The sequence below is a fragment of the Streptomyces sp. NPDC048604 genome, from assembly GCF_043199435.1.
Lineage (GTDB): Bacteria > Actinomycetota > Actinomycetes > Streptomycetales > Streptomycetaceae > Streptomyces.
In genome coordinates this window covers 1-56015 of record NZ_JBICVX010000009.1, presented here as the reverse complement: position 1 = coordinate 56015, position 56015 = coordinate 1, and the positions used below count along the sequence as shown (strand labels likewise).

51 protein-coding genes and 1 rRNA gene (1 of these 52 running past the window's edge) are annotated in these 56015 nt (G+C 73.1%); 15 read left to right on the top strand and 37 right to left on the bottom strand.

The window, feature by feature from the left end; all coding sequences use genetic code 11:
* Positions 1–427 carry the 5' end (the start) of an MFS transporter gene (locus tag ACGFMM_RS19630; RefSeq protein WP_393647625.1) on the bottom strand. It extends 1286 nt beyond the left edge of the window, so the window shows 427 of its 1713 coding nt (coding positions 1–427); the start codon lies at positions 425–427; its stop codon lies beyond the left edge, outside the window.
* A 416-nt stretch (positions 428–843) separates the two neighbouring features.
* On the opposite strand from ACGFMM_RS19630, the gene ACGFMM_RS19625 reads away from it, so the two are divergent.
* Positions 844–1878 (top strand): phosphatase PAP2 family protein, encoded by a 1035-nt coding sequence (locus ACGFMM_RS19625; RefSeq protein WP_393647624.1) that lies wholly within the window; start codon positions 844–846, stop codon positions 1876–1878.
* A 58-nt stretch (positions 1879–1936) separates the two neighbouring features.
* On the opposite strand, the gene ACGFMM_RS19620 is transcribed toward ACGFMM_RS19625, so the two are convergent.
* Positions 1937–2158 carry an I78 family peptidase inhibitor gene (locus tag ACGFMM_RS19620; RefSeq protein ID WP_393647623.1) on the bottom strand — a complete coding sequence of 74 codons (222 nt, stop codon included), beginning with the start codon at positions 2156–2158 and terminating at the stop codon, positions 1937–1939.
* 330 nt (positions 2159–2488) lie between these two features.
* Here ACGFMM_RS19620 and ctaD point away from each other — a divergent pair, with 330 nt between their 5' ends.
* Positions 2489–4231 carry a cytochrome c oxidase subunit I gene (gene ctaD, locus ACGFMM_RS19615; RefSeq protein WP_393647622.1) on the top strand — a complete coding sequence of 581 codons (1743 nt, stop codon included), beginning with the start codon at positions 2489–2491 and terminating at the stop codon, positions 4229–4231.
* Here the strand turns inward: ctaD and ACGFMM_RS19610 are convergent.
* The 4 genes from ACGFMM_RS19610 to ACGFMM_RS19595 all read right to left on the bottom strand — a co-directional run bounded on the left by ACGFMM_RS19610 (position 4158) and on the right by ACGFMM_RS19595 (position 8383).
* A complete protein-coding gene (locus ACGFMM_RS19610) occupies positions 4158–5156 on the bottom strand; it encodes a helix-turn-helix transcriptional regulator (RefSeq protein ID WP_393647621.1) in 999 nt (332 codons plus the stop codon). The genes ctaD and ACGFMM_RS19610 overlap by 74 nt on opposite strands.
* 58 nt (positions 5157–5214) lie before the next feature.
* The gene (locus ACGFMM_RS19605; RefSeq protein ID WP_393647620.1) at positions 5215–6492 is read right to left on the bottom strand and encodes a glycosyltransferase; all 1278 of its coding nucleotides are present in this window, start codon (positions 6490–6492) and stop codon (positions 5215–5217) included.
* Between the two features lie 93 nt (positions 6493–6585).
* On the bottom strand, positions 6586–7881 hold the full coding sequence (locus ACGFMM_RS19600; RefSeq protein WP_393647619.1) for an ABC transporter substrate-binding protein: 1296 nt from the start codon (positions 7879–7881) through the stop codon (positions 6586–6588).
* Positions 7862–8383 (bottom strand): hypothetical protein, encoded by a 522-nt coding sequence (locus ACGFMM_RS19595; protein WP_393647618.1) that lies wholly within the window; start codon positions 8381–8383, stop codon positions 7862–7864. The genes ACGFMM_RS19600 and ACGFMM_RS19595 overlap by 20 nt, the downstream gene beginning before the upstream one ends.
* A gap of 117 nt (positions 8384–8500) precedes the next feature.
* Between ACGFMM_RS19595 and ACGFMM_RS19590 the strand changes: the two genes are divergently transcribed.
* From ACGFMM_RS19590 to ACGFMM_RS19580, 3 genes are read left to right on the top strand one after another with little or no spacing between them, the layout of a single operon-like run.
* Entirely contained in the window at positions 8501–8908 is a 408-nt protein-coding gene (locus tag ACGFMM_RS19590; protein WP_393647863.1) for a hypothetical protein, read from the top strand.
* Positions 8896–11424 carry an ATP-binding cassette domain-containing protein gene (locus ACGFMM_RS19585; RefSeq protein ID WP_393647617.1) on the top strand — a complete coding sequence of 843 codons (2529 nt, stop codon included), beginning with the start codon at positions 8896–8898 and terminating at the stop codon, positions 11422–11424. The genes ACGFMM_RS19590 and ACGFMM_RS19585 overlap by 13 nt, the downstream gene beginning before the upstream one ends.
* The gene (locus ACGFMM_RS19580; RefSeq protein WP_393647616.1) at positions 11421–12101 is read left to right on the top strand and encodes an ATP-binding cassette domain-containing protein; all 681 of its coding nucleotides are present in this window, start codon (positions 11421–11423) and stop codon (positions 12099–12101) included. The genes ACGFMM_RS19585 and ACGFMM_RS19580 overlap by 4 nt, the downstream gene beginning before the upstream one ends.
* Here ACGFMM_RS19580 and ACGFMM_RS19575 read toward each other — a convergent pair.
* Complete coding sequence (locus tag ACGFMM_RS19575; RefSeq protein WP_393647615.1) at positions 12091–12648, bottom strand: transglycosylase family protein; 558 nt, start codon at positions 12646–12648, stop codon at positions 12091–12093. The two genes, ACGFMM_RS19580 and ACGFMM_RS19575, sit on opposite strands and share 11 nt — an antisense overlap.
* Before the next feature lie 192 nt (positions 12649–12840).
* Here ACGFMM_RS19575 and ACGFMM_RS19570 point away from each other — a divergent pair, with 192 nt between their 5' ends.
* Both ACGFMM_RS19570 and ACGFMM_RS19565 read left to right on the top strand, forming a co-directional pair.
* On the top strand, positions 12841–13623 hold the full coding sequence (locus ACGFMM_RS19570; protein ID WP_393647614.1) for a hypothetical protein: 783 nt from the start codon (positions 12841–12843) through the stop codon (positions 13621–13623).
* 179 nt (positions 13624–13802) lie between these two features.
* The gene (locus ACGFMM_RS19565; RefSeq protein ID WP_393647613.1) at positions 13803–14030 is read left to right on the top strand and encodes a hypothetical protein; all 228 of its coding nucleotides are present in this window, start codon (positions 13803–13805) and stop codon (positions 14028–14030) included.
* Between the two features lie 90 nt (positions 14031–14120).
* On the opposite strand, the gene der is transcribed toward ACGFMM_RS19565, so the two are convergent.
* The 4 genes from der to ACGFMM_RS19545 all read right to left on the bottom strand — a co-directional run bounded on the left by der (position 14121) and on the right by ACGFMM_RS19545 (position 18170).
* Positions 14121–15569 (bottom strand): ribosome biogenesis GTPase Der, encoded by a 1449-nt coding sequence (gene der, locus ACGFMM_RS19560; RefSeq protein ID WP_393647612.1) that lies wholly within the window; start codon positions 15567–15569, stop codon positions 14121–14123.
* A gap of 72 nt (positions 15570–15641) precedes the next feature.
* Positions 15642–16229, bottom strand: a complete 588-nt coding sequence (locus ACGFMM_RS19555; protein ID WP_393647862.1) for a lysophospholipid acyltransferase family protein — start codon at positions 16227–16229, stop codon at positions 15642–15644.
* A gap of 53 nt (positions 16230–16282) precedes the next feature.
* The gene (gene cmk, locus ACGFMM_RS19550; protein ID WP_393647611.1) at positions 16283–16969 is read right to left on the bottom strand and encodes a (d)CMP kinase; all 687 of its coding nucleotides are present in this window, start codon (positions 16967–16969) and stop codon (positions 16283–16285) included.
* Positions 16970–17081: 112 nt separating this feature from the next.
* The gene (locus ACGFMM_RS19545) at positions 17082–18170 is read right to left on the bottom strand and encodes a prephenate dehydrogenase (RefSeq protein ID WP_393647610.1); all 1089 of its coding nucleotides are present in this window, start codon (positions 18168–18170) and stop codon (positions 17082–17084) included.
* 105 nt (positions 18171–18275) lie between these two features.
* Here ACGFMM_RS19545 and ACGFMM_RS19540 point away from each other — a divergent pair, with 105 nt between their 5' ends.
* From ACGFMM_RS19540 to ACGFMM_RS19530, 3 genes are all read left to right on the top strand, one after another.
* Positions 18276–18611 (top strand): DUF952 domain-containing protein, encoded by a 336-nt coding sequence (locus ACGFMM_RS19540; protein WP_393647609.1) that lies wholly within the window; start codon positions 18276–18278, stop codon positions 18609–18611.
* Positions 18612–18701: 90 nt separating this feature from the next.
* Entirely contained in the window at positions 18702–19205 is a 504-nt protein-coding gene (locus ACGFMM_RS19535; RefSeq protein WP_393647608.1) for a Rieske (2Fe-2S) protein, read from the top strand.
* A 73-nt stretch (positions 19206–19278) separates the two neighbouring features.
* On the top strand, positions 19279–19968 hold the full coding sequence (locus tag ACGFMM_RS19530) for a DNA polymerase beta superfamily protein (RefSeq protein ID WP_393647607.1): 690 nt from the start codon (positions 19279–19281) through the stop codon (positions 19966–19968).
* 4 nt (positions 19969–19972) lie between these two features.
* Here ACGFMM_RS19530 and ACGFMM_RS19525 read toward each other — a convergent pair whose 3' ends face one another.
* From ACGFMM_RS19525 to ACGFMM_RS19470, 12 genes are all read right to left on the bottom strand, one after another.
* Complete coding sequence (locus ACGFMM_RS19525) at positions 19973–21004, bottom strand: ADP-ribosylglycohydrolase family protein (RefSeq protein WP_393647606.1); 1032 nt, start codon at positions 21002–21004, stop codon at positions 19973–19975.
* The gene (locus ACGFMM_RS19520; protein ID WP_393647605.1) at positions 21001–21744 is read right to left on the bottom strand and encodes an NUDIX domain-containing protein; all 744 of its coding nucleotides are present in this window, start codon (positions 21742–21744) and stop codon (positions 21001–21003) included. The genes ACGFMM_RS19525 and ACGFMM_RS19520 overlap by 4 nt, the downstream gene beginning before the upstream one ends.
* Positions 21741–22745, bottom strand: coding sequence for an AAA family ATPase (locus ACGFMM_RS19515; RefSeq protein WP_393647604.1), 1005 nt, complete (start codon positions 22743–22745; stop codon positions 21741–21743). The genes ACGFMM_RS19520 and ACGFMM_RS19515 overlap by 4 nt, the downstream gene beginning before the upstream one ends.
* A gap of 236 nt (positions 22746–22981) precedes the next feature.
* Positions 22982–24079 carry a pseudouridine synthase gene (locus tag ACGFMM_RS19510; protein ID WP_393647603.1) on the bottom strand — a complete coding sequence of 366 codons (1098 nt, stop codon included), beginning with the start codon at positions 24077–24079 and terminating at the stop codon, positions 22982–22984.
* Complete coding sequence (scpB, locus tag ACGFMM_RS19505) at positions 24079–24681, bottom strand: SMC-Scp complex subunit ScpB (protein ID WP_393647602.1); 603 nt, start codon at positions 24679–24681, stop codon at positions 24079–24081. Before scpB ends, ACGFMM_RS19510 begins: the two co-directional genes overlap by 1 nt.
* On the bottom strand, positions 24678–25754 hold the full coding sequence (locus tag ACGFMM_RS19500) for a segregation and condensation protein A (RefSeq protein WP_393647601.1): 1077 nt from the start codon (positions 25752–25754) through the stop codon (positions 24678–24680). Before ACGFMM_RS19500 ends, scpB begins: the two co-directional genes overlap by 4 nt.
* 46 nt (positions 25755–25800) lie before the next feature.
* Positions 25801–26325, bottom strand: a complete 525-nt coding sequence (locus ACGFMM_RS19495) for a hypothetical protein (RefSeq protein ID WP_393647600.1) — start codon at positions 26323–26325, stop codon at positions 25801–25803.
* Positions 26310–27353: a ParA family protein gene (locus tag ACGFMM_RS19490; protein WP_393647599.1), complete on the bottom strand. Its 1044-nt coding sequence runs from the start codon at positions 27351–27353 to the stop codon at positions 26310–26312. Before ACGFMM_RS19490 ends, ACGFMM_RS19495 begins: the two co-directional genes overlap by 16 nt.
* Before the next feature lie 469 nt (positions 27354–27822).
* A complete protein-coding gene (gene ald / locus ACGFMM_RS19485) occupies positions 27823–28938 on the bottom strand; it encodes an alanine dehydrogenase (protein ID WP_393647598.1) in 1116 nt (371 codons plus the stop codon).
* A gap of 146 nt (positions 28939–29084) precedes the next feature.
* Positions 29085–31070: a tetratricopeptide repeat protein gene (locus ACGFMM_RS19480; RefSeq protein WP_393647597.1), complete on the bottom strand. Its 1986-nt coding sequence runs from the start codon at positions 31068–31070 to the stop codon at positions 29085–29087.
* Positions 31071–31276: 206 nt separating this feature from the next.
* On the bottom strand, positions 31277–31903 hold the full coding sequence (locus ACGFMM_RS19475; RefSeq protein WP_393647596.1) for an NUDIX domain-containing protein: 627 nt from the start codon (positions 31901–31903) through the stop codon (positions 31277–31279).
* Positions 31904–31984: 81 nt separating this feature from the next.
* Positions 31985–33634, bottom strand: a complete 1650-nt coding sequence (locus ACGFMM_RS19470) for a CTP synthase (RefSeq protein WP_393647861.1) — start codon at positions 33632–33634, stop codon at positions 31985–31987.
* Between the two features lie 514 nt (positions 33635–34148).
* Here ACGFMM_RS19470 and ACGFMM_RS19465 point away from each other — a divergent pair.
* Both ACGFMM_RS19465 and ACGFMM_RS19460 read left to right on the top strand, forming a co-directional pair.
* Complete coding sequence (locus tag ACGFMM_RS19465) at positions 34149–35951, top strand: glycoside hydrolase family 15 protein (RefSeq protein WP_393647860.1); 1803 nt, start codon at positions 34149–34151, stop codon at positions 35949–35951.
* A gap of 68 nt (positions 35952–36019) precedes the next feature.
* Positions 36020–37405, top strand: a complete 1386-nt coding sequence (locus tag ACGFMM_RS19460) for an FAD-binding oxidoreductase (RefSeq protein WP_393647595.1) — start codon at positions 36020–36022, stop codon at positions 37403–37405.
* 31 nt (positions 37406–37436) lie between these two features.
* Here the strand turns inward: ACGFMM_RS19460 and ACGFMM_RS19455 are convergent, their stop codons facing one another.
* Positions 37437–39062 (bottom strand): flavin monoamine oxidase family protein, encoded by a 1626-nt coding sequence (locus ACGFMM_RS19455; protein ID WP_393647594.1) that lies wholly within the window; start codon positions 39060–39062, stop codon positions 37437–37439.
* A 28-nt stretch (positions 39063–39090) separates the two neighbouring features.
* Complete coding sequence (locus ACGFMM_RS19450; RefSeq protein WP_393647593.1) at positions 39091–40623, bottom strand: APC family permease; 1533 nt, start codon at positions 40621–40623, stop codon at positions 39091–39093.
* 161 nt (positions 40624–40784) lie between these two features.
* Here ACGFMM_RS19450 and ACGFMM_RS19445 point away from each other — a divergent pair, with 161 nt between their 5' ends.
* Positions 40785–42407 carry a PucR family transcriptional regulator gene (locus ACGFMM_RS19445; protein WP_393647592.1) on the top strand — a complete coding sequence of 541 codons (1623 nt, stop codon included), beginning with the start codon at positions 40785–40787 and terminating at the stop codon, positions 42405–42407.
* 22 nt (positions 42408–42429) lie between these two features.
* On the opposite strand, the gene ACGFMM_RS19440 is transcribed toward ACGFMM_RS19445, so the two are convergent.
* The 5 genes from ACGFMM_RS19440 to ACGFMM_RS19420 all read right to left on the bottom strand — a co-directional run bounded on the left by ACGFMM_RS19440 (position 42430) and on the right by ACGFMM_RS19420 (position 47642).
* Complete coding sequence (locus tag ACGFMM_RS19440) at positions 42430–43521, bottom strand: glycosyltransferase family 4 protein (protein WP_393647591.1); 1092 nt, start codon at positions 43519–43521, stop codon at positions 42430–42432.
* 173 nt (positions 43522–43694) lie between these two features.
* Complete coding sequence (recN, locus tag ACGFMM_RS19435) at positions 43695–45413, bottom strand: DNA repair protein RecN (protein WP_393647859.1); 1719 nt, start codon at positions 45411–45413, stop codon at positions 43695–43697.
* Positions 45414–45584: 171 nt separating this feature from the next.
* Entirely contained in the window at positions 45585–46496 is a 912-nt protein-coding gene (locus ACGFMM_RS19430) for an NAD kinase (RefSeq protein WP_393647590.1), read from the bottom strand.
* Positions 46493–47308 (bottom strand): TlyA family RNA methyltransferase, encoded by an 816-nt coding sequence (locus ACGFMM_RS19425; RefSeq protein ID WP_393647589.1) that lies wholly within the window; start codon positions 47306–47308, stop codon positions 46493–46495. Before ACGFMM_RS19425 ends, ACGFMM_RS19430 begins: the two co-directional genes overlap by 4 nt.
* Before the next feature lie 7 nt (positions 47309–47315).
* Complete coding sequence (locus ACGFMM_RS19420; protein ID WP_393647858.1) at positions 47316–47642, bottom strand: hypothetical protein; 327 nt, start codon at positions 47640–47642, stop codon at positions 47316–47318.
* A 114-nt stretch (positions 47643–47756) separates the two neighbouring features.
* Here ACGFMM_RS19420 and ACGFMM_RS19415 point away from each other — a divergent pair, with 114 nt between their 5' ends.
* Positions 47757–48104: an SCP2 sterol-binding domain-containing protein gene (locus tag ACGFMM_RS19415; protein WP_393647588.1), complete on the top strand. Its 348-nt coding sequence runs from the start codon at positions 47757–47759 to the stop codon at positions 48102–48104.
* On the opposite strand, the gene ACGFMM_RS19410 is transcribed toward ACGFMM_RS19415, so the two are convergent.
* The 4 genes from ACGFMM_RS19410 to ACGFMM_RS19395 all read right to left on the bottom strand — a co-directional run bounded on the left by ACGFMM_RS19410 (position 48093) and on the right by ACGFMM_RS19395 (position 52229).
* Complete coding sequence (locus tag ACGFMM_RS19410) at positions 48093–48935, bottom strand: ABC transporter ATP-binding protein (RefSeq protein WP_393647587.1); 843 nt, start codon at positions 48933–48935, stop codon at positions 48093–48095. The genes ACGFMM_RS19415 and ACGFMM_RS19410 overlap by 12 nt on opposite strands.
* Before the next feature lie 29 nt (positions 48936–48964).
* Positions 48965–50011: a FecCD family ABC transporter permease gene (locus tag ACGFMM_RS19405; protein ID WP_393647586.1), complete on the bottom strand. Its 1047-nt coding sequence runs from the start codon at positions 50009–50011 to the stop codon at positions 48965–48967.
* Positions 50008–50967, bottom strand: coding sequence for a FecCD family ABC transporter permease (locus tag ACGFMM_RS19400; protein WP_393647857.1), 960 nt, complete (start codon positions 50965–50967; stop codon positions 50008–50010). Before ACGFMM_RS19400 ends, ACGFMM_RS19405 begins: the two co-directional genes overlap by 4 nt.
* Before the next feature lie 194 nt (positions 50968–51161).
* Positions 51162–52229, bottom strand: coding sequence for an HAD-IIA family hydrolase (locus ACGFMM_RS19395; RefSeq protein WP_393647585.1), 1068 nt, complete (start codon positions 52227–52229; stop codon positions 51162–51164).
* A gap of 97 nt (positions 52230–52326) precedes the next feature.
* Between ACGFMM_RS19395 and ACGFMM_RS19390 the strand changes: the two genes are divergently transcribed.
* Complete coding sequence (locus tag ACGFMM_RS19390; protein ID WP_393647584.1) at positions 52327–53613, top strand: DUF1015 domain-containing protein; 1287 nt, start codon at positions 52327–52329, stop codon at positions 53611–53613.
* 76 nt (positions 53614–53689) lie between these two features.
* On the opposite strand, the gene ACGFMM_RS19385 is transcribed toward ACGFMM_RS19390, so the two are convergent.
* The 3 genes from ACGFMM_RS19385 to rrf all read right to left on the bottom strand — a co-directional run.
* Complete coding sequence (locus ACGFMM_RS19385; RefSeq protein ID WP_393647856.1) at positions 53690–54514, bottom strand: hypothetical protein; 825 nt, start codon at positions 54512–54514, stop codon at positions 53690–53692.
* Positions 54454–55614: a hypothetical protein gene (locus ACGFMM_RS19380; RefSeq protein WP_393647855.1), complete on the bottom strand. Its 1161-nt coding sequence runs from the start codon at positions 55612–55614 to the stop codon at positions 54454–54456. Before ACGFMM_RS19380 ends, ACGFMM_RS19385 begins: the two co-directional genes overlap by 61 nt.
* A 296-nt stretch (positions 55615–55910) precedes the next feature.
* A 5S ribosomal RNA gene (rrf, locus tag ACGFMM_RS19375) occupies positions 55911–56015 on the bottom strand; the annotation flags it as partial.

Here is a 56015-nt window from a genome sequence, read left to right as displayed (position 1 = left end):
GCCGGTCGGGGAAGACCGCCCGGAGGATCGAGAGGGTGGCGGGCATGATCATCGCGCCGCCGACGCCGAGCAGCGCGCGGGCCGCGATCAGCACCTCCGCGGAGTCGGCCGTGGCGGCCAGCGCGGAGGCGGTGCCGAAGATCGCGTACCCGAAGAGCATCACCTTGCGCCGGCCGATCCGGTCACCGAGCGTGCCGAACAGGATCAGCAGCGAGGCGCAGATCAGCGGGTAGGCGTCGACGACCCAGAGCAGCTGGGTGGAGCTGGGCCTGAGGTCGGAGCTGAGGGAGGGGACGGCGACGTGCAGCACGGTCGCGTCCAGGGTGACCAGGAGCAGGCTGACGCAGAGGACGACCAGGACGACCCAGCGGTTGGCGCCGTCGGCGGCCGCCCGCAGCCGTGCCCGAGCCGTGATCGTCCGCGCCATGTACGTACCTCCCAGAGACTCCCCGCGTTCGGCGGGCGCCGACCCCTCGGGGCGGCCCGGCATCGACACGCGAGTGAGTCGTCAGCGTACGCGAGTTCGGGGGTCGGGCGCGTGGCGCAGCTCTCACCCGCCGGACAGGGGGGTGTGGCGTAGGCCACTCCGGTCGCTCCGCGAGCCGCGTGGAATTCCTCGCGGCCGTCCGGGTGAAATATTTCGCCGACCCGCAACCCGGCCGCCGTTCGGCATGCGTCTCGACAGGCAAACAGAGTTCCGGAAAGAGCGCCGGAGCCGACCCTTACGAATTTCCGCCGTGGAGGGAATTAGCCGCAACGATGAGACGGACTCCACATCACATCGTCATCACGAACAGCCCGGATCGGCGGGTCCGCGCACTCACTCCCTGTAACGTCGATTGGGTGCGTACCGACATCTTTGCCCGGCTGGACCGGGAGCCGGAACCGCCGAAGATAGAGATCCCGCGGATGACCTGGACCCGTCTCGCCCTCTTCGGCGCGACGTCCGCGTTCTATCTCGCGATCGTGGTCGCCGTGCTGCTCTCCAGCTGGCTGGTGCTGCTCGACTGGAAGATCATGCTCTTCCGTCCCTATCAGCAATGGCCCGAACTGCACGCCTTCCTCGACTACTACGTGGTCCTCGGCCAGCGCGGTCCGACCGCGGTGATGGTGGCGGCCTGGCTGGGCTGGCGCTCCTGGCGGCAGCACACCCTGCGCCCGCTCCTCGCGCTGGGTGCCGCCCTGCTGCTGCTCAATGTGACGGTCGGCGCGGTCAAGCTGGGCCTGGGCCGGCTCGGCCCCCACTACGCGACGCAGATCGGCTCCGCCGAGCTCTTCGCGGGCGGCGATATATTTCCGTCCGGCCACACCGCCAACGCGGTCGTGACCTGGGGAATCCTGGCCTATCTGGCCACCACCCCGCGGGCCCGGCGGTATCTGTCGGCGCTGTCCGCGGTGGTCGCCCTGGGCGTCGGTCTCACCACCGTCTATCTCGGTACGCACTGGCTGAGCGATGTGCTGCTCGGCTGGGCCGCCGGTCTGGTGATCCTCCTCGCGCTGCCCTGGTGCGAGCCGGTGATCGCCCGGGCCGAGGCGTTCGTCCTCGATCTGCGCGAGCAGCTGCGGGCCCGTCGCCGTACGGCGCCGTCGCGGCCGGTCGCGGCCGGCGGTCCGCGCCCCGCGCTGTTCCCGCCGCGTCCGGCCACGGCCGGCGAGCACGAGGCGCACGAGGGCCCGGTGCGCGAGCCGGTGGGGGCCGGCAGCGGCCGGTCCGGAGCGGCGCGCGGTACGAACCAGCTGGCCACGCCCTCGCGGGCGCATGCGCACGGACACGGCCACCCGCACGCCCATGGGCATCCGGCACGCTCGGAGCGGAGCCCGGTGGCCCCGGCGGGCAGCCGCCGGCCGCCGCGTTCGCGTCCGGTGACGGGCGGCTGACGAGCCCGCCGGGCCCTGGGCCGGGCGGGCGCTCAGCCCAGGGCCCGGCCGGGCGGGCTCAGCCGAGCCAGCAGCGGATCACGGTGTTCTCGTTCTCGTCCACCTCGAAATTGATCCGGCTCGACAGGTACTCCATGGTGATGATCGAGCCGGGAGCGAGGGAGCGGACGACGCTCCACCCACGGCTTCTCGCGCGCTGTTCCGCGCCGTCCGCGTCGAGGCCGACATAGGCCTCCGGGCTGTCTTCCGGCGGTACGGGAGAGGTCGGTATCGGTGCCATGCCCCTCACGTTAGGGGGCATCGGACGGTGACGGAAGCCGGTACCGGGAGAGGCCCGGGAGAGTTGTCACAGCATGCCCCTACACCACTGCTGTCACCGTTCTGTCACAGCTCTCCGACATGTGTTTGACACGAGCAATGTCACTCGTAAGGGGAGTTTCTCGCCGGTTCGCCGGTAATTCCGGCCCACTTCCGTCGCGAGTCGGAGAGGCTGTCGTGAATTGCCGGGACCAGGCCCGAAGGAGAAATGCCGCCCGCCTGTTTCCGTTCGGCATTCACGTCTTCATCGCAGGATGCACACGAGTCCTCGACGGATCACCGGAGGGAGCCCATGGGGACGGAGTCGGCGACGGCGGAGGTGGCGGAACCGCCGGGACCGCTGTCCTCGCCCCGGCGGCGGGGCCGGGCCCTGGTGGGCTGGCTGACCACCACCGACCACAAGCGGATCGGGCATCTCTACCTCGTCACGTCGTTCGCCTTCTTCCTGCTGGCCGGACTGATGGCCATGCTGATGCGCGCCGAGCTGGCCCGGCCCGGGCTCCAGCTGATCGACAACGACCAGTTCAACCAGGCGTTCACGCTGCACGGCACGATCATGCTGCTGCTGTTCGCGACGCCGACCTTCGCGGGCTTCGCCAACGAGCTGGTGCCGCTGCAGATCGGGGCGCCCGACGTGGCGTTCCCGCGGCTGAACATGTTCTCGTACTGGCTGTTCCTCTTCGGCGGCCTGATGGTGGTCGGCGCGCTCCTCGTGCCCAGCGGCGCGGCGTCCTTCGGCTGGACGGCGTACGCCCCGCTGAACGGTCTGGAGCGGTCCCCCGGCGTCGGAGCCGACCTGTGGATCATGGGACTGGCGCTCTCCGGCTTCGGCACCATCCTGACCTCGGTGAACTTCCTGGCGACGATCATCGGGATGCGTGCCCCGGGCATGACGATGTTCCGGATGCCGATCTTCACCTGGAACGTGCTGTTCACGACGATCCTGGTGCTGATGGCCTTCCCGGTGCTCGCCGCGGCGCTGCTGGTCCTGGAGTCGGACCGGCAGCTCGGCTCGATGGTCTTCCAGGCCGAGTTCGGCGGGGCGCTGCTGTGGCAGCACCTGTTCTGGTTCTTCGGCCATCCCGAGGTCTACATCATCGCCCTGCCGTTCTTCGGCATCGTCACGGAGATCCTGCCGGTCTTCTCCCGCAAGCCGATCTTCGGCTACGTCACCCTGATCGGCGCGACCATGGCGATCACCGGGCTCTCGGTGGTGGTGTGGGCGCACCACATGTTCGCGACGGGCGCGGTGCTGCTGCCGTTCTTCTCGCTGCTGTCGTTCCTGATCGCGGTGCCGACCGGGGTGAAGTTCTTCAACTGGACCGGGACCATGCTCAAGGGCTCGCTGAGCTTCGAGACCCCGATGCTCTGGTCGATCGGCTTCCTGGTGTCGTTCCTGTTCGGCGGGCTGACCGGGGTGATCCTCGCGTCGCCGCCGATGGACTTCCAGGTCACCGACTCGTACTTCGTCGTGGCGCACTTCCACTACACGGTGTTCGGCACGGTCGTCTTCGCGACCTTCGCCGGCTTCTACTTCTGGTGGCCCAAGTTCACCGGCCGGATGCTCGACGAACAGCTGGGCCGCATCCACTTCTGGACGCTGTTCGTCGGCTTCCACCTCACGTTTCTGGTCCAGCACTGGCTCGGCGCGGAGGGCATGCCCCGCCGGTACGCCGACTATCTGGAGGCCGACGGCTTCACCGCGCTGAACACGGTCTCGACGATCGGCGCGTTCCTGCTCGGCATCTCGACGCTGCCGTTCCTCTACAACGTCTGGAAGACCTGGCGGTACGGAGCGAAGGTGGAGGTCGACGACCCGTGGGGGTACGGCCGCTCGCTGGAGTGGGCGACGTCCTGCCCGCCGCCCCGGCACAACTTCGCCTCCGTGCCGCGGATCCGCTCGGAGAGCCCGGCGTTCGACCTGCACCACCCCGAGTTCGCCGCGTACGAGGAGGCCCGGCTCAACGAGCGGGCGGCGCGGACGTCCGATCCGGACCGTCGGCCCGGTCCAGAGCCCGGGTCAGACGGTCCCTGAGCGCCCGGATGCGCGCGTTCAGCTCGGGCGGGTCGACCACCTCGAACTCGAAGCCGAGCAGCGCCAAGTGGACCATCACCACGTCCAGTCCGTGCGCGCCGGCGCGCAGCAGGCAGTGGTCCGGACCGTCCGCCTCCAGGACCCCGTCCATCGGCCCGATCCGCCGCCGCGCCTCGGCGAGCGGCACATACAGCCGGACCACCGCCTCGGCGGAGTACACGGCGCTGGACACGCCCCGGGCGACATAGGCCGCCAGGTCGGCGGCGGGCGGTTCGCGGGGCGGGAAACGGGGCCCGTGCGGCGGCTTGGGGGTGATCCGGTCGGCCCGGAAGGTACGCCAGTCCGCCCGGTCCACGTCCCAGGCGACCAGGTACCAGCGGCGCTCGGTGCAGACGAGGCGATGGGGCTCGGCGGTGCGGCGCGTCGACGCCCCGTGGTGGTCGCGGTACTCGAAGCGGAGCCGCTCGCCGTCCCGGCAGGCGTTGGCCAGCTCGGTGAGCAGCGACGGGTCGAGCTGGTCGGCGGGAGTGCGCAGCATCGGCACGGTGAACGCGTTCAGCGTGCCGACCCGCCGCCGCAGCCGCCGGGGCAGCACCTGCTCCAGCTTGGCCAGGGCGCGTACGGAGGTCTCCCCGATGCCCTCGATGCCCTGCCCGGCGGCCGTGCGCAGCCCTACGGCGACGGCCACGGCCTCCTCGTCGTCGAGCAGCAGCGGCGGCAGCTCGGCGCCCGCGCCCAGCTGGTAGCCGCCGCCGGTGCCGGGGCTGGCGTCGACCGGGTAGCCGAGCTCGCGCAGCCGGTCGACGTCGCGCCGTACGGTCCGAGTGGTCACCCCGAGCCGGTCGGCGAGCGCGGCCCCGGACCATTCCCGGCGGGTCTGGAGCAGTGAGAGCAGACGCAGCAGTCGTGCCGAGGTCTCCACCATGCGCCCGAGTCTGCCAGCCCTTGCGGACAGGTCCGGTCCGCGAGGCGCCTCGGAGCCCTCAGCGCTTGCGGCGCAGGGCGTCGGCGAGCCGGTAGCGGAGTGCGTACGCCGCGTCGAGGACGGTGCCGCGCATCTGGTGCAGGGCGTCGCGGGTGCGGCTGCGGGCCCGGCCGGACTCGCCGCGGGCGACCAGTTCGGTCCACAGGGTCTCGTGGAGGGTGGCGATCCGGACCGGGTCGAAGCGCTCCGAGGCCGTACGGGCCGCCTCGGCCGTGGCGGCCCGCAGCGCGTCGTCCTCGATCAGTTCGAGCAGCGCGGCGGCGACCGCGTCCGCGTCGCCGATCGGGACCAGCCGGCCGTCCACGCCGTCCTCGATGATCTCGCGCGGTCCGTGCGGGCAGTCCGTGGAGACCACCGGCAGCCCGCAGCGCATCGCCTCGACGATGGTCATCCCGAAGGACTCCAGGCGGGAGGTCACCGCCGCGATCGAGCCCTTGGCCCACTCCGGCTCCATCGGGTTGGCCGTGCCCATCAGCGCCACGTGCTCGCCCAGGCCCAGCTCGGCGATCTGCCGCTCCAGCGCGCCGCGCTCGTTGCCGGTGGCGTCCCCGGTGCCGTAGATCCGCAGCCGCCAGTCGGGGCGGGCGGCGACGACCTTGGCGAAGGCGTCGACCAGCACGTCGTACCGCTTCACCTTCGTCAGGCGGCCGGCGGCGACGACGACCTTCGACGCCGGGTCGGCGGGCGGAACGGCGGGGGCGGGCACGCTGTTCGGCACGGCCTCGATGCGCACGCCGGGCAGCCTCAGCCGGGTCCGGTACGAGCGGGCGTCCGCTTCGGTGACCGTGGTGACCGCGTCGAGCAGCCCGTACCGGAAGCCGATCTCGCGGCGCAGCCGGTAGCCGTGGCCGTCCAGGGTGAGGTGCTCCTGGCCCACCCGGACCGGGCCGCGCCGGGTCTGGCGGGCGAGGTGCACGTTCAGTCCGGGCCGGGTGCCGACGACCACGTCCGCCTGAAGGTTCTTCAGGTGTGCGCCGATCCGGTCGTCGGTCAGCCGGCTGTACTGCTTCCAGCGGCCGTCGCCGCGCGGGAAGACCCGGGCCGGCTTCGTGTAGTCGGGGTGGTTCCCGTCGTACTCCGGGCTGTTCTTCCGCAGATCGACCAGGTGACGCATCGTCACACCGGCGGGGGCGCCGAGCATCGGCTCGTCGCGGTGCCGGAACACGGAGACGATCTCGACGTCGTGACGCTCCGCAAGCACCTGCGCCAGGTTGAACGTGGTGCGGATGGTGCCGCCGATGCCGTAGGCGTTGTGCAGCAGAAAGGAAATGCGCATGGCGCCGACGCGCCTCCCCCGTGAGAACGTCCGTGAAATCAGTCTGTCAAGCACTCTACTGCCCCTGACGGACACTCTTTCACCTCCCGCCCGTCACGGCCGGTAGGGCAGCTGGGGCACGGTCGCGCAGTTCGCCGTCATGTCACCCTGGGTCACCCAACCGTCGTTGTCCTTCCAGCGGGCGACGGACAGACAGGTGTCGCGGGTCTTCGGCGGCTCGGCGAAGTGCTCGAAGCGCACCGGCAGCAGCAGCCCGTCCGCGGTGTACGGCTCCGGCCGGTTCAGGTACCGCTCCACGCAGGCCCGGGTGAGGTCGCCGGCGCAGGACGTCGCCGCGTCAGCGAACCACATGGCGGCCGCCCATCCTTCGAGCTGCCACTGGGAGAGCGGCCGCCCCTTCAGGGTCCCCTGGATCCCCTCGCGGAACGCCTTCACCGCCGGCTGGTCGGTGTCCTCGTAGTTGCGGCTGGAGCCGGTCACCCACAGGGCGTTGCGGCAGACCGGCGACTTCACGTACTCCTGCGGCACGGCGGAGTTCCAGTTCTGCACGTTGGTCACCTTGGCGGTGACCCGGACGCCGGCCTCGTCCATCGCCTCGCACAGCCGGGCGTTGCCGTGGCTGTCCAGGGCGTCGAACACCAGGTCCGCGTGCTGCGCGCGCAGATCGGCGGCGACCGCACGGTAGTTGGGCAGGGCGAAGTCGACCTGCTCGGTGACCACGCGGTACCCCTCGGCGTGCAGCCCGGCCACGATCAGCCGGGCGTACGCGGCGGACGCGGCCTGGTTGTACGAGACGACCGCCGCCGTGCCCGCGCCGTGCTCGGCCTTGAAGTAGCGGTAGACCTCGGTCCCCCCGTACAGGACGCCGTTCCAGCCGGGCGCCTTCCCGGTGCGCGGCGCGAGGCTGCCGTAGATCCCGTACAGGTGCGGATAGGTGTCGTACGCGGGCCCGAGCGGCTGGCCGCCGATGTCGGGGACGCCGGCGCGGTCGACCAGCGGGGCGCCCGCGTAGTCCAGGGCGGTGGTGGCGACCAGCGCGAACACCTTCTTCTCGTCGAGGAGTTCGTGCACACAGGCGGTGTTGCCGATGCCGCTGCCGCCGTCGTCGCAGGTGACCGGTTCGACGCGGCGGCCGTTGACGCCGCCGTCGGCGTTGAGCGCGGCGAAGTACGCGAGGGCGCCGTCGCGCGGGCCGGTGAAGGCGTCGCCGCCGACGGGACTGGTCTCGCTCGCGATGATGCCGACGCGCAGCGGCGGCGCGCCGCCGGCGGGCGCGGTGGACCGCTCCTCGAACGCCGCCTCGGGCAGTCGGCTGCCGCAGGCGGAGACGAGCGCGAGCAGCAGGACGAGGAGGATGGCTCCGACGGCCTCAGCAGCCCGGAACGGCATTGCCGCTCTGATTCACCAGCGCGCACAGGGTCTGGACGGAGACCTTCCACACGTCGTCCTGCAGCACCGAGGTGCCCTTGCTGTTCGGGACGGCCGGGGTGCCGGCGATCAGCAGGTCGTAGGTCACGGCGGCCTTCTCGGCGGAGGTGAAGGCGATGGCGCCGACCTTGGCGGAGACGCGGGCCGCGTTCGGGTCCGCGGCGAAGGCGATCAGCACGGGCCGCATCTGCTCGCCGTTCTCGAGGACCCGGACCCTCTCCTCCACCGGGGTCTCCGCGTTGAAGAAGGCGGTCCAGTTCTTGGTGATCTCGGCCTTGGCGGCGGCGGGGTCGGCGGGCTCGTTCATCTGCGTACGGGTCGGCGTCGGCGACGAGCCGCCGCCGTTGCCGCCCCCGTCGTCGGAGCAGCCCGCGGCGACCGGGGTGACGACCAGGACGGCGGCGGCCGCGAGGGCCGCGAGGCGGGAGCGCCCGCCGAGACGGCCGTGTCTGTTGAGAACCATCTGGCTCACCACCGGGTGTCCGCTCAGGCCGGGCGGCCTGATGATTCCAGGGTGAGCCGGTTCCCGGCATCGCGCAAAGCAAGCCCCTGGGAGGTCCCGTCCGTGCCGACACGCCGGATGCTGCTGTGGGCCGGGCTCGCGGCGGCCGCCGCGGGCGCGGTGCTGTGCGTGGTCGGCTGGTACGGGATGTCCGGCGAACGCTTCGCCGAACGCCAGCTGCCGTGGCTGGCGTCGGGGACGGTGCCGGGGGCGGCGCTGCTCGTCGCGGGCGCGGTGCTGGTGGCGGGAGTGGGGGTGGGGCCGCCGTGGCCGCCGGAGGCCGGCCGGGACACGGCGCGGGCCACGGAACCCCCCGCCGACGAGCCCCCGTGGAAACCCTCCTCCGCGGATCCCCCGCTGCGGGTGCCGGGCGGGACGCTGGCGCACCGCCCCGACTGCCCGCTGGTGGCGGGCAAACCGGAGGCGGTGCCGGCGGGGGACGAGGAGCTGGACCCCTGTCCGGTGTGTGAGCCGTGGCCTCGCTGACGTACGAGCTGACGCTCGCCGGCCTCGCGGTCGGCAGCGCGGCGGCGCTGACCGGCATCGGACTGATCGTCACGTACCGCGCGACCGGCGTGCTGAACCTGGCGCACGGGGCGGTCGCGATGGTGTGCGCGTACGTGCTGCGGCAGTTCGTGGTCGAGTGGGGCTGGCCGCTGGGTCTCGGCGCGGCGGTGACGCTGCTGGTGGTGGCCCCGGGGCTCGGGCTGGTCCTGGACCGGGCGGTGTTCCGGCCGCTGGCGCTGGCCGGTTCGGATCCGACGCGGACGCTGGTCGCCTCGATCGGCGTGTTCGTGCTGCTGGTGGGCGCGGCGGCGCTGCTGTGGGGCACCGGGGCCCGGGACGACGCGCCGGTGCTGCTCGGCGACGACCCGTGGGCGCAGCTGGCCGCGGTGCTGCTGCTTGCGGGTCTGGTGACGGCGGTGACCCGGTGGTCGCGCTTCGGGCGGGAGCTGCGGGCGGTGGTGGACAACCGGCCGCTGGCGGTGCTCGGCGGGATCGACGCGGACCGGGTGGCGTCGGCGGGGTGGGCCTTCGGCGCGTTCACGGCGGGGCTGACGGGGGTGCTGCTCGCGCCGTACGTGCGGCTCGACCCGTACGGGCTGCCGCTGCTGGTGGTCGAGGTGATCGCGGTGGCGGTGGCGGCGCGGATGCGGAGCCTGCCGGTGGCGATCGGGACGGCGCTGGCGATCGGCGTGGCGCAGGCGCAGATGACCCGGCTGCACCCGGAGGGCTGGGCGGGGCCGCTGGTGCAGGCGGTGGGCGCGAACCTGTTCGTGGTGGCGCTGCTGGTGGCCGCCCTGGTGCTGCCGGGGGTGGGCGCGAAGGACACGCTGCCGCCGCCGGCCTTGACACGGCGCACCCCGGCGGGGGTGTGGCCCGTGCTGGCGGTCCTCTTCCTGCTGCCGCTGGGCTTCGCGGGCTCGGACCTGCGGACGTCGGTGCAGGTCCCGGCGCTGGCGATCGTGCTCCTCTCGCTGGTCGCGGTGACGGGCCGGGGCGGCCAGATCGCGCTGGGCCAGGCGGCGTACGCGGGCTTGGGCGCGCTGCTGACGGGCGTGCTGACGGGTGCGGGCTGGCCGGCGGGCGCGGCGGTGCCGGCCGCGGTGGGGACGGTGGCGGTCGCGGGCGCGCTGACGGCCTGGCCGGCGATCCGCCGGCACGGCCTGGCGCTGGCGCTGGCCACGCTGGCGGTGGGGGTGGCGGTGAGCCGCTTCGTGTTCGCGCAGCCGTACGCGACGGCGGGCCTGTCGCTGGACCGCCCGGCGGGCCTGGAGGACGACCGGGCGTACTACGCGGTGGAGCTGGCCGTACTGGCGGGCTGCCTGGTCCTCGTCGGGGCGCTGCGCCGGGGCCGCACGGGCCGCGCGCTGGCGGCCCTGCGGGACCACGAGCCGGGCGCGGAGGCGGCGGGCGTGCCGGTCGCCCGCCTCAAGCTGGCCGCCTTCGTCCTGGGCGCGGCGCTTGCGGCCCTGGGCGGCGCGCTGGGCGGCATGGCCCTGCGCGCCTTCGACCCGGAGGCATACGACCCGGTCCGGGCCCTCCTGTGGTTCGCCGCCGTCGTCGTCCTGGGCGCGGACAGCCTCCTCACCCCCCTCCTGGCCGCAGCCCTCCTCGCGGCCCTGGACGCCGGCCCCAGAGCCGGCGCGGCCGCCGCCCTGATCGGCCTCCTGGCCACCCAGATCTCGAGAATCCCCCCGTTGACGACATGGCTGGGCACGGAGGGCTGGCCACCGATCCGGAGGACGGGGGCAGCCGACGAAGCCGGCCGGGAAAGCACCCCCGCACCCGCCGACGGCGCCCCGCCACGCGCAGGTCGACCCGCACCTGTCTCCCCCGCCCCCCGCAGTGCGCGGCTGCAAGCCGTCGAGCTCGTGTACGCGTACCCCGGCTCCGTGCTCGGGCTCGATCGGGTCTCCGTCGACGTCCCCCCGGGACAGGTCACCGCGGTGGTGGGGGCCAACGGGGCCGGCAAGAGCACGCTGTTCAACTGTCTGGCCGGCAGCCTCCGCGCCCGCTCCGGCCAGGTCGTGCTCGACGGCGTCGACATCACGCGCCGCGCCGCCCACGCCCGTACCCGCCTCGGCATCGCCCGCAGCTTCCAGCAGCTCGCCGTGTTCCCGTCGCTCAGCGTCGAGGACAACGTGCGCCTCGGGGCCGAGCAGGGCGGACGACGGCCCGGCGGCGGGTCCGCCGCCGAGCAGGCGCTCCGGCTCTTCGGCCTCGACGGGGCCGTTCGGCGGCACCCCGCCGCCGGGCTGCCCACCGGGACCCTCCGCCGCGTCGAACTCGCCCGCGCCCTCGCCGGCCGCCCCCACACGCTGCTGCTGGACGAGCCCGCCGCCGGGCTCGACGCCGACGAGGCGGCGGACCTCGCCCGCGTCCTCGCCGCGCTCGCCGCCGACGGCCTCGCCGTGCTCGTCGTCGAGCACGACCTCGACCTGGTCGCCGGGATCGCCCACACCGTGCACACCATGGACGGGGGGCGGATCGTGTCATGAGCCCCGGGATCGAGCTCGCGCTCCACGCGGCCCGCGTCCGCTACGGCCCCCTGGAAGCGCTGCACGGCGTCGACCTGCCCGTCCCGGCCGCCACCGTCACCGTCCTCCTCGGCCGCAACGGCTCCGGCCGCACCACCGTCCTGCGCGCCCTCGCCGGCACGGTCCCGCTGTCAGCGGGCCGCGTGCTCTGGCGCGGCGAGGACGTGACCCGGCTGCCCGCCCACGTACGGGCGCGCCGGGGGCTCTGCCTCGTACCGGACGTCCGCGCCGTGTACGCGACGCTCACCGTCGCCGAGAACCTGGCCCTGTCCCCCGCCGCCCCCGACGAGGCCCTGGCTGCCTACCCCGCCCTCGTCCCGCTGCTGGCCCGCCGCGCCGGCACTCTGTCCGGCGGCGAGCGCCGCATGCTCGCGGTGTCCCGCGCGCTGCTGACCCCCGCCGCCCGCGTCGTCCTCGTCGACGAGCCGGCCCTCGGCATGTCGCCGGCCGTGGCGGCCCGTACGTACGAGCGGCTGGCCGCCCTGGCGACGGGCCGCGGCGCGACCGTCGTGCTCGCCGAGCAGCGTCTGCCGCCGCCCGGCGCGCTGCCCCGCGGCACGCTGGTGCACGAACTGCGGCGGGGCTCCCTCGCCTTCAGCGGGGAGCCCCCCGAACTCGCCGCGAGGGCTAGGGAATAGAGATCCGCAGCATCAGCCCGGTCCGCAGCCGGTTCGGATCCGCCCCGACCTCCTTCCGGTTCGCCTCGTACAGCGCCTTCCAGCCGCCCTTGATCGCGAACCGCCGGGCGATCGAGCTGAGCGTGTCGCCGGACTGGACGACGTGCACCCGCCCGCTCAGCCCGTACCGCTTGGAGCAGACCGGCCAGGCCTTCCAGCCCTGGGTGCGCAGCACTTCCTCGGCGACCTTGATCTGCTGGGCCCGGGTGGCGAGGTCGGCGCGCCGGGCGTACTTCAGGCCGCCGTGCTCCTCCCATGTGGGCTGCCAGAACTGCAGCCCGCCGTAGTAGCCGTTGCCGGTGTTGATGTGCCAGTCGCCGCCGCTCTCGCACTCGGCGACGCAGCCCCACGGCCACTGGTCCTTTGCGCAGGCGTAGGCGGGTACGGCCTTGCTGCCGGCGGTCGCCGGCGACGGAACCTGCGCGGCCTCCGCGGGAGGCGCGCACACGATGGCACCGCTCAGCGCGGCGAACAGCGCGCCGGCCGCGAACAATCGGATCTTCGACATCGGGTCACGCTAAGGACCGACGCCCCGCCGCGGCTGCGTCGCCGCGCGGGCCGCCCGCCGACCCCACCCGGTCGGCCCACGGCAACGCGTGGCACGTGACGCGTGACTCCGGCCCCGCATCACCCGTTGAACTCGGCATGAGACGACCGGGAACCGCCCGGCGTCGCACGCACCGAGTCCAGGGAGTCCCCCGTGCCGCGCATGCTCGACGTCAGCGAGGACGTACGCGCCGAGATCGGCGACGAAGAAGCCGACCGGCTGCTCGCCGGCGAGAACGCCCCGGGAAGCTACGACTGCACCTCGTGCCGGACGCCGGGCGACTCCGGACAGGAACGCACGAGCACCGTGCTGTTCATCGGCGACGAGACCGCGGTCCTGGCGTTCGCCCACGCCACCTGCATCCCCTCCCAGGTCGTGAAGGTCGCCGAGGACCAGTTGCAGGGCGCGGTCCGTTCCATCACCGCCTCGGACACCGCGGACGCGCTGGCCGCCGCCCACCCGGAGCAGGCCGTCCTCGGCGTCACCAGCGGCCTGGTCCTGATCAAGGGCGAGCTGCACCCCGCCCTGGTCGTCGAGCCCACCGCGCCGGTCGCCCGGCCCGGCTCGGCCGGCCCCGGCGACGAGTTCCTGCCGCTGCTGATGGAGCAGGGCTTCCAGCCGGTCGTGGACGTCAACGAGAAGCCGGCCGCGCTGCCCGGCTGGTCCGTCCTGGTGGCCATGGGCCAACTGCACTCCGTGCTCCAGCCGGGCCCGGGCGGCGCGGGCCAGGCGGCCTGGTGGCAGGCCCACCAGCCGCTGCAGGTGACGGAGGGCTGGCGCGCCGCGGCCAACAAGTCGCACACGGTCCTGGTGTTCGCCGCCCCGGTCGGCTCCATCGGCCAGCAGCCGCGCGAGGACCTGCTGCGGGACGCGCTGGAGAAGGCCGCGGCGAACGGCCGCCTGGTGGCGGCCGCGATGCCGCTGGCCGGAACCTGATGGGGGACGTGCGCCCGGAGATAGGACCGGCGCACGTACCGGGGGTGCCGACCGTCCCGCGCCCCCGGGCCGCTCCCCTTTCGGAGAGCCGCCCGCATCCGACGGACGGCGGGGTCGTTGGCACGTACGTGCACGGATACGATCCCTCCCCGCAGCCGTACCAGAATCCGATCCCCGCCATGCGCCCGGCGCAGGGCGGGTCGGCGGAACCGTCCCAGACACCGATCTACGACCGGCTGTACGCGGAGTACCGACGGGCCTTCCGGACGCTGCCGGGCGACCGCAGCGGCGAGGACGAGCTGCACTTCCGGTCGTTCGGCGTCGGCGGATATGCCGGCGGGAGCGGCTTCACCTACCCCCGGGCCTGGCAGGCGGCGCTGCCGCCGGCCCCGCGCCGGGGACTGTGACGGAGGACCGCGGAGGACGGCGGAGGGCCGGGGCTGCACTGCACGCCCCGGCCCTCCGCCGTCTGCTCACGTCACGTCCCGGACGTCACGTCACTTCTTCCTGCCGCGCTTCTCGCGCACCCGGACCGAGATGTGGATCGGGGTGCCCTCGAAGCCGAACTCCTCGCGCAGCCGGCGCTCGACGAAGCGGCGGTAGCCGGCCTCCAGGAAGCCGGAGGCGAAGAGCACGAACCGGGGCGGCTTGGTGCCCGCCTGGGTGCCGAACAGGATGCGGGGCTGCTTGCCGCCGCGGACCGGGTGCGGGTGGGCGGCGACCAGCTCGCCGAGGAAGGCGTTCAGGCGGCCGGTGGGGACACGGGTCTCCCAGCCCTCCAGCGCGGTCTCGATCGCCGGGACGAGCTTGTCCATGTGGCGGCCGGTCTTCGCGGAGACGTTGACCCTGGGCGCCCAGGAGACCTGCTGCATCTCGGTCTCGATCTCGCGCTCGAGGTAGTAGCGGCGCTCCTCGTCGAGCTCGTCCCACTTGTTGTAGGCGATGACGAGGGCACGGCCGGACTCGACGGCCATGGTGATGATCCGCTGGTCCTGGACCGAGATGTTGTCGGTGGTGTCGATCAGGACGACGGCCACCTCGGCCTTCTCGACCGCGGCGGCGGTGCGCAGGGAGGCGTAGTAGTCCGCGCCCTCCTGGAGGTGGACCTTCTTGCGGATGCCCGCGGTGTCCACGAACTTCCAGGTCTTGCCGCCGAGCTCGATCAGCTCGTCGACCGGGTCGCGGGTGGTGCCGGCCAGCTCGTTGACGACCACGCGGTCCTCGCCGGCGACCTTGTTCAGGAGCGAGGACTTGCCGACGTTCGGACGGCCGATCAGGGCGATCCGGCGCGGGCCGCCGATCGCGTTGCCGAAGGTCTGGGCGGGGGCGTCGGGCAGGGCCTCCAGAACGGCGTCGAGCATGTCGCCGGTGCCGCGGCCGTGCAGCGAGGAGACCGGGTACGGCTCGCCGAGGCCGAGCGACCACAGGGCGGTGGCGTCGGCCTCGCCGGAGGGGCCGTCGACCTTGTTGGCGCAGAGCACGACGGGCTTGCCGGCGCGGCGCAGCAGCTTGACGACGGCCTCGTCGGTGTCGGTGGCGCCGACGGTGGCGTCCACGACGAAGACACAGGCGTCGGCGGCCTCGATGGCGTACTCGGCCTGGGCGGCGACGGAGGCGTCGATGCCGAGGACGTCCTGCTCCCAGCCGCCGGTGTCGACGACCTTGAAGCGGCGGCCGGCCCATTCGGCCTCGTAGGTGACGCGGTCGCGGGTGACGCCGGGCTTGTCCTCGACGACGGCCTCGCGGCGGCCGATGATCCGGTTCACCAGGGTCGACTTGCCGACGTTCGGGCGGCCGACGACGGCGAGGACGGGGAGCGGGCCGTGGCCGGCCTCCTCGATCGCGCCCTCGACGTCCTCCCGGTCGAAGCCCTCTTCCGCGGCGAGCTCCATGAACTCCGCGTACTCGGCGTCGCCAAGTGCCCCGTGGTCGTGCTGGTCGTTCATGAAGTCCGTTCCTTGATCATTCGTGGTCGGTGGGTTCCCGGGCTCCCGGGGTCCCACTACTCAGAGTCTCGCTCAGCGTCCGGTGAGACGCCTGGCGTTTTTCAGGTGCGCGGTGAGCTGCTCCTGAATGCGTACGGTGGCGTCGTCCAGCGCCTTGCGGGTACGCCGCCCGCTGCCGTCGCCGGCTTCGAAGGCGTCGCCGAAGACGACGTCGACGCCGCTGCGCAGCCGGGGCAGCGCCTTGACCAACCGTCCGGGCTTCTCCGTGCTTCCCAGCACGGCGACCGGGACGATCGGCGCGCCGCTGCGGACGGCGAAGTAGGCGAGGCCGGCGCGCAGCGAGGCGAAGTCGCCGTCGCCGCGGGTGCCCTCGGGGAAGATCCCGAGCACGCCGCCGTGCTCCAGGACCGCGAGTGCGTTGCCTATGGCGGCGCGGTCGGCGCTCGTGCGGTCCACCCCGAGCTGCCCGATGCCCTCCAGGAAGGCGCCCAGCGGCCCGACGAACGCCTCCTTCTTGATGAGGAAGTGCACGGGGCGCGGGGCGGTGCCCATGACCATGGGGCCGTCGATGTTGTGGGAGTGGTTCACCGCGAGGATCACGGGCCCGGAGGCGGGTACCCGCCAGGCGCCGAGCACGCGCGGCTTCCAGAAGCCGTACATCAGCCCGATGCCGATCCGGCGGCCGACCGCGGCGCCTCTCCCGGAGGGCTGGGTCACTTCTCGGCCGCCCTCTTCTCCTCCACCAGGGTGACGACGCACTCGATGACCTGGTCGAGCGTGAGCTCGGTGGTGTCGACCTCGACGGCGTCGTCGGCCTTGGCCAGCGGGGAGGTCTTGCGGCTGGAGTCCGCCGCGTCCCGCTTGATCAGGGCCGCCTTCGTGGCGTGCACGTCGGCGCCCTTGAGTTCGCCGGAGCGGCGGGCGGCGCGGGCCTCGGCGGACGCGGTGAGGAAGATCTTCAGGTCGGCGTCGGGCAGCACGGTGGTGCCGATGTCCCGGCCCTCGACGACGATGCCGCCGGCCGCCTGCGCGGCGATGGAGCGCTGCAGGTCGGTGATGAGCGAGCGGACCTCGGGGACGGCGCTGACGGCGCTGACCCGGGAGGTGACCTCCTGGGTCCGGATCGGGCCGGCGGCGTCGAGCCCGTCGACGCTGATCGTGGGCGCGGACGGATCGGTGCCGGAGACGATCACGGGCTTGGCGGCCGCGGTCGCGACGGCCTGCGCGTCCTCGACGTCCACACCGTTGGTGATCATCCACCAGGTGATCGCCCGGTACTGGGCGCCGGTGTCCAGGTAGCGCAGTCCGAGCTTGGCGGCGACCGCCTTCGAGGTGCTCGACTTGCCCGTGCCGGAGGGGCCGTCGATGGCGACGATCACGGATTCCACGGTGTGGGGCACCTTCCTGGTGGCAGGGGGACGGCCCCGGCGGATGCGGGGGACCACCACAAGGTTACCGATTCCCGGACCCCCGTTCGGCCCAGCGGCCGGGGACCGGGTCCCCGGCCCCTGCCTACGCCGTCCTCAGCGACCAGCCGCGTTCCCTCAGCGCGGCGCCCAGGAGGCCCGCCGCGCTCGGCTCCACCATGAGCTGGACGTGGCCCGCCTGCTGGCCGGTCGCGTGCTCGATGCGGACGTCCTCGATGTTGACGCCCGCGGTGCCCGCGTCGGCGAAGATGCGGGCCAGTTCGCCCGGCTGGTCGCTGATGAGCACCGCGACGGTCTCGTACTGCGCCGGGGCGGCGCCGTGCTTGCCGGGGACGCGGGCGCGGCCGGCGTTGCCGCGGCGCAGTACGTCCTCGACGTCGGCCGCGCCGCCCTGCCGCTTGTCCTCGTCGGCGGACTGCAGTGCGCGGAGCGCCCGTACCGTCTCGTCGAGGTCGGCGGCGACACCGGCCAGCACGTCGGCGACCGGGCCGGGGTTGGCGGAGAGGATCTCCACCCACATGCGGGGGTCGGAGGCGGCGATCCGGGTCACGTCGCGGATGCCCTGCCCGCAGAGCCGTACGGCGGTCTCGTCGGCGCTCTCCAGGCGCGCGGCGACCATGGAGGAGACGAGCTGCGGGGTGTGCGAGACGAGGGCGACGGCGCGGTCGTGGGCGTCGGCGTCCATGACGACGGGCACGGCGCGGCAGAGCGCGACCAGCTCCAGGGCGAGGTTGAGGACCTCGGTGTCGGTCTCGCGGGTCGGGGTGAGCACCCAGGGCCGGCCCTCGAAGAGGTCGGCCGTGGCCGCGAGCGGTCCGGAGCGCTCCTTGCCGGACATGGGGTGGGTGCCGATGTACGCGGTGAGGTCGAGCCCGAGCTCCTCCAGCTCCCGCCGGGGGCCGCCCTTGACGCTGGCGACGTCGAGGTAGCCGCGGGCGCGGCCGGCGCGCATGGCGTCGGCGAGGGTGGCGGCGACGTGGGCCGGGGGGACGGCGACGATCGCGAGGTCGACCGGGCCCTCGGCGGGCTGGTCGGTGCCGGCGCCGAGCGCGGCGGCGGTACGGGCCCGGGAGGGGTCGTGGTCGACGAGGTGGACGGTGACGCCCCGGCCGGCGAGGGCGAGCGCGGCGGAGGTGCCGATCAGCCCGGTTCCGATGACGAGGGCGGTTCTCACGGGGCGGTGTCCTTGCTCGGGGCGGCGGCGGCCACGGGGGCTCCTTGGATGTGCGCGTGCGCGATCAGCGTAGTCGGCGGGGCCGGACGGGGTAGAAAGGTCCGCATGCTGATGCATGTCGTACCGCTGGACGAATGGACCGCGGCCCCGGAGGCCGCCTACGCCCCGCCGTCGCTCGCCGCCGAGGGCTTCGTGCACTGCTCGCCGGACGAGCCGACGGCGCTGGCGATCGCCGACGCGCACTACCGGGACGTGCCGGGGCCGCTGCTGGTGCTGGTCCTGGACGAGTCGCGGCTGGCGGCGGAGGTCCGCTGGGAGGGCTCGGAGGACATGCTGTTCCCGCACGTGTACGGCCCGATCGAGCGGGCGGCGGTGGCGTCGGTCCTGGAGGTGCGCCGGGACCCGGACGGCCGTGCGAGGGAGCTGACGCCCTGGGTCTAGGGATTGTCCGACGATCGGGCTCGACGGGAATTGTCAGGCCCTAGGCGTGTTTGCCGGACGTCCGCGCGGCAGAAGGCCAAGCTGGGGTGCATGACTCAGGCTCCGGAAACCAAGCCCCGCCGTACCGTGCTGCTGGCCGGTGCGGGCTCGCTCGCCGCGCTGGCCGTGACGGGCTGCGGCTCGGACAGCGGCTCGGACGGGGGCGCGACGCCGTCCCCGACGACGGCCCCGCCGACCTCGCAGCCGTCGCCCACGGGCTCGGCGCCCGCCTCCCCTCCGGCGCCGACCTCCCCTTCCGCGCCGGCGGGCGACGCGCTGGCGAAGACCTCGGACATTCCGGTGGGCGGCGGCACGGTCTTCGCGGAGCGGAAGGTCGTGGTGACGCAGCCGACGGCGGGCGAGTTCAAGGCGTTCTCGGCGATCTGCACGCACCAGGGCTGCACGGTCAACAAGGTCGCGAACGGCACGATCGACTGCCCCTGCCACGGCTCGAAGTTCCGTATCGCCGACGGCTCGGTGGCGGCCGGCCCGGCCCCGCGGCCGCTGCCGGCGGAGCAGATCACGGTGGAGGGCGACCAGATCACGCTGGACTGACCGTCGCCCGGGCGCGGGCCGCGGCGAGGAAATCCCGCGCCCCGCGGAACCGCCGCCCACTACCCTGCCCCGCATGACTCCCGAGGCGCTGGTGCGCGACCACACGATCTACTCCTGCGTCATGGGGTCGCGCGCCTTCGGTCTGGCGACCGAGGGCAGCGACACGGACCGCAGGGGCGTGTATCTGGCCCCGACCCCGCTGTACTGGCGCTTCGAGAAGCCGCCGACGCATGTGGAGGGGCCGCGCGAGGAGCAGTTCAGCTGGGAGCTGGAACGCTTCTGCGAACTCGCCCTGCGCGGCAACCCGAACATCCTGGAGTGCCTGCACTCCCCGCTCGTCGAGCAGGTCGACGACACCGGCCGCGAGCTGCTGGCGCTGCGCGGCGCGTTCCTGTCCCGCCGGGTGCACCAGACCTTCGTCGGCTACGCGACGACCCAGCGCCGCAAGCTGGACGCCGACCTCCGCCAGTACGGCGCCCCGCGCTGGAAGCACGCGATGCACCTGCTGCGCCTCCTGATCAGCTGCCGCGACCTGCTGCGCACCGGCCGGCTGACCCTGGACGCGGGCCCGGAGCGCGACCGGCTGCTCGCCGTCAAACGCGGCGAGATCACCTGGCCGGAAATCGAGGCCTGGATGGCCCGCCTCCACTCGGAGACGGACGAGGCCCTGCCGGCCTCGCCCCTCCCCGCGTCCCCCGACCACGCCGCGGTCGAGTCCTTCCTCACCCGGACCCGCCGGGCGTCGGCCCTGCGCGAGGGCTAGTCGCTCAGACGTCCCAGAGGGCGCCCAGGGTGAGGAGTTCGCTGCGGTACTCGATGCGCTCGGACCATTCCTTGGGCCAGGCCGCGGCGCCGAGGTGGGCGCCGGCGAAGGCTCCGGTGAGGCAGGCGATCGAGTCGGAGTCGCCGCGGGTGCAGGCGGCGCGGCGCAGGGCCGTGACCGGCTCCTCCGGGAAGAGGAGGAAGCACAGCAGGGCGGTGGCCAGGGCCTCCTCGGCGATCCAGCCGTCGCCGGTGTACTCGCAGGGGTCGAGCTCCGGGTCGGCCGTGCGCAGCGACTCCGCCAGCTTCTCCAGGACGGCCAGGCACTCGTCCCAGCCGCGTTCGATGTACGACTCCGGCGTCGCGTCGTGGCCGTGGGCCCACAGGTCGCCGAGCCACTTGTGGTGGTAGCGGGAGCGGTTCTCGTACGCGTACGAGCGCAGCCGGCCGACCAGGCCCAGCGGCTCCGCGCCCTGCGTCAGCAGGTACACCGCGCGGGCTGTGAGGTCCGAGGCGGCCAGGGCCGTGGGGTGGCCGTGCGTGAGCGCGGACTGGAGCTGCGCCGCGCCGGCCCGCTGCTCGTCGCTCAGGCCCGGCACCAGGCCGACCGGCGCGACCCGCATGTTGGCCCCGCAGCCCTTGGAGCCGATCTGGCTGGCCTGCTGCCAGGGCCGGTCGCCGTCGAGCAGCCGGCAGGCGGCCAGGCACGTCCGGCCGGGTGCGCGGTTGTTGTCCGGGGAGTGGTACCAGTCGACGAACTCCTCCCGCAGCGGCGGGAGCAGCCGCAGCGGGGCGAGGACCCCGCGGTCCACGGCCGTGCGCAGCCCGCGCGCGACCGCGAGTGTCATCTGGGTGTCGTCGGTGACGTGCGCCTGTCCGCGCCCGCCGGGCAGTTCCATCCGCCGCCAGGGCCCGCACTTGGCGAGGATGGCCGGCACGTCGTTGAACTCGGTGGGGAAGCCCAGCGCGTCGCCGAGCGCCAGTCCGATCAGCGTCCCCGTGGCTGCCTGCTTGGTGATGGTCCGTGCACTGATCACGTGGATGACCGTCCTTCCGGTCGCAGCAGAGGCGGGTGCAGCGCGGTGGCGCTGCCCGCCTTGTACAGAGCGGCCGGTTTCCCCCGTCCGCCGGTGAGGCGCGGCGGTCCTTCCACGGCCTGGACGAAGCCGGCCGTGGCGAGGACCTTGCGCCGGAAATTGGGGCGGTCGAGCTCGACGCCCCAGACCGTCTCGTACACCTCCCGCAGCTCGCCGAGGGTGAACTCCGGCGGGCAGAAGGCGGTCGCGAGACATGTGTACTCGAGCTTGGCGCCGACCCGTTCGCGGGCGTCGGCGAGGATGCGGTCGTGGTCGAAGGCGAGGGGTCCGTGCGTCCCGTAGGGCAGCCAGCGGGCCTGCGCCGCGTCGCCGCCGCCGCGCGGCTCCGGCAGGTCGTCCGGCACGAGCGCGGTGTACGCGACGGAGACCACCCGCATCCTCGGGTCCCGGTCCGGTTCGCTGTAGGTCCGCAGCTGTTCCAGGTGGAGCCCGGCGACCGTGCCGTCGGCAAGGCCGGTCTCCTCGGCGAGTTCGCGCCGCGCGGCCTGTTCGGAGGACTCCCGGGGCAGGACGAAGCCCCCGGGCAGCGCCCAGGCGCCCGCGTACGGCTCCTGGCCTCGCTCGACGAGCAGCACGTGCAGCCGCTGCTCGCGGACCGTCAGGACGGCGAGGTCGACGGTGACGGCGAAGGGCTCGAAGGCGTACTTGTCGTAGCCCTCGGGGGCCCGGGCGGTGCTCATGGGAACTCCGTTGTCAGCTGCCAGCCCTCGGCCAGCAGGTCGTCCACGGCGGCGACGGCGGTCGCCAGCCGTTCCTCGTGCGGTCCGGTGAGGACGGCGCTCCGCCGCCCGGTGTGCGCGAGCTGCGCGAGCAGCCGGGCGGTCGTCCAGGCGCGCAGCGCGTCCTCGTCCCCGTCGGCGGGCGGCACGCCGCGGTGGTCGGTCAGGAGCCACAGGTGCTGGCGGCCGCGCGCCGCGATCCGGGCCGTCTCCTCGCTCGGCGCGCCGAGGTACCGCTCGTGCCGGATCGTCGCCGTGAACGCGTCCGCGTCGCAGAACAGCACCGGCGCGCCGGTGCGGGCCGCCAGTTCCTCGCGCTCGGCCTGGCCGCCGGCGATCAGCGGGTACTCCTCGGTGCGCAGCTCCCGCGCCGGCCGCCCGCCGCGGTAGGCGTCCGCGTAGTCCGGTACGCAGCGGGTGCGGGCCCAGACGCCGCCGCGCCGCCGGTAGTGGTCGGCGAGGGCGAGGGCGAGGGTGGTCGCGCCGGTGGATCCGGCGCCGAGCACGACGATCCGCCGGGTCAGCGCGGCGCGCACCGGCGGCTCCAGGAAGTCCCACCAGCTCACCGGGTCCTTGCGCACGGCGGCGCCGGAGACCGGGAACACGCTGCGCCCGGGGTCCACGCAGACCGCTTCCGCGCCGAGCCGCCGGCCCAGCTCCTCGCCGTACGGCTCGGAGCTGAAGACCGCGTCGACCGGTTCGGGCACGGCGGCCGCGGCGAGGACGGCCGCGGGCACGGCGGACGGGTCGGCGACGGCGTCCGCGCCGATGACCCGGACGTCCGGGTGCACCTCGCGCAGCCAGGCGACCCGGTCGTCCAGGGCGAGCGGCTCGGGGGCCGCGCCGCAGACGAGAACGGTGAGCCGCTCGCAGCGGTCGCGGGCGGTGCGGATCAGGTGGTGGTGTCCGGCGTGCGGCGGACCGAACCTCCCCAGGACCAGCCCGTGCCCGTAGCGCCTCATGCCCCGTCACCTCCGCCCCCACGGCGTTCGGGCGCCGTGCCGCCGGTCTGCCTGGTCCACCCCCGTGGGTCCAGGCGGAGCCGGCCGTCGCACGACACACCGAGCTCTTTAAGAGTCACCTTGACTATAAAGCGGGTCACCACTCGCCCACAAGTGCGAACGCACACGAATACGAGGGGCCCGTGACCACCGCGCGGCGGTCACGGGCCCCTCGGGACTCTCCGGGAGAGCGGCCCTTACAGGCCGACCTCCTTCATCAGCATCCCGACCTCGGTGTTCGACAGCCGCCGCAGCCAGCCCGACTTCTGGTCGCCGAGCCCGATCGGACCGAAGGCGGTCCGCACCAGCTTCTCCACCGGGAAGCCCGCCTCGGCGAGCATCCGCCGCACGATGTGCTTGCGGCCCTCGTGCAGCACGACCTCGACCAGGTAGTTCTTGCCGACCTGCTCGACCACCCGGAAGTGGTCGGCGCGGGCGTACCCGTCCTCCAGCTGGATGCCGTCCTTGAGCAGCCTGCCGACCTCACGCGGCAGCGGACCGGTGATGGCGGCCAGGTAGGTCTTCTTCACGCCGTACTTGGGGTGCGTGAGGCGGTGCGCCAGCTCTCCGTGGTTGGTGAGCAGGATGATGCCCTCGGTCTCCGTGTCGAGCCGGCCGACGTGGAAGAGCCGGGTCTCGCGGTTGGTGACGTAGTCGCCCAGGCACTGGCGGCCGTCCGGGTCCTCCATGGTGGAGACGACGCCTTCGGGCTTGTTCAGCGCGAAGAACTGGTACGACTGCGTGGCGACGGTGAGACCGTCGACGCGGATCTCGTCCTTCTCCGGGTCCACGCGCTGGCCCTGCTCCAGGACGATCTCGCCGTTGACCTCGACCCGGGCCTGCTCGATCAGCTCCTCGCAGGCACGGCGCGAGCCGTAACCGGCGCGGGCCAGCACCTTCTGCAGCCGCTCGCCCTCCTGCTCGGCGCCGGGGAAGGTCTTGGGCGTCTTGACCTCGGGCTTGTTCGCGTACCGCTCCCGGTTGCGCTCCTCCGCGCGGGCGTCGTACTCGCGCGAACGAGCGGGGGCGGTCCGGCCGCCGCCGCGCTTCGGGGACTGCTTGGGTCCGCCCTTGGCACCGCCGCGGGCGGCCGCGCCGCGGCCCCGCTTCGGATCGTCGGACGGCATGCCCACGTCGTACGTGCGCTCCTCGGGGCGGGGGTTGCGCGTCCGGCCGGGGGTCTGGCCCCGCTCGTCGCGGGCGTTGCCGGCCCCTCGGTAATTGCCGCGGCCGCCGCTCTTGGCACCACGGCTCCCGCCGTTGTTTCCGCTGTTCCTGCCGCTGCTGCTTCGCATCAAATTTCCGTCTTGTCGATTGCGTCTGCGTCTTCGAACGACGGAAGTCCTTCCCGGGACTCGGCCTCGACCGCGTCCGCCTCGGGGAGGAAGGGCGCGAGCTCGGGGAGTTCGTCCAGGCCGCGCAGGCCCATCCGCTCCAGGAAGTAGTTCGTCGTCCTGTACAGGATCGCACCTGTCTCGGGTTCCGCGCCCGCCTCCTCCACAAGACCGCGCTGCAGGAGGGTGCGCATCACGCCGTCGCAGTTCACTCCGCGCACCGCGGAGACGCGGGAACGGCTGACCGGCTGGCGGTACGCGACGACCGCGAGGGTCTCCAGCGCCGCCTGGGTGAGCCGGGCCTGCTGCCCGTCGAGCACGAACCGCTCGACCGCCGCGGCGTGCTCGGCGCGGGTGTAGTACCGCCAGCCGCCCGCGACGAGCCGCAGCTCGAAGCCGCGGCCCTGGGCGGTGTACTCGTCGGCCAGCTCGCGCAGCGCGTCGGCGACGGCGCGGCGGGGCGCTTCGAGCACCCTGGCGAGGTGCTCCTCGGTGGCGGGCTCGTCGACGACGAGCAGCACGGCTTCGAGGGCGGGCTTGAGGCCGCCCTGGACGTCGCTCATTCCATGGCCTCCGTTACTCGGTCGAACTCGTCGGTGACGCGGGTGTCCCCGTCCCCGCCGGTCCACGACACGGTGAGGTCGCCGAGGGCGTCCTCCTGGTCGAGGGCGACGGCCTTGTCCCGGTACAGCTCAAGGAGCGCGAGGAAGCGGGCGACGACGGTGAGGGTGTCCGCGGCGTCCTCGGCCAGCTCGCGGAAGCTGCAGGTCCCGCGCGCCTTGAGGAGCGCGACGACGACGCCGGCCTGCTCGCGGACGCTGACCAGCGGGGCGTGGATGTGGTCGACGTACACCTGCGGCTTGGCCTTGGGCTGCATGGCCTTGACGGCCAGCTTCGCGAAGCCCTCGGGGCCGATGCTGATGACGACCTCGGGCAGCAGTTCGGCGTGGTGCGGTTCCAGGCCGACGGTCCGCGGGTACCGCCGCCCTTCGCTCTCCCAGCGCTCGGCGAGGATCCCGGCGATCTCCTTGTACGCGCGGTACTGAAGGAGCCGGGCGAACAGCAGGTCCCTCGCCTCCAGGAGCGCCAGGTCCGCCTCGTCCTCGACCTCGGCGGTGGGCAGCAGCCGGGCGGCCTTGAGGTCCAGCAGCGTGGCGGCCACGACGAGGAACTCGGTCGTCTGGTCGAGGTCCCAGTCGGGCCCCATCCCCCGGATGTACGCCATGAACTCGTCGGTCACCTTGGACAGCGCGACCTCGGTGACGTCCAGCTTGTGCTTCGCGATGAGCTGCAGCAGCAGATCGAACGGCCCCTCGAAGTTCCCCAGCCGCACGGTGAACCGCCCGGCCTCGGCGGGACCGGGCGCGTCGCCGGGAGCGGGTGCCTCGCCGGGGGCGGCCGGCTCGGGCTCCTGAGCGGGAGGCTCCGTCACCGGTACGGCTGCGGGGGCCTCCGGCGCCGGTACGGGGACGTCTGCGGCCGGTACGGGCGCCTCAGCCGCCGGAGCAGGATCGTCCGGCGCCGGTTCGACCGGCGGGGGTTCGGCCGCCGGGTCCTCCCCCGCGCGCGGGAACCCGCCCGGGCCGCGCCCCAGGGGGCGGCGGCGGGGCTGCGGGGACGTTTCGGCGGGGGGCATGGGGGTCCTGACAGGAGCAAGGGGCGCGGCAGCCCGCAGGCTACCTTCAGCGGCCGCGCAGACGCCGGACCAGGATGCTCGCGTCGCCGCGGGACTCCAGGTCGGCGAGGACCACCGCGACCGCCTCGCGGACGATCCGGCCGCGGTCGACCGCGAGGCCGTGCTCGCCGCGCAGCACCAGGCGCGCGTGCTCCAGGTCCATCAGCTCCTCGGCGGAGACGTAGACCGTGATCTTCTCGTCGTGCCGTTCCCGCCCGCTGGGCCGCCGGCTCGGCGACCGGCCCCGCCGGCGCGCCGCGCCGCCCGCCTGCGCGGCGGACGCCGTCATCGGCTTCGGCGCGGCCGCGGACTCCGGCTCCGCCACGCGGGCGCGCGGCTCCGTCGTCTCGGAGTCCGCCGCGGCGTGCTCCTCGGAGCCGCCCGCGCCCTCGGCCGCCGCCTCGGTGTCGCTCTCGCCCGCCGGAGCGGGCACCCTCGGCTCGCCCCGGCGGGGCGACGAGGACTGCAGGGCCGTGCCCCCGGTCGTACGGAACAGCTCGTCGGCTCCGGGCAGACTCACTCGGCGTGACACCGGGCGAGCACCTCCCTGGCGAGCTGGCGGTACGCGGCGGCGCCGACGGAGTTGGAGGCGTACGTGGTGATGGGCTCGCCGGCGACCGTGGTCTCCGGGAAGCGCACGGTCCGGCCGATCACCGTGTGGTAGACGTGCTCGTCGAAGGCCTCGACGACACGCGCCAGCACCTCACGGCTGTGCACGGTCCGGGAGTCGTACATCGTGGCGAGGATGCCGTCGAGCTCCAGCTCGGGGTTCAGCCGCTCCTGGACCTTCTCGATGGTCTCGGTCAGCAGGGCCACACCGCGCAGCGCGAAGAACTCGCACTCCAGCGGCACGATGACCTTGTGCGCCGCGGTCAGCGCGTTCACGGTCAGCAGGCCGAGCGAGGGCTGACAGTCGATCACGATGTAGTCGTAGTCGTTCATCAGCGGCTTCAGCGCGCGCTGCAGCGTGGACTCCCGCGCCACCTCGCTCACCAGCTGGACCTCGGCCGCCGAGAGGTCGATGTTGCTCGGCAGCAGGTCCATGTTGGGGACCGCGGTCTTGAGCAGCACCTCGTCGGCCGACATGCCCCGCTCCATGAGCAGGTTGTAGACGGTGAGGTCGAGCTCCATCGGGTTCACGCCGAGACCCACGGACAGCGCGCCCTGCGGGTCGAAGTCGACGAGCAGGACCCGGCGGCCGTACTCCGCGAGCGCCGCGCCCAGGTTGATGGTCGACGTGGTCTTGCCGACGCCGCCCTTCTGGTTGCACATCGCGATGATCTTCGCGGGACCGTGGTCGGTCAGCGGTCCCGGGATCGGGAAGTACGGCAGGGGCCGTCCGGTCGGGCCGATCCGCTCGCGGCGCTGGCGGGCAGCGTCGGGTGCGAGGGTGGCCGCGTACTCCGGGTCGGGCTCGTACTCGGCGTCGGGGTCGTAGAAGTGACCCTCGGGCAGCTCGTCGTAGGCGGCGAAGTGGGTGGACTCTCGGCCACTCTCGTTGCCGGCCGTGGCGTTCACGTGTAGGCCGTCCATCGTCTTCATCGTGTGGGCTGTCGTCATGGGCTGGTGTGTCGCGAGGCTACGAACCGCGACGGAGCCGATCGGGTCGTCTCCTGACTCGCCACTCCCGGGAGTGAATGTCGACTTATTCACAAGTCGTCTTACCTCCTTGGACGTGACCAGGAACATTTATCGATAGGTCAGCGTGGCACCATGCCGACGGTTGGCGACTCTATGGCGTGTCACCGCTCCGCAGCAACACAATCCGCCGGACCCGGCCCGATGTGTCGGCAATCGAACACCCCGCTGTCAAGGGTGCACAGGCATGCATCGAGACGTTTCAGGGGTGTGCGAAACGGTTAAAGGGTTACGTTCGAGGCGAGTTGAACACCGGCCGGAACGTGGCCGGACACACATCCGGCCGGACCTTGCTCGGCAAGGTCCGGCCGGACGCGTGAGGTTGACGGCGGGCATTGACTCACCGTCGGCGAAGCTCAGCCCGAGGGTCGGCTCCGCGGTGCCCCGGGGCTCAGCCCAGGAGGGCGCTCAGTTCCACGTGCTCGTAGCCGTGAGCCTCGGCGACCTCCTTGTAAACGACCTTGCCGTCATGGGTGTTGAGGCCCTTGGCCAGTGCGGCGTCGCGGCGCAGCGCCTCGGCCCAGCCGTTGTTCGCCAGCGACACGATGTAGGGCATCGTGGCGTTGGTGAGGGCGTAGGTGGAGGTGTTCGGGACCGCGCCGGGCATGTTGGCGACGCAGTAGAAGACCGAGTTGTGGACCATGAAGGTCGGCTCGGCGTGGGTGGTCGGGTGGGAGTCCTCGAAGCAGCCGCCCTGGTCGATGGCAATGTCGACAAGGACACTTCCGGGCTTCATCTTGGCGACGAGCTCGTTGGTGACCAGCTTCGGAGCCTTGGCACCCGGGATGAGGACGGCGCCGACGACGAGGTCGGCCTCGATGACGGCCTTCTCCAGCTCGAAGGCGTTGGAGACGATCGTCTTGACCTTCGTGCCGAAGATCTTGTCGGCCTCGCGGAGCTTGTTGATGTCCCGGTCGAGCAGGGTCACGTGGAAGCCCAGGCCGATGGCGATCTGCACGGCGTTCCAGCCGGAGACGCCGCCGCCGATGACCACGCACTCGCCGGCGTGGGTGCCGGGGACGCCGCCGGGGAGCACGCCGCGGCCGCCGGCCGAGCGCATCAGGTGGTACGCGCCGACCTGCGGGGCCAGGCGGCCCGCGACCTCGGACATGGGGGCGAGCAGCGGGAGCGCGCGGCTGGGCAGCTCGACCGTCTCGTAGGCGATGGCGGTGGTGCCGGACTCCAGGAGCGCGTCCGTGCACTCCTTGGACGCGGCCAGGTGCAGGTAGGTGAAGAGGGTCTGGTCCTTGCGGAGGCGGTGGTACTCCTCCGCGATGGGCTCCTTGACCTTGAGCAGCAGGTCGGCGGTGGCCCAGACCTCGTCGGCGGTGCCGAGGATGTCGGCGCCGGCCGCCACGTACTCCTCGTCGGTGATCGAGGAGCCGACACCGGCGTTCTGCTCGATGAAGACCTGGTGGCCGTTGCGGACGAGCTCGTGGACACCGGCGGGGGTGATGGCCACGCGGTACTCGTTGTTCTTGACCTCGCGGGGGATGCCGACCTTCATCGTCGATCACGGTCCTTGAATCAGGGGGAAGGGTGGAGCAATGGCATACATACCCGGATGCATCGCTACGCACCGGGGCAGACCGCGTTCGATTGCGGCGGACCCAGTCTAATGAAGGATTTCCAGCTGTCTAGCCTTACAAACAACTAATCCTCACCAGAAGCACTACGGATTTCGTAGGCGGATGAGGGGGTTCCAAGGAGTCTTTCCGCAGTCAGCCGGTGCAGTCGGGCGGCGGCCGGGTCGCCGAGCCGGTCGAGGGTGTCGGCCAGCCTGAGCTGGAGCGCGGCCTGCAGCCGCTCGTCCCGGGCGCGCCGGGCCCACTCCACCGCCTCCTCGCAGGTCCGCAGGGACTCCTCCGGCCGGCCGGCGTACTCCTGGACCCGCGCGGCCTCGCTCAACGCCCGTGCGTAGCCGGGCAGATCGTCGAGCCGGCGGTGGCCCGCGGCGGCCGCGCGCCAGTTGCGCAGCGCCTCGCCGTAGCGGCCGGAGTAGGTGAGGACCGCGCCGAGCCGGCCGTACAGCCGGGCCTGGTCGGCGCGCTCGTCGCGGGCGAGGCGGTGCGCGAGCGCCCGGGAGTACCAGTCGCCGGCCCGCTGCCAGTCGCCCAGCTCCTGGTAGGAACCTCCTACGGATTCCATCGCTCGGCCGATCGCGTACGGGTCGTTCGCGGCCCGTCCGGCGTCCAGCGCGGTCCGGTAGCGGGCCAGGGCGGCCTCGGTGCGGCCGGTCCGGGCGTCGAGGTCGGCCAGGTTCAGCAGGGCGGCGGCCCGCTCCCGGTGCAGCCCGCGGCGCTCGGCGACGTCCAGGACCAGTCCGTGCAGTCCGTACAGGTCCGGGGCGGCGGCCTCCGCGCCCCGGTGTGCGGCCAGGGCCCTGACCAGCGCGGAGACCAGCCGCCGCGCCAGGGTGTCCAGCTCGCCGTCGGCGACGGCGAGGCGCGCGGAGGCGAGCAGCGCCGGACGGCGGGCGCCCAGCCAGCGGGCCGCCGCTTCGGCGTTCGGGAACCGCAGGGCGCGCGGCAGTCCGGCCAGCTTGCGCCGGGCCGCCGAGCCCTCGGCCTCGGTCACGGCCCGGCAGGACTGCAGCAGCCGTACGTTCCGCTCCAGCATCCGGGCCCGGGCGAGCTGTGCCTCGGCCGGCCGGTCCTTCTCCTCCAGGAGTGCGCGCAGCGGGGCCTCCAGATGCCCGGGCACCTCGTACTGGCCGTCGGCGCCGGCCCGGACGAGCCCAAGGCCGGCGAGGTCGGACAGGGTGGTCGCGGCGGCGGAGACCGAGCAGCCGGCCAGCGCGGAGGCGGTGTGGGCGTCGGCGAGGCCCAGCGGGGCGAGGGCGAGCAGTCGCAGTATCCGGGCGGCGGGCTGCGGCAGGGCCTCGTGGAGCAGCCGGAACGCGCGGTCCTGCGGCTCGCCGGTCAGCGCGCGCAGCCGCTTGGCGAGGTCGGCGACGGAGGCCTTGGGGTGGGAGGCCAGCCAGCCGCCGGCGAGCACCAGCGCGGCGGGCTTGCCGCCGCAGACCTCGGTGAGCGTCTCGGCGGCCTGCGGGTCGACGGTGATCCGCACCGAGCCGGTGTAGCTCTCGAGCAGCTCGATCGCCGACTTCGGGTCGAGTCCGCCGAGGGTGCAGGGCCGTACGTCGGGGATGCCGGTGAGCGGGCCCTGGGCGACGGCGACGACCAGGCACTCGGCGTTGTCCGGGAGCAGCGGGTCGACCTGCTCGGCGTCCACGCAGTCGTCGAGCAGCAGCACGGTGCGGCGGACGGCGAGGGTCTCGCGCAGGGTCTCGGTCAGTTCGTCGCCGTCGGCTCCGGCGGGTCCGTCGATGCCGAGCGCGTCGAGCAGTTCGCGGGCGGTGCGCTCGGTGGGCACGGGGGCGCCGCCGAAGTCGGTGAGCCGGGCGCGCAGCACGCCGTCGGGGTACGCGGCGGACAGCCCGGCGACCAGTTCCCCGGCGAGCGCGGTACGGCCGGAGCCGGGGCGTCCGGCGACGAGCAGCACCCGGGCCCGGGGGGCCTTGCGGCCGGCCAGGGTGTCCAGGCCGGTGCGTTCGATGTCGGCGCGCAGCGCCTTCAACTCCCGTTGCCTGCCGAAGAATCGGCGCACGCCGCCGGTCGCCACCGCCTGATCCGACACGGGTGGAACTCCCGTCTGTCCGCGCACGCGCTCCGATCCCGCGGGGGCTCCGCACGGGCGATCACGAGCGTAGTTCAGCGACGGGTGCCGACCCGGCGGAGCGCGGCGGACAGTTCCCTCGATCGGATCAACGGATCGTCATACCGGAACGGCGGGGCAGGTGAAGACCACCGGCCCCGCCGCACAGTCCTGCGCCTCGGGCGTCGCTACGCCTCGAACGGCCGCGCCGGCCACGGCGCGTCGGCCGGGCGCAGCGCGTCCGGGCCCTCGCCCGCGCGGGCCGCCGTCAGCGACAGCACGCCCACCACGAGGCAGTTGTTGTGCAGTTCGCCGGCGAGCACCCCGCGCACCAGGTCGTCCAGCGGCACCCGGGCGAGCTCCATGTCGGACTCCTCCTCGGAGACCTCGTACCGCTCCCCCTCCGCCTCGGACAGTCCCCGCGCCAGGAAGATCCGGATCGCCTCGTCGCAGCCGCCCGGCGTGGTGTACACGTCCGTCAGGACGCGCCACTCCTCCGCCTTGACGTGCGCCTCCTCGTACAGCTCGCGCTGCGCCGCGTGCAGCGGGTTCTCGCCGGGCACGTCGAGCAGGCCCGCCGGGATCTCCCACAGCTTGTGCCGTACCGGGTGCCGGTACTGACGCAGCACCAGGACGCGGTCCTCGTCGTCCAGCGCGAGCACCGCGACCGAACCGGGATGCACCTGGTAGTCGCGGCGCGCGACCGTGCCGTCCGGCATCACCACGTCGTCCGTGCGAACACTGGTCTTGTTCCCCTGGAAGGGCGTCGTCGTCGCGACGACCTGCCACTCCTCCGGGGTGTCCTGCAACTCCATCAGCGTCCGTCCTCCCACACACGAAACCGGGGTACGCGTCCCGAGAAGGGACCCGTACCCCGGCAACGGTAACAAGTGGCGTTACTCCGCGGTCTTGCGCTCCACGGCGGCCTTCACCAGGCCCGCGAACAGCGGGTGCGGGCGGGTCGGGCGGGACTTCAGCTCCGGGTGCGCCTGGGTCGCGACCAGGTACGGGTGGATCTCCCTCGGGTACTCGACGTACTCGACGAGCTTGTTGTCCGGGGAGGTTCCGGAGAACACCAGCCCGGCCTTCTTCTCCAGCTCCGCGCGGTAGGCGTTGTTCACCTCGTAGCGGTGGCGGTGGCGCTCCTCCACGTACGGCTGGTCGGCGTAGACCTCGCGGACGACCGAACCCTCGGCGAGCTTCGCCGGGTACAGGCCCAGGCGCATCGTTCCGCCGAGGTCGCCGGCGCCCTCCACGTACGCGAGCTGCTCCTCCATCGTGGAGACGACCGGGTGCGCGGTGGCCGGGTCGAACTCGGTGGAGTTCGCCTCGGGGATGTCCGCCAGGTTGCGGGCCGCCTCGATGACGATGCACTGCAGGCCCAGGCAGATGCCGAGCAGCGGCACCTTGTTCTCGCGGGCGTACTGGATCGCGCCGACCTTGCCGCTCACGCCGCGGTCGCCGAAGCCGCCGGGGATGAGGATGCCGTCGACGTCACCCAGCTGCTTGGCCGCGCCGGCCGGGGTCTTGCAGTCGTCGGAGGTGACCCACTTGACCTTGACCCGGGCCTTGTTCGCGAAGCCGCCGGCCCGCATGGCCTCGGTGACCGAGAGGTACGCGTCGGGCAGGTCGATGTACTTGCCGACCAGCGCGATGGTGACCTCGTGGTCGGGGTTGTGGACGCGGTCGAGCAGGTCGTCCCAGGTGGACCAGTCCACGTCGCGGAACGGCAGGTCGAGCTTGCGCACGACGTACGCGTCCAGGCCCTCGGTGTGCAGCACCTTCGGGATGTCGTAGATCGACTTGGCGTCGATGGCGGCGACCACGGCCGCCTCGTCCACGTCGCACATCAGCGAGATCTTGCGCTTGATGGCGGTGGGGACGTCGCGGTCGGCGCGCAGCACGATCGCGTCGGGCTGGATGCCGATGTTGCGCAGCGCGGCGACGGAGTGCTGGGTCGGCTTGGTCTTCAGCTCGCCGGACGGGCCGATGTACGGCAGCAGCGAGATGTGCACGACGAAGACGTTGTCCCGGCCGACCTCGTGACGGACCTGGCGGACGGTCTCCAGGAACGGCAGCGACTCGATGTCGCCGACCGTGCCGCCGACCTCGGTGATCACCACGTCGACGTCGTCGGTCGCCATGCGGCGGATCCGTGACTTGATCTCGTTGGTGATGTGCGGGATGACCTGGACGGTGTCGCCGAGGTACTCGCCGCGCCGCTCCTTGGCGATGACCTGCGAGTAGACCTGGCCGGTGGTGACGTTGGCCGAGCCGTCGAGGTCGACGTCGAGGAAGCGCTCGTAGTGGCCGATGTCCAGGTCGGTCTCGGCGCCGTCGTTGGTGACGAAGACCTCGCCGTGCTGGAACGGGTTCATCGTGCCGGGGTCGACGTTCAGGTACGGGTCGAGCTTCTGCATCGTGACCCGCAGACCGCGGGCCTTCAGGAGCGCACCCAGGCTGGAGGCGGTGAGGCCCTTGCCGAGGGAGGAGGCGACACCCCCGGTGACGAAGATGTGCTTGGTCGTCGTGGTGTTGGGCGGCATCGCCAAGAGGGGGCTCCCGTGGTCGCGTTCTGAAGGTGCGTAACGGCGGCCGCTCCGGAGGACTCCGGGGGCGTCGTCGCTGCGGTTTCGGGGGTCCTCGGCTGTCGCCGTTTCCCACCGGTCCACGGGGTACCAGGGTATCAGCGCCGAGGGGAGATGGCTTCCGGCCACACGGGGCACACGGGTGCACACGGACGGCGACCGGGCGACCCCCGGGGCCGCCGCGCCGGGCGGTGAATTCACCATCCGGTCACCCGACAATCCGCTTCTCCCACCCGAACGGCCATTTTTCGCTCCCCCGGAAGGAGCAGCGGGGTTGTCCGGACGACCGCGCGGATCACTAGGGTGCGACGTATCCTGCTCGGACACGTTGCCGAGCCGGGCCGGCCAACGGCACACCCCCGCTGTCAACCGGTCGATCAGGTCTCGTCAACGAACCTTGACCCGCTGACCATCGCTTACCTTGCAAGCAGCGCCCCGCGGGGCGGACGTGGCCGTTCGACTGGAGATGCACGTGGCCGGGCGCATCGAGGATTACGCACTCATCGGAGACATGCAGACCGCAGCACTGGTCTGCCGGGACGGCTCGGTCGACTGGCTGTGCCTGCCGCGCTTCGACTCGCACGCCGTTTACGCCGGACTGCTCGGCACCGAGGAGCACGGCTTCTGGCGGATCGGCCCGTCGGTACCGGACGCCAGCACCCCGCCGCCCGCGGACCGGCGGTGCTACCGGGGCGACTCACTGGTCCTGGAGTCCGAGTGGGACACCGGGCGCGGCACCGTCCGGGTGATCGACTTCATGCCCCCGCGCGACGGGGCGCCGCAGCTCATCCGGATCGTGGAGGGCGTCAGCGGCCGGGTGCAGATGCGCTCGGCGCTGCGCATGCGGTTCAGCTACGGCCGGATCGTGCCCTGGGTGCACAAGGTCGGCGAGCGCACCGTCGCCGTCGCCGGCCCGGACTCGGTCTGGCTGGACATGGACGCCGAGACCCACGGCAAGGACCTGACGACCTACTCGGACTTCACCGTCACCCCCGGCGACCGGGTCACCTTCACCATGACCTGGCAGCCCTCGCACAAGGAGCCGCCGGCCCTGCCGGACCCGGAGGGCTCCCTGGACGCCACGGTGGACTTCTGGCGCGAGTGGGTGGAGCACTGCACGTACCACGGCCCGTACCGGGAGGCCGTGGTCCGGTCCCTGATCACGCTGAAGGCCCTCACGTACGCGCCGACCGGCGGCATCGTCGCCGCGCCCACCACCTCCCTGCCGGAGGAGATCGGCGGCGTACGGAACTGGGACTACCGCTACACCTGGCTGCGCGACGCGGCGATCACCCTGTCCTCGCTGCTGCGCACCGGCTACCGCGAGGAGGCCCGCGCCTGGCGGGAGTGGCTGCTGCGCGCGGTGGCCGGCGACCCGGAGAACCTGCAGATCATGTACGGCATCGCCGGCGAGCGGGAGCTCGGCGAGCAGGAGCTGGACTGGCTGCCCGGGTACGAGAACTCCGCCCCCGTCAGGGCCGGCAACGGCGCGGCGAACCAGCTCCAGCTGGACGTCTACGGGGAGGTCACCGAGGCGCTGCACCTGGCGCACATGACGGGCCTGTCCCGCAACGACTACGCCTCGCTGCTGCAGCTGAGGCTGATCCAGTACCTCGAGGACCACTGGAACCAGCCCGACGAGGGCATCTGGGAGGTCCGCGGCCCGCGCCGGCACTTCGTGCACTCCAAGGTGATGGCCTGGGTGGCGGTCGACCGGACGATCAAGCTGATCGAGTCCGGCGACGCGGACGGACCGCTGGAGCGCTGGCGGGAGCTGCGCGACGACATCCACCGGGACGTCTGCGAGAAGGGCTACGACCCGGAGCGGAACACCTTCACGCAGTCGTACGGCTCGAAGGAACTGGACGCCTCGCTGCTGCTGATCCCGCAGATGGGCTTCCTGCCGCCGGACGACAAGCGCGTCATCGGCACCATCGAGGCGATCCAGCGGGAACTGTCCACGGAGGACGGTTTCATCCTGCGCTACCCGACGGAGGGCGAGCACGCGGGCGTGGACGGGCTGCCCGGCGACGAGGGGGCCTTCCTGGCCTGCTCGTTCTGGATGGCGGACGACCTGGCGATGATCGGCCGGGTCGACGAGGCCCGCAAGCTGTTCGAGCGGCTGCTTGCGCTCCGCAACGACCTGGGGCTGCTCGCGGAGGAGTGGGACCCGCGGCTGCAGCGTCAGGTGGGCAACTTCCCGCAGGCGTTCAGCCACGTGCCGCTCATCGACACGGCGCTGCGGCTGACGGCGAGCGGGGCGTACGGAGGCTGAGGAGCGTGCCGGGGGCGGCCGGAATACGATGAGATGGTCCTTGTCGCCCCTTGCGGAAGGGGGCTCCCATGAGTCCCCATGTCTCCGAAAACGCCCTGGCCGGACTGGTCGAGGATCTCGCGGGTGAGGTGTTCCTGCCCGGCGATCCCGGCTACGACGAGGCCCGCGTCATCCACAACGGCATGATCGACCGGCGTCCCGCGGTGATCGCCCAGTGCGAGAGCCAGGCCGATGTGTCGAACGCGGTCCTCTTCGGCCGCGCGGCGGAACTCCCGATCGCGGTGCGCGGCGGCGGGCACAGCGTCGCCGGGACCTCCGTGATCGACGGCGCCCTCGTGATCGACCTGCGCCGGATGCACACGGTGGTCGTGGACCCGGAGGACATGACCGTACGGGTCGGCGGCGGGACGACGATGGGGCAGATGGACCACGCCTGCCAGCCGTTCCACGTCGCGACCACCGGCGGGCGGGTGTCGACCACCGGCGTCGGCGGGTTCACGCTGGGCGGCGGCTCGGGGTGGCTGGAGCGCAAGTTCGGGCTGGCCAGCGACAATCTGCTGGCCGCGGACCTGATCACGGCCGACGGCAAGCACGTCCACACCGACGCGCAGGAGCACCCGGAGCTGTTCTGGGCGCTGCACGGCGGCGGCGGCAACTTCGGGGTGGCGACCTCGCTGACGCTGCGGCTGCACGAGCTGCCGCGGATGAGCATGGGGATGCTGTTCTTCCTGCCGGACAACGCGCCCGAGATCGTCCGCACCTTCCGGAACCTCGCGGAGGGCGCCCCGGACGACTTCGGCGGCGGGGTGATCTACATGCCCGCGCCGCCGGAGCCGTTCGTCCCTGAGGACCTGGTGGGCCGGCTGATCTGCGGGACGCTGTTCACGTACACCGGTCCGGTCGGCGAGCTGCGCGAGCTGGCGGCCCCGCTGTTCGCGCTGAAACCGGCCGTGGAGATCGTCCAGGACGTGCCCTACGCCGAGCTGCAGTCCATGCTGGACGACCCGCCCGGGCTGCGGAACTACTGGTCGGCCGAGTACCTGGCCGGCCTCCCGGACCAGGCGGTGGACATCTACTGCGACCGCGGCGCGGTCATCCCCGAGGGCCTGCCGATCCAGCACGTGCTGTTCATGATGGGCGGAGCGCTGGCGCGCGACGGCGCCGCCTACCCGCAGCCCTGGCGCACCGCGCCGTGGGTGCTGCACCCGTTCGCGACCTGGGAGAACCCGGCGGACGACGAGCGTGCCGAGCAGTGGGTGCGGGACGTGCGGGCGGACGCACGGCCGTGGTCCATCGACGCGGTGTACCTGAACTTCGTCGGGGCCGAGGGCGAGCAGCGGGTGGTGAACTCCTTCGGCGAGGAGAACTACCGGCGGCTGCGCGCGGTGAAGGCCGCGTACGACCCCGACAACGTGTTCCGCCACAACCACAACATCGCCCCGGCCCGCTCCTGAGACGGCCCGCTCCTGAGTCGGCCCGGGGGGCTCAGCTCAGCGCGGCGATCACCTCCCGGGCGGCCCGCTCGCCCTCGGTGGCCCCGCCCTCCATGAAGCCCTGGAAGTCGTAGCTGCAGTGCTCGCCGCCGATGTGGACGTTGCCCTGGGCGGTGCCCTCGTAGCCCGCGTACCGGTGCAGGTAGCCGACCGGCCAGCAGGAGTACGCGCCGAGGGCGTACGGGTTCCGGTGCCAGGCGGAGAGCTGGGCGCGGCCGGTGTACGCCTGCGAGGTGCCGGGGAAGAAGGCGTCGATGCCGGCGAGGTGGCGGGTGACGAGGCCCCGTACGTACGGGTCGGACTCGGTGGAGAACGGCCCGGCCGGGGTGAGGGCCTTCGCGAGGCTGCCGCCGCCGTACTGGAGCAGGATGCCGCCCGTGCCGCCCTGGACCTTTGTGGTGTCCCAGGTCTGCTGGACCTCGGCGTCGGTGAAGCAGTCGCCGGCCGAGACGCCCGGCCAGGGGCCGGTGCCGCGCCAGGGGCGGGTGGCGAACTGCATGTTGAGCTTGGTGCAGTACCCCATCCGGGCGTCCCGCAGCAGGTTCTTCATCAGCGGGTCGAAGGTGGCCTGCGTGAGGTCGAGGTTCTGCAGGATCGGCAGCGGGACGCACAGGATCGTGTGGTCGGCGGTGACGGTCCGGGTGGCGCCGGCCTCGGTGAAGGTCAGCGTCTGGGTGCCGTCGGCGTTGGCGCGTACGGCGGTGAGCGACCAGCCCAGGCGCAGGGTGCCGGGGGCGAGCGCCCCGGCGACGGCGTTCGGGAGCCGGTCGTTGCCGCCGACGACGTGGTACCGCTCGTTGGACAGGCCCCAGACGTTGAAGTTGCCGGGATTGGTCTGATAGCCCATCAGCAGGACGAGGGCGAGCGAGGACTGCTCGGTGGTGTCGGCGCCGTACTCGACGTTGTAGGCGACGTCGATGAAGCGGCCGAGCGGCGAGGCGTGGCCGCCGGGGACTCGTGACTCGATCCATTCGTATACGGACATGTTGTCGAGCGCGGTGCCGGTGGGGGTGGTCTGGTTCCAGAACACCTCTCCTGCCTCGGAGAGGTCGCGCCGCAGTGCCTGGTAGACCGCCTTGAAGTCCTCGTTGGCCTGATGGCGCGGGTAGTAGGCGCCGTTGAACCAGAGGACCTCCTCGGCGCCGTTGGGGCCACCGCCCAGGAAGTCCTCGACGGCCAGGTCGAAGCGGCGGCAGAGTTCCAGGATCTTCTTGTGGCTGGTGTCGATCAGCTCGCCGCCGATCTCGGAGGTCTGGCCGTACGCCCAGTGGCTGCGCTGCGTCCACATGCGGCCGCCCACGCGGGACGGGTTGGCCTCGTAGAGCGTGGGGCAGAGCCCCGCGTCCTGAAGGGTGAGGGCGGCGGTGAGGCCGGCGATGCCGGCGCCGACGACGGCGACCCGGGCGGGGGTGACGGCGCGGGCGACGGCGGGGGCGGCGACGGCCGTGCCGGCGGAGACGGCGAGCCCGGCGGCGGCGGCGTACTTGAGGAGGGTGCGGCGCCCGAGGGCGTCACGGCGCATGCCTCGGAGCTCGTCGACCGGGAGGTTCAGCCGGCGGGCGTCGGCGTGCTCGGCGGCCAGGGTCTTCAGGAGGTGCATCGGGTTGGTGCGTGCCATGGGGCGCTCCTGGGAGGGGGATGAGGTGTCAGATCCGGGTGGCGGCGGGCGCGTTCTCGGTGCTGCCGTCTGCCTCGTCGGTCCGCTCGGCGGCGTCCTCCAGGACGATCCGGCCGATGATCTCGTAGCGGTCGGGCTGTCTGACCTTCAGGTAGAAGCCGAGGCCGAGGCCGCCGAAGAAGACCAGTCCGACGATCCAGGGGATCGTCTTGTAGAAGAGCGAGTCGGCGGCCAGCCCCGCCGCGGTCTCCATGTTCATGATCAGCAGCACGACCACGGCGGTCATGCCGATGCCGCCGAGCAGCGGGGCGGTGAAGGTCTTGAACCAGTGCCGGTCCTCCGGGTGGTGCGTGCGGAAGTAGCCGATGACCGCGAACGAGCACAGCGTCTGCACGATGAGGATCGCCATCGTGCCGAGGATCGCGAGCAGCGTGTACAGGTGGATGTACGGGTCCTGGCCGGTGACCCAGAACGCGCCGACGAGGACGACGGCGATGGCGCTCTGCACGTACGAGGCGATGTACGGCGAACCGTGCTTCGCGTGCGTACGGCCCAGAGCCGGGTGCAGGAAGCCCTCGCGGCCGATCGCGTACAGGTAGCGCGAGGCGCACTGGTGGAAGGCCATGCCGCAGGCGAACGAGCCGGTGAGCAGCAGCCACTGGAAGGCGTCGACTGCCCAGGCGCCGATGAAGGACTCGGTGGGCGCGAAGAACAGGTCGAGCGGCGAGGCCGAGGACGACAGCTTCACCGAACCGGCGAGGCCGTTGCCCGCGATGGTCATCCACGACACGTAGATGTAGAAGACCCCGACCCCGATCACGGAGATCAGGGTGGCGCGCGGGATGACCCGCTTCGGGTCGCGGGACTCCTCGCCGTACATCGCGGTGGACTCGAAGCCGACCCACGACCAGAAGGCGAAGAACAGGCCGAGCCCGGCGGACGCCCCGGTGAAGGCGTTCCTCGGGTCGATCGGCTCGACGGGAATCCCGTCGGGCCCGCCCCCGGCGATCAGCACGGCGGTGGCGACCGCGAAGAGGACGGCGATCTCCGCGACCAGCATGACGCCGAGCGCCTTGGCGGTGAGGTTGATGTCGAAGTACGCGAGGACGGCGGTGACCGCCAGCATGGCCGCGGCGTACACGATCCAGGGCAGGTCGAGGCCGAGCTGATCGGCCACCGTCGTCTTGGTGAAGTACGCGAACACACCGACGATCGAGGCCTCGAAGACGATGTACGCGAGCACGGCGAGCATGCCGGACGCCATGCCCGCGATCCGGCCGAGGCCGTGCGAGATGTAGCCGTAGAAGGCGCCGGCGGCGGTGATCCGCTTCGCCATGGCGACGTAGCCGACCGAGAAGACGGTCAGGACGAGCGTCGCGAAGAGATATCCGGCCGGCGCGCCGGTGCCGTTGCCGAAACCGACGGCGATGGGGAGGTTGCCCGTCATCGCGGTGATGGGCGCGGCCGTGGCGACCGCCATGAAGACGACGCCGATCAGCCCGACCGAGTTCGCCTTGAGCCGGTGGACCTCTGGGGCCGCTGGGGTGGGGTTCTCTGCCATGGCGCGAGAGCATCCTCGTGCGTGACGTAGGCCACAAGCGACATGCGGTCGCACAATTCCCGCCATGGGGCGACGAGTTGTCGCCCCGGTGGACGAACTGTCCGCTCCCGTGACCGTGGGGTGATGTCGCGGAAACACGGACGCGGGTAGCGTCCGGGCCCATGGACAATCAGGGCGGGATCACCGTACAGCGGGCCCTCGAACTTCCCGGGCTGCGCGGCGGGCTCCCGGAGGTCGTCGCGGGCGCGGACCGACTGCAGCGCACGGTCCGCTGGGTGCACGCGGGCGAGGTGCCGAACATCGCGTCGCTGCTCAAGGGCGGCGAGCTGCTGCTGACCACCGGGCTCGGGCTCGGCACCCGGCCGGCGGAGCAGCGGGCGTTCGTGCGGCGGCTCGCGGACCGCGGGATCGCGGCGCTGGTGGTGGAGCTGGGCCCGCGGTTCGCCCGTCTTCCGGCCACGATCGTGGAGACGGCGAAGACGGCCGGCCTCCCGCTCGTCCAGCTGCACCGCGAGGTGCCCTTCGTCGCGGTCACGGAGGAGATCCACACCGAGATCGTCAACGGCCACTACGCGCTGCTGCGGCAGGCGGAGGAGGTCCACCGCCAGTGCACGGAGGCGCTGCTGGGCGGCGGCGGGGTGCCGCAGGTGCTGCGGATCCTCTCGGACTTCTCGGCCAACCCGGTGTTCCTGGAGACCGCGGACGGACGGCTGCTGTACGCGGCGGGCACGGACTCCGCCCCGGCGGACCCGCTCCAGGTCTGGGAGGGCCTGCGCGGCCAGCGGGCGGCCCGGGAGTCCGGCCCGCCGGTGGGCTCGGTCCTGGTGGACGTCCCCGGCGGCGGAACGGGCGCGGGCGGGGTGCGGGCCCGGCTGGTGCTGCTGTCCGTGGCGGGCCCGCTGGCCCCCGTCCACCGCATGGCGGCGGAGCGGGCGGCCGGAATCCTGGCGGTCGTCCTGATGCAGGCGCGGCAGGAGGAGGAGCTGGCCGCGCGCGGCCGGGGCGACTTCCTGACGGACCTGGCGGAAGGGCGGATCACCGCGGAGGACGCGCCGGCACAGGCGCGGGTGCTCGGTTTCAAGCCGGGCGACGGCCCGCTGCTGCCGGTGGTGATGCGCCTGGCCTCGGAGCTGGGCCCGTCCGGCAACTGGGCGCTGCTGGCGCGGGCCGTCCTGGAGGAGCTGTCCTCGGTGGGCGTCCCGGTGCTGCTGGGCGTCCGCCCGGTGGAGGGCCGGGTGCCGGTGCTGCTGGGGCTGCGCTCGGAGTCTGAGCGCACGGCGGTCGCGGACCGGGTCGCGGCGGCGCTGCGGGCCGGTGTGGAGCGGGCCGGCCTGCTGGGGGCGGGCACGCACCCGCCGGTCGTGGTCGTCGGCGTGCCCGGCGGCTGGGCGGCGGCGTCGGCGGGGTTGCGGCACGCTGCGGAGACGGCGACGGCGGCGCAGGGCCTGTCGGACCGCCCCTGGTACGACGCCAGACGCCTGGACATCGACCTGCTGCTGTGGCGGCTGCGCGACCACGACGACCTGGCGGCCTTCGTGGAGCGCGCGATCGGGCCCCTGCGCGACCACGACGCCACGTCCCGCCCGCCGCTCCTGCCCACCCTGGAGACGTACCTGGCCCACGCCGGCCGCAAGGCGGAGACGGCCCGCGAACTCCACCTCAACCGCCAGACCCTCTACAACCGCCTGGCCCGCATCGCCGAACTCCTGGGCACCGACCTGGACGACCCCCAGGTGGTCCTGGCCCTGTCCCTGGCGCTGCGGGCGCGGCGGCACGTGGGGTGAGGCAGGGGGCCCTGGGGGTCCCTCAGCGGGACGTCAGTTCGTCGTAGACGCTGAGGACGTGGGCGATGGTGTCGTCCTCCGTGGGCCAGGTCGCGGCCTGCACGCGGCCCGCCGCCGCCAGGTGCGAGCGGCGGTCCGGGTCGGCCAGGAGCGCGGTGACCGCCGCGGCGAGCGCGGCCGGGTCCCCGTACGGGACCAGTTCCGCCGCGTCGCCGACCAGTTCCGGCACCCCGCCGACCGCGGTGGCCACCAGCGGCACGCCCAGCCGCAGCGCCTCCTGCGCCAGTACCGACCGCGCCTCCCACCGCGACGGCAGCACCGCGACGTCCGCCGCCGCCAGCAGTTCCGCCACGTCGTCCCGCCGCCCCACCAGCCGTACCGGCAGCGCCTCGTCGTCGATGCGCCGCTGCAGCGCCGCCCGCTCGCGCCCCTCCCCCGCGATCACCAGCAGCGGCTGCGGGTCGGCCGCGCGCCACACTCGCGCCGCCTCCAGCAGCAGCCCGTACCCCCGCCCCGGCTCCAGCGCGCCCACGGCCATCAGCAACGGCCGGTCCACCGCGCCCAGTTCGGCCCGCGCCTTCCCGTCGTGCAGGCACACCGGCCCCCGCGACACCGGCACCGTCACCGGCGCGAGCCGCGCGTCGCGCGCCCCGCGCCGCCGCGCCCGGTCGACCAGCTCCGACGAGGTGCCGAGCACCACGGTCGCCGCCCGCACGGCCCTCCGTTCCAGCAGCCGCAGCAGCCCGCCCCGCGCCCCGTCCGCGTGGCTGCGCACGTGCCAGGTCATCACGAACGGCGTGTACGAGGGCGTCCACGTCCCGCCCGCCAGCGCCAGCGCCGTCCGCAGGCCGGCGTGCAGGCCGTGCGCGTGCACCACGTCCGCGCCGATGCAGGCGTTGCGCAGCTGCGCGACCGTCGTCGGGTCGCTGCGGCGCGGCACCGGCACGAAGTGGGCGCCGACGCCGAGGAAGTCGTATTCGCGGTCGAGGTGGGCAGGGGCACAGACGGTCACCCGCACGCCCCTCGCCACGAGTCCCGCGGCGAGTGACCTGACGTGAGCGCTGCTGCCCGCGCTGCCGCCGCCCAGCACTTGGACCGTACGCAGCTGAGTCACGCGCCCAAGGATGCCAGCCCGTACGCACGTTCCGGCACCGATGGGCCCACGTTCCCGTGTCCGACGCCCGAAGTCACCGGATGGGATCACTCACACGGGTGAACGGAGCAGCTCCCCGCCCCTGTCTCCGTCTCCGTGCCGCTGCCTCCGCGCGCCCCGGCCGGCCACCGGCGTCAGCCCTCCGCGCGCGCCGTCGCCAGCAGTTCCTCCGCGTGGGCGCGGGCGGTCTCCGAGTCCTCCTGGCCGGCCAGCATCCGGGACAGCTCGCGAACCCGGTCCTCGCCCTCCAGGACCGTCACGCCGGAGCGCGTCACCGAGCCGTCGTTCGTCTTCTCGACCAGCAGCTGCCGGTCGGCGAAGGCCGCGACCTGCGGCAGGTGGGTGACGACCACGACCTGCGCGGACCTGGCGAGCTTCGCCAGCCTGCGCCCGATCTCGACCGCCGCCTTGCCGCCGACGCCCGCGTCGACCTCGTCGAAGAGGTACGTCGGCACGGGGTCCGTGCCCGCGAACACGACCTCCACCGCGAGCATCACACGGGACAGCTCACCGCCCGACGCGCCCTTGGCGATCGGCCGGGGCGGCGCGCCCGGGTGCGGGGCGAGCAGCAGCTCGACCTCGTCCGCGCCGGCCGGGCCGTACGCGACGACCCGCCCGCCGACCTCGACCCCGTCCGCCGCCTCGACCTGCCGGATGTCGAAGGACACCCGGGCGTGCGGCATCGCGAGCGAGGCCAGCTCCGCGGTGACGGCGTCCGCGAACCGCGCCGCCGCCTCCGTACGGGCGTCGGTGAGGGCCTGGGCGAGCCCGGACAGCTCGGCCCGCAGCGCGTCCCGCTCGGCGGTCAGCTCGCCGATCCGGTCGTCGTCGCCGTCGAGTTCGGTGAGCCGGGCCGCGCTCTCCTGCGCCCAGGCGAGCACGGCGGCGACATCCGCGCCGTACTTCCGGGTGAGCTGGGTGAGCGCCGCGCGGCGCTCCTCGACGGCGGCGAGGCGGCGCGGGTCGGCGTCGAGGTCGTCGGCGTAGCCGGCGAGCTCTCCGGCGACGTCGGCGAGCAGGATGGAGATCTCGCCGATCCGGTCGGCGAGCGCGGCGAGCGCCGGGTCGTGGGACCGTACGGCGTCCAGCGCGCGCCCCGCGCCGGCGACGAGGGTCGTCGCGTCGACGGCCTCGGGGTCCTCGGGGTTCCCGGCCAGCGCGGTGTGCGCGAGCGCGGCGGCGGAGGCCAGGGCCTCGGCGTGGCCGAGCCGCTCCGCCTCGGCGGCGAGTTCGACGTCCTCACCGGCCAGGGGCTCGACGGCCTCGATCTCGGCGAGGCCGAAACGCAGCAGGTCGGCCTCCTGGGCCCGCTCGCGGGCGCGGGTGGTCAGCTCGTCCACCTCGGCGGCGACGGCGCGCAGCCGCCGGTACGCCTCGCCGTACGCGGCGAGCGGCCGGGCGACGGCGTCGCCCGCGTACCGGTCGAGGGCGCCGCGCTGTCGGGCGGGCTTGAGCAGTCCCTGCTGGTCGGTCTGGCCGTGCACGGCGACGAGCTCGTCGGCGAGCTCGGTGAGCAGGCCGACGGGCACGGAACGCCCGCCGAGGTGCGCGCGCGAGCGTCCCTCCGCGGAGACCGTGCGGGTGACGAGCAGGGCGCCGTCGTCCAGCTCGGCGCCCGCCTCCACGGCCCGCGTGGCGGCGGCCGCGCCGGCGGGCAGGGTGATCCGGCCCTCGACGACGGCCGACCCCGCCCCGATCCGTACGAGGGCCGGGTCGGCCCGTCCCCCGAGCAGCAGCCCGAGGCTCGTCACGACCATGGTCTTGCCGGCGCCGGTCTCGCCCGTCACCGCGGTGAACCCGGGCGACAGCTCGACCACGGCGTCGTCGATGACCCCGAGCGACCGTATCCGCATCTCCTCCAACACGGAGAAGACCTTACGAGGTCCGTGCCCCGCGATGCGACGGCCCCCGCGGGAAGACAGGCAACGACCGGGTGACGATCGTGTGCAATCACCCGCGGGGGTGGCGCTCCCGGTGCCCCCGGCGCGCCGCGACCGCCCGGCTCGGCGCCCTCGGCGGCACCGTCAGTGCCGCGCCCCGCGCCACCCCGACACCGGCAGCGCGAACTTCGCGACCAGGCGGTCGGTGAAGGACGCGTGGTGCAGGCGGGCAAGGCGGACCGGGATCTTGCCCTTGCGGACCTCGACCCGCGCGCCCGCCGGCAGCTCCACCGTGCGCCGGCCGTCGCACCACAGCACGCCGTGCGGCGTGTGCGGCTCGACCTCCACCGTCAGCACCGAGTCCGGCGTCGTCACCAGCGGCTTCGCGAACAGCGCATGCGCCCCGATCGGCACCATCAGCAGCGCCTCGACCTCCGGCCACATCACCGGCCCGCCCGCCGAGAACGCGTACGCCGTCGAGCCCGTCGGCGTCGCGCAGATCACCCCGTCGCAGCCGAACCCGGTCACCGGGCGGCCGTCGATCGCGAGCACGACCTCCAGCATCCGCTCCGGCGACACCTTCTGCACGGCCGCCTCGTTCAGCGCCCAATCCGCGTGCAGCACATCGCCGTTGTCGTGCACGACGACGTCGAGGGTCATCCGCTCCTCGACCTCGTACGCCCGTGTCACCACCCGGTCGACGACCTTGTCCAGGTCGTCCCGCTCCGCCTCCGCGAGGAAGCCGACCCGCCCCAGGTTCACCCCGAGCATCGGCACCCCGGACGCCCGGGAGAACTCCGCGCCCCGTAGCAGCGTCCCGTCGCCGCCGAGCACGATCAGCAGTTCACAGCCGTCGAGCGCGTCCTTGCAGCCCTCCGGCACCCGCTCCACGGCGGACGGCAGCGGCAGGTCCACGGCCTCCGCCTCCAGGACCCGCACCCGCAGGCCGCTGCGCAGCAGCCCGAGCACCACCAGTTCGGCGCTGCGCACGGCGGCCGGCCGGCCGGTGTGCGCGAGGAGGAAGACGGTACGCGGTGCTGCTGTCGTCGATGTCAACGAGGTCCCTCCGCCACGGCGCGATCCACATCCGCCGGATCCAGCGCGGGCGCCCCCGCCCGCAGCCACAGAAAGTACTCGACATTGCCGGACGGCCCGGGCAGCGGGCTGGCCGTCACCCCCAGCACGCCGAGTCCCAGCTCCGCCGCCTGCCGGGCGACGTTCTTCACGGCGTCCGCGCGCAGTTCGGCGCTGCGCACCACTCCGCCGCTGCCCAGCCGCTCCTTGCCCACCTCGAACTGCGGCTTGACCATCAGCACGAGGTCCGCGCCGGGCGCCGTGCAGCCGACCAGCGCGGGCAGCACGAGTCCCAGCGGGATGAACGACAGATCGCCGACCACCAGGTCCACCGGCGTCCCGTCGATCGCCTCGACCGTCAACTCGCGTACGTTCGTACGGTCCTTCACGGTGACGCGCTCGTCGCTCTGCAGCGACCACGCCAGCTGTCCGTACCCGACGTCGACGGCCACCACGTGCGCCGCGCCGGCCCGCAGCAGCACGTCCGTGAAGCCGCCCGTGGACGCGCCGGCGTCCAGCGCCCGCCGTCCCTCGACGCGCAGCCCCTGCGGCACGAACGCCGCGAACGCCCCGGCCAGCTTGTGGCCGCCGCGCGAGACGTAGTCGGGGTCGCTGTCGTCCTGCACGACCACGATCGCCGCGGCGGTCTCGACCTGGGTGGCGGACTTGGTGGCGACGGTCTTGCCGACGGTCACCCGCCCGGCGGCGATCAGCTGGGCGGCGTGCTCGCGCGAGCGGGCGAGCTTCCGGCGTACCAGCTCCGCGTCCAGTCGACGGCGTGCCACTCCTGCCACGTTCGGTTCAGCTCCTGTGGTCGTACGTAGGTGTCGGTCCCGGGCGTGCGGCGGCGTCGAGCGAGGTCAGCTCGTCCCGCAGGCCCCGGTGTACATCCTCGTACACCTCCAGGTGTCCGTCCGCCGGGAGGTGGTCGGCGTCGGCCAGCCGCTCCAGGAGCGCGTCGACGGCGGCGTGGCCGGTGGGGGTGCGCTCGACGCCGAGCGGCGCGGGCCCGACGGGCTCGCCGGGCCCGGGCGGGGCACCGGAGTCGTCGGTGTCGGTGTCGCGTACGTCGTCATGCCCGTCCGTACGTGCCTCGGCAGGCGTCCGTTCACCCACGGAGTCGCCCATGGCGTCACCCACGGGGTCCCCCATGGCGTCGTCCACGCCGTCACCCACGCCGTCCCGCAGCACGTCACTCATGCCCCGACGCTACCGCGAAGCCCTGCGGTACGGTCGGTCGCGATGGCCACGATCGAGGAGTGCCGCAGCGCACTCGACAGACTTTCGGACAATCTCGCCCGCGCGAACGGCGAGGTCCGCGGCGCGGCGGCGCTCGACCGCACGCTCAGCTGCCACCTCACCGACCTCGGCGCCACCTTCACCGGCCGACTCGCGGGCGGCCGCATCGAGGACGTGGTGACGGTGCCGGGGCCGCCGCCCGGCAAGGCGCAGATCCGGCTGGCGATGACCGGCGACGACCTGGTCGCGATGGTCGACGGCGAGCTGAACTTCGCGAAGGCCTGGGCCTCCGGCCGGGTGCGGCTGGAGGCCGGCTTCCGCGATCTGCTGCGCCTGCGGTCACTGCTGTAGCGAGGGCTCCCTCGCCTCGGCGGCCTGCTTCGCGCGCGCCGCGCGCCCGGCGGGCACCACCAGCGGCGTACCGGTCTCCGGGTCGTCGATGACCTGGCAGCGCAGCCCGAAGACCCGCTCGACCAGCTCGGCGGTGACCACCTCGGACGGCGGGCCCTCGGCGACGACCTCGCCGCCGCGGACCGCGATGAGATGGGTGGCGTAGCGCGCCGCGTGATTCAGGTCGTGCAGCACGGCGACCAGCGTGCGGCCCTGGTTCTCGTGCAGTTCGGCGCACAGGTCCAGGACGTCGATCTGGTGCTGGATGTCGAGGTACGTGGTCGGCTCGTCGAGCAGCAGCAGCGGGGTCTGCTGGGCGAGCGCCATCGCGATCCACACGCGCTGCCGCTGGCCGCCGGACAGCTCGTCGACGAGCCGGTCGGCGAGCTCGGCGACACCGGTGGCGGCCATCGACTCCTGGACGATCCGCTCGTCCTCCGGCGACCACTGCCGCAGCAGGCCCTGGTGCGGGTAGCGGCCGCGGGCGACGAGGTCGGCGACGGTGATGCCGTCCGGCGCGATCGAGGACTGCGGCAGCAGGCCGAGCGTCCGCGCGACCTTCTTCGCGGGCAGCGAGTGGATGGACTGCCCGTCGAGCAGGACCCGGCCGGCCGACGGCTTCAGCATCCGGGACAGGGCGCGCAGCAGTGTCGACTTGCCGCAGGCGTTGGGGCCGACGATGACCGTGAAGGAGTTGTCGGGGATCTCGACGGACAGGTCGCGGGCGATGACCCGCTGCTCGTAGGCGAGGGTGACCGCTTCGGCTCCGAGCCGCTGCCGCTGAGCGTCCATGCCGGTACTCCTGTGCTTCTTGTCGTGGGTCATATCCGTCCGGCCTTCCGCTCGGTGACGAGCAGCCACAGCAGATAGCAGCCGCCGAGGACGCCGGTGACGACGCCGACGGGCAGCTGACGGTCGCCGAAGGCCTGGGTGGCCGTCCAGTCGGCGACCAGCAGCAGGGCCGCGCCCATGAGGGCGGAGGCCGCGAGGTTGGGTCCCGGGGAGCGGGTGAGCCGGCGGGCCAGCTGGGGCGCGCTCAGCGAGACGAAGACGATGGGGCCGGCGGCGGCGGTGGCCACGGAGACCAGCAGCACGGCGGAGATCATCAGCAGGGTCCGGGTCCGCTCGACCTTGACGCCGAGCGCGTACGCGGCGTCGTCGCCCATCTCCAGCATGCGCAGCGCCCGGCCGTGGCCGAGGACGAACGGCAGCAGGACGCAGCAGACGGCGAACAGCGGCCGGAACTGGGTCCAGTCGCGGCCGTCGAGCGAGCCGGTCATCCACACGGTGGCGCGGGTGGCGTCGACCAGGTCGCCCTTGGTGAGGAGGTAGTGGATGACGGCGGTCAGCATGGCGGCGGAGCCGATGCCCACGAGGACGAGCCGGTAGCCGTGCACCCCGCGCTTCCAGGCGAGCAGGTAGATCACCGCGCCGGTGACGAGGCCGCCGACGACCGCGCCGGCCGCGGCGGCGGTCGCGTCGCCGTGGAAGAGGACGATGACGAGGAGCGCCCCGACGCTCGCGCCCTGGCCGAAGCCGATGACGTCGGGGCTGCCGAGCGGATTGCGGGAGATCGACTGGAAGACGGCCCCGCCGATGCCGAGCGCGGCGCCGACGAAGACGGCGACCAGGACGCGGGGCAGCCGCAGGTCCATCACCGCGAACTGCTGCACGGGCGTGCCGTCGCCGAGCAGGGTGGCGACGACGTCGCCGGGGGCGATCGGGAAGTCGCCGCTGCCGATGAGGACGACCGCGGCGGCGAGCACGAGCAGGGCCAGCCCGAGGACGGAGACGGCGGCCCGGGCCTCGTACCGCACGGAGAGCCCGCCGGCGGTCCGCAGCACCCTCGTGGGGGACTTGGTGGTCACAGCTGGGCCATCCTCTTGCGGCGGACGAGGTGGATGAAGACGGGCCCGCCGACGAGCGCGGTGACGATGCCGACCTGCAGCTCGGCGGGGCGGGCCACGACCCGGCCGAGGACGTCGGAGCCGAGCAGGAGGACGGGCGCGAGGACGGCGGCGTACGGCAGGATCCACCGCATGTCCGGGCCGGTGATCGCCCGGACCATGTACGGGACCATCAGCCCGAGGAACACGATCGGACCGCAGGCGGCGGTCGCGGCGCCGCACATGAGGGTGACGGCGAGCATCGCGAGGACGCGGGTGCGGTTGAGGTTCGCGCCGAGCGCGCGGGCGGTGTCGTCGCCCATCTCCATGGCGTTGAGCGGCCGCGCGATCAGCAGCGCGAGCACGACGCCGAGGAGGATGAACGGCGCGACCCGGCGCACGGTGGCCATGTCGGCGGAGGCCAGCGAGCCGACGGTCCAGAAGCGGAGCTGGTCGAGCGCGGCGGAGTTGAGCAGCTGGACGGCGTTGACGTACCCGTACAGGGCGGCGGTCGCGGCGGTTCCGGCGAGCGCCAGGCGGACGGGAGTGGCGCTGCGGCTGCCGCCGAGCACGTACACGACGACGGAGACGACGGCCGCGCCGACGAAGGCGTACCAGATGAAGTCGGAGACGTCGGAGGCCCCGAGGAACGCGATGGCGGAGACGACGGCCGCGGCGGCGCCGGCGTTCACGCCGAGCAGTCCGGGCTCGGCGAGCGGGTTGCGGGTGAGCCCCTGCATGACGGCGCCGGACAGTCCGAGCGCGATGCCGACGAGCAGCCCGAGGATGGTGCGGGGCACGCGCACGTCGTGGACGATGACGTCGTTTCCGACGCCGGCGTTCTGGAACAGCCCGTGCCAGACATCGCCGAGCGGCACCGGTTTGGCGCCGATCATGATGCTCAGGACACAGACCAGCAGCAGGATCCCGACCGCCACGACCAGCCCGACCGCCCGCCGCACATGACGACGCGTCGATTCCTGGCCACCGGCAGCCGGCTCCGCGCTTGCACGGGAGGGACTGTCGACCAACACGAGGTTAGGTTAGCCTACCCTCCCAACCCGCCTCCCCGCGGCAACGGGCCGGGGCACCTCGCCCCGGCCCGGCACGCAGCGACGGGTGACGGGGGGAGTCACCACCCCAGTCGCGTCAGGACCTTGTCCGCGTCCAACCGGCAGGAACCCTCCCCGGCCTCCGTCCACGCCGCGCCGCACAACGCCCGCAGCCCGTCCAGCGGTTCCCCCTCGCCGTCCAGGGCCAGCGACCCGCCCCGCACCGACGCGGTCCACCCCCCGCAGCCGAAGCCGCCGGCGGCCTCCGTCACCTCCGGCTGCCCCCGCAGCAGCCCGCGCAGATCCGCGTCCACGTACGTCGGCCGGTGCTCCGGCACCGCCGCGAGCAGCCGCGCCGCGTCCGTCACGCCGGTCAGCACCAGCAGCGAGTCCACACCCCCGTTGAAGGCGCCCTCGATGTCCGTGTCCAGCCGGTCCCCCACCACCAGCGGCCGCTTCGCGCCCGTCCGCAGCACGGTCTCCCGGTGCATCGGCGGCAGCGGCTTGCCCGCCACCCGCGGCTCCGCCCCCGTCGCGATCCGGACGACCTCCACTGCCGCCCCGTTCCCCGGCCCGATCCCCCGCGCCCCGGGGATCGTCAGATCAGTGTTGGACGCGAACCACGGCGCCCCCCGCTCGATCGCGTAGCACGCCTCCGCGAACCGCCCCCACGGCAGTTCCGGCCCCCCGTACCCCTGGACCACCGCAGCCAGGCCCTCGGTGTCCGCCGAATCCACCGGCACCAGGCCCCGCTCCCGCAGCGCCGCCCGCAGGCCCTCGCCGCCGACCACCAACACCGGGGACCCGGCCGGGACTTCCGCCGCGATCAGCCGCGCCACCGCCTGCGCCGAGGTGATCACGTCGGACGCCTCCGCAGGCACGCCCAGCTCGGTCAGGTGGCGGGCGACCGCCTCCGGCGTCCGCAGCGCGTTGTTCGTGACGTACGCCAGGTGCATCCCGCCCGCGCGCGCCGCCGCCAGCGCCGGCACCGCGTGCGGGATCGCCTCCCCGCCCGCGTACACCACGCCGTCCAGATCCAGCAGCGCCGTGTCGTACGCCGTGCTCAGCGCCTCCGCGCTCCCTCCCGGCAGCGTCCTGCCGCCGCCGGCGCTCCCGCTCGCACTGCCGCTGCCGCCCTGCTGTCCCATGTCCGTGCGCTCCTGACGAAGTCGGTGCTCCCCGCTCCCCCGATCATCGCTCATGCCCCCGATCCACTTACGGCGCGCGTCCACTTACGATGTCGAGATGAACACAACAGGTCCCGCGGCCGATGACGTCCGCGCCGACGGTCTGCGACTGGTCCCGTTCCGGGGCCTGCGCTACGTACCAGAACGGGTCGGCAGCCTCGCCGCCGTGACCTCGCCCCCGTACGACGTCGTCGTACGCCCCGACGGACTGCACCACCTCGAGTCCGCCGACCCCCACAACATCGTCCGGCTGATCCTCCCGCAGGCGATGACCGCCGGCACCCGCCACCGCAAGGCCGCCGTCACCCTCGACCGCTGGCTCGCCGACGGCGTCCTCGCGCCGGATCCGGAACCCGCGCTGTACGTGTACGAGCAGCAGAGCGGCGAACTCCTCCAGCGCGGGATCATCGGCGCGCTCGAACTGTCCGCGCCCGACCGCGGCATCGTGCTCCCCCACGAGGACGTCATGCCGCACGTCGTCGAGGACCGCGCCGCGCTCATGCGCACCACCGCCGCCAACCTGGAGCCGCTGCTCCTGACGTACGTCGGCGAGGGCGAAGGCGCTACGCGCGTCATCGAACGGGCCGCGCGGCGCGAGCCGTTGCTCTCCACGACCACCGAGGACGGCGTCCACCACCGCCTGTGGGCGGTCACCGACCCGGCCGAGCTGGCCGCCGTCGACTCCGAACTCGCCCGGCACCAGGCCCTCATCGCCGACGGCCACCACCGCTGGGCCACATACCTGCGGCTGCAGCAGGAGCACGAGTCCCCCAGCCCATGGAACTACGGGCTCGTCCTCCTCGTCGACACCGCCCGCCACCCGCTCCGGGTCCGCGCCATCCACCGCCTGCTCAGCCGCCTCCCGGTCGCCGACGCGCTGGCCGTCCTGGAGGGCCGCTTCCGCGTCCGCCGGATCGACGGCCCGCTGCCGGCCGCCATGGAGACGCTCGCCGCCGCGGTCGCCGAGGGCAACGCCTTCCTCCTGGCCGGCGACGGCGGCTTCCACCTCGTGGACCGCCCGGACCCGGAGCTGCTCGCGGCGACCGTCCGCACGGACCGGCCGGAGGCCTGGCGGACCCTGGACGCGACGGTCCTGCACGCCACGATGCTGGACCACCTGTGGCACATCCCGGACGCGCCCGAGCACATCGCGTACATCCACGACACGGAGGCCGCGGTCGAACAGGCCGAACGCCGCGGCGGTACGGCGGTGCTGATGCATCCGGTACGCGAGGAGGTCGTCCGCGACCTCGCCCGCCAGGGCGTCACCATGCCCCGCAAGTCGACCTCCTTCGGCCCGAAGCCGGCGACGGGCCTGGTGCTGCGGAGCCTGGCCCTGGACTGAGGGCTCAGGTGGAGACGACGGAGGGCGGCACCCCGGCCTGGGGTGCCGCCCTCCGTCGTACGTACTGCTACCGCTGTCAGCCCTTGTCGTCCGACTCCGGCGTCACGTCGTCGGAGACATCGGCGTCGTCGGCGTCGTCGGCCGGGACAACCGTCTCATCCGACTCGTCCGACTCATCGGACTCGTTGGACTCGTCGGACTCGTTCGCGTCGGCGTCGTCGAGCTCCTCGACCTCGACGAACTCGACGCCGTCCAGCTCGGCCAGCCGGTCGGACGCGTCGGTCGACCCGGACTTGTCGGCCTCGAGCGCCTTCGCGAACCAGTCGCGGGCCTCCTCGGTGCGCTCCGCCGCGAGCAGCGCGTCGGCGTACGCGTAGCGGAGCCGCGCGGTCCAGGGGTGCACCGCGCTGGACGCGAGCTCGGGGCTCTGCAGGGTGACGATCGCGGCGTCGAGCTGCCCCATGTCACGGCGGGCGCCGGCGGCGACGAGCCGCATCTCGACCTGCCCGGCCTTGTCCAGCTTCTGCACCTCGGGCTCACCGGCCATGGCCAGCGCCCGCTCGGGACGGCCCATGCCGCGCTCGCAGTCCGCCATGACCGGCCACAGCTCCACGCCGCCGGTCATCCGCCGGGCGGCCCGGAACTCGGCCAGCGCCTCGGAGTACTTCTGCGTCGCGTACGCGGCGAAGCCTGCGGCCTCGCGCACCGCGGCGACGCGGGAGGCGAGCCGCAGCGCGACGCGGGAGTACGCATACGCCTGCTCCGGGTCCTCGTCGATGAGGTTCGCGACCATGACGAGGTTGCGCGCGACGTCCTCGGCGAGGCCCTTGGGCAGGCTCATCAGCTCCTGACGCACGTCCGGGTCGATCTCCTCGCCCGTGACGTCGTCCGGGATCGGCAGTCGTTTGATGGGCTGACGGTCCCCACGGTCCCGGTCGCGGTCACGGTCGTCACGGCGCCCGTAGCCGCCGCGGTCGCCGCGGTCGTCGCGCCCGCGGTACCCACCGCGGTCGTCCCGACGGTCGTCGCGACGGAACCCGCCACCGCGGCTGTCGTCACGCCGGGGCCCACGGGGCCTGTCGTCACGACGGTCGTCACGGCGGTCGGTGGGACGGTCGTCACGACGCTCATCGCGGCGGAAGGCGGGCCGGTCATCACGACGGTCGTCACGACGGAACGGCGGACGGTCGCCACCACGGTTGTCATCGCGCCGGAAGCCACCGCCACGGCTGTCATCGCGCCGATCGTCACGACGCTCATCGCGCCGGTCGTCCCGACGGAAGGACGGACGGTCGCCACCGCGGCTGTCGTCACGACGGAACCCACCGCCGCGGTTGTCTCCGCCACGGTCGTCACGGCGGAACCCACCACCACGGGTGTCATCACGCCGGTCGTCGCGACGGAAGCCACCGCGATCACGGTCGTCATCACGCCGGAACGAGGGCCGGTCATCACGACGCTCGTCGCGACGGAAGGACGGACGGTCGCCACCGCGGTTGTCATCGCGCCGGAAGCCACCGCCACGGTTGTCATCACGCCGGTCATCACGCCGGTCGTCACGCCGGAACGGCGGACGGTCGCCACCGCGGTTGTCATCGCGCCGGAAGCCGCCGCCACGGTTGTCGCCACCACGGCTGTCATCGCGCCGGAAGCCGCCGCGGTTGTCTCCGCCACGGTTGTCGTCACGGCGGAAGCCGCCGCCACGGTTGTCACCGCCGCGGCTGTCATCGCGCCGGAAGCCGCCGCGGTTGTCGCCGCCACGGTCGTCACGGCGGAACCCACCGCCGCGGGTGTCATCACGCCGGTCGTCGCGACGGAATCCACCGCGATCACGGTCGTCATCACGCCGGAACGAGGGCCGGTCATCACGACGGTCATCGCGGCGGAACGACGGACGGTCGTCCCGCCCTCGGTAGCCGCCGCCACCACCACGGTTGTCACCACCGCGGCTGTCGCCGCCACGGGTGTCATCACGGCGGTCGTCACGGCGGTTGTCGTCACGACGGAACCCACCGCCGCGGTTGTCTCCGCCACGGTCGTCACGGCGGTATCCACCACCGCGGTTGTCATCACGACGCGGGCCGCGGAAGCCGCCCCGCTCGCCACCGTCCCTACGACGCGGCTCGCGTTCCGGACGGTCGTCGGGAGAGTTGGTGGACATCGAGTGACTCCTGTCTGCTGGTACTGCTGTCATTCTCGCGCAGCCGGCACGCGGCCGCGCTTCGTCAAAAGGCATGGAAAAACAAAAGGACCCCTGGTCCCAGCGTGAACGCTGGGACCAGGGGTCCTGAAAGATTGTTCGGCGGTGTCCTACTCTCCCACAGGGTCCCCCCTGCAGTACCATCGGCGCTGAAAGGCTTAGCTTCCGGGTTCGGAATGTAACCGGGCGTTTCCCTAACGCT

Coding starts and splice junctions, on each gene's coding strand:
- ACGFMM_RS19620 (WP_393647623.1), bottom strand. CDS start 2,158: ATGGCACCGATACCGACCTCTCCCGTACCGCCGGAAGACAGCCCGGAG.
- ctaD (WP_393647622.1), top strand. CDS start 2,489: ATGGGGACGGAGTCGGCGACGGCGGAGGTGGCGGAACCGCCGGGACCG.
- ACGFMM_RS19610 (WP_393647621.1), bottom strand. CDS start 5,156: ATGGTGGAGACCTCGGCACGACTGCTGCGTCTGCTCTCACTGCTCCAG.
- ACGFMM_RS19605 (WP_393647620.1), bottom strand. CDS start 6,492: ATGCGCATTTCCTTTCTGCTGCACAACGCCTACGGCATCGGCGGCACC.
- ACGFMM_RS19600 (WP_393647619.1), bottom strand. CDS start 7,881: ATGCCGTTCCGGGCTGCTGAGGCCGTCGGAGCCATCCTCCTCGTCCTG.
- ACGFMM_RS19595 (WP_393647618.1), bottom strand. CDS start 8,383: ATGGTTCTCAACAGACACGGCCGTCTCGGCGGGCGCTCCCGCCTCGCG.
- ACGFMM_RS19590 (WP_393647863.1), top strand. CDS start 8,501: ATGCTGCTGTGGGCCGGGCTCGCGGCGGCCGCCGCGGGCGCGGTGCTG.
- ACGFMM_RS19580 (WP_393647616.1), top strand. CDS start 11,421: ATGAGCCCCGGGATCGAGCTCGCGCTCCACGCGGCCCGCGTCCGCTAC.
- ACGFMM_RS19575 (WP_393647615.1), bottom strand. CDS start 12,648: ATGTCGAAGATCCGATTGTTCGCGGCCGGCGCGCTGTTCGCCGCGCTG.
- ACGFMM_RS19565 (WP_393647613.1), top strand. CDS start 13,803: ATGCGCCCGGCGCAGGGCGGGTCGGCGGAACCGTCCCAGACACCGATC.
- der (WP_393647612.1), bottom strand. CDS start 15,569: ATGAACGACCAGCACGACCACGGGGCACTTGGCGACGCCGAGTACGCG.
- ACGFMM_RS19555 (WP_393647862.1), bottom strand. CDS start 16,229: ATGTACGGCTTCTGGAAGCCGCGCGTGCTCGGCGCCTGGCGGGTACCC.
- ACGFMM_RS19540 (WP_393647609.1), top strand. CDS start 18,276: ATGCTGATGCATGTCGTACCGCTGGACGAATGGACCGCGGCCCCGGAG.
- ACGFMM_RS19535 (WP_393647608.1), top strand. CDS start 18,702: ATGACTCAGGCTCCGGAAACCAAGCCCCGCCGTACCGTGCTGCTGGCC.
- ACGFMM_RS19530 (WP_393647607.1), top strand. CDS start 19,279: ATGACTCCCGAGGCGCTGGTGCGCGACCACACGATCTACTCCTGCGTC.
- ACGFMM_RS19520 (WP_393647605.1), bottom strand. CDS start 21,744: ATGAGCACCGCCCGGGCCCCCGAGGGCTACGACAAGTACGCCTTCGAG.
- ACGFMM_RS19515 (WP_393647604.1), bottom strand. CDS start 22,745: ATGAGGCGCTACGGGCACGGGCTGGTCCTGGGGAGGTTCGGTCCGCCG.
- ACGFMM_RS19510 (WP_393647603.1), bottom strand. CDS start 24,079: ATGCGAAGCAGCAGCGGCAGGAACAGCGGAAACAACGGCGGGAGCCGT.
- scpB (WP_393647602.1), bottom strand. CDS start 24,681: ATGAGCGACGTCCAGGGCGGCCTCAAGCCCGCCCTCGAAGCCGTGCTG.
- ACGFMM_RS19500 (WP_393647601.1), bottom strand. CDS start 25,754: ATGCCCCCCGCCGAAACGTCCCCGCAGCCCCGCCGCCGCCCCCTGGGG.
- ACGFMM_RS19490 (WP_393647599.1), bottom strand. CDS start 27,353: ATGACGACAGCCCACACGATGAAGACGATGGACGGCCTACACGTGAAC.
- ald (WP_393647598.1), bottom strand. CDS start 28,938: ATGAAGGTCGGCATCCCCCGCGAGGTCAAGAACAACGAGTACCGCGTG.
- ACGFMM_RS19475 (WP_393647596.1), bottom strand. CDS start 31,903: ATGGAGTTGCAGGACACCCCGGAGGAGTGGCAGGTCGTCGCGACGACG.
- ACGFMM_RS19470 (WP_393647861.1), bottom strand. CDS start 33,634: ATGCCGCCCAACACCACGACGACCAAGCACATCTTCGTCACCGGGGGT.
- ACGFMM_RS19460 (WP_393647595.1), top strand. CDS start 36,020: ATGAGTCCCCATGTCTCCGAAAACGCCCTGGCCGGACTGGTCGAGGAT.
- ACGFMM_RS19455 (WP_393647594.1), bottom strand. CDS start 39,062: ATGGCACGCACCAACCCGATGCACCTCCTGAAGACCCTGGCCGCCGAG.
- ACGFMM_RS19450 (WP_393647593.1), bottom strand. CDS start 40,623: ATGGCAGAGAACCCCACCCCAGCGGCCCCAGAGGTCCACCGGCTCAAG.
- ACGFMM_RS19445 (WP_393647592.1), top strand. CDS start 40,785: ATGGACAATCAGGGCGGGATCACCGTACAGCGGGCCCTCGAACTTCCC.
- recN (WP_393647859.1), bottom strand. CDS start 45,413: ATGCGGATACGGTCGCTCGGGGTCATCGACGACGCCGTGGTCGAGCTG.
- ACGFMM_RS19420 (WP_393647858.1), bottom strand. CDS start 47,642: ATGGGCGACTCCGTGGGTGAACGGACGCCTGCCGAGGCACGTACGGAC.
- ACGFMM_RS19415 (WP_393647588.1), top strand. CDS start 47,757: ATGGCCACGATCGAGGAGTGCCGCAGCGCACTCGACAGACTTTCGGAC.
- ACGFMM_RS19410 (WP_393647587.1), bottom strand. CDS start 48,935: ATGGACGCTCAGCGGCAGCGGCTCGGAGCCGAAGCGGTCACCCTCGCC.
- ACGFMM_RS19395 (WP_393647585.1), bottom strand. CDS start 52,229: ATGGGACAGCAGGGCGGCAGCGGCAGTGCGAGCGGGAGCGCCGGCGGC.
- ACGFMM_RS19390 (WP_393647584.1), top strand. CDS start 52,327: ATGAACACAACAGGTCCCGCGGCCGATGACGTCCGCGCCGACGGTCTG.